The 57,671-nt window shown below is 69.5% G+C and carries 45 protein-coding genes and 1 pseudogene (2 of these 46 running past the window's edge); 30 read left to right on the top strand and 16 right to left on the bottom strand.

Annotated features, from left to right (window positions below; all coding sequences use genetic code 11):
* The 6 genes from ACFYW8_RS00265 to ACFYW8_RS00290 form a co-directional block, all read left to right on the top strand.
* Positions 1–873: the 3' portion of a universal stress protein gene (locus tag ACFYW8_RS00265; protein ID WP_389064870.1), read on the top strand. Its footprint begins 69 nt before the window's first position; only the last 873 of its 942 coding nucleotides appear in the window; its start codon lies off the left edge, out of view; the stop codon is at positions 871–873.
* Between the two features lie 30 nt (positions 874–903).
* Positions 904–1,917 carry a type I glyceraldehyde-3-phosphate dehydrogenase gene (gene gap / locus ACFYW8_RS00270; protein WP_389064875.1) on the top strand — a complete coding sequence of 338 codons (1,014 nt, stop codon included), beginning with the start codon at positions 904–906 and terminating at the stop codon, positions 1,915–1,917.
* 390 nt (positions 1,918–2,307) lie between these two features.
* Positions 2,308–5,016: a GNAT family N-acetyltransferase gene (locus tag ACFYW8_RS00275; protein ID WP_389064879.1), complete on the top strand. Its 2,709-nt coding sequence runs from the start codon at positions 2,308–2,310 to the stop codon at positions 5,014–5,016.
* Between the two features lie 12 nt (positions 5,017–5,028).
* Positions 5,029–5,760, top strand: coding sequence for a CBS domain-containing protein (locus ACFYW8_RS00280; RefSeq protein WP_389064884.1), 732 nt, complete (start codon positions 5,029–5,031; stop codon positions 5,758–5,760).
* Between the two features lie 16 nt (positions 5,761–5,776).
* The gene (locus ACFYW8_RS00285) at positions 5,777–6,286 is read left to right on the top strand and encodes a flavodoxin domain-containing protein (protein ID WP_389064888.1); all 510 of its coding nucleotides are present in this window, start codon (positions 5,777–5,779) and stop codon (positions 6,284–6,286) included.
* Positions 6,287–6,389: 103 nt separating this feature from the next.
* A complete protein-coding gene (locus ACFYW8_RS00290) occupies positions 6,390–6,782 on the top strand; it encodes a hypothetical protein (RefSeq protein WP_389064891.1) in 393 nt (130 codons plus the stop codon).
* A gap of 13 nt (positions 6,783–6,795) precedes the next feature.
* Here the strand turns inward: ACFYW8_RS00290 and ACFYW8_RS00295 are convergent, their stop codons facing one another.
* The 3 genes from ACFYW8_RS00295 to ACFYW8_RS00305 all read right to left on the bottom strand — a co-directional run bounded on the left by ACFYW8_RS00295 (position 6,796) and on the right by ACFYW8_RS00305 (position 8,879).
* Positions 6,796–7,500 carry a response regulator gene (locus tag ACFYW8_RS00295; RefSeq protein ID WP_389064894.1) on the bottom strand — a complete coding sequence of 235 codons (705 nt, stop codon included), beginning with the start codon at positions 7,498–7,500 and terminating at the stop codon, positions 6,796–6,798.
* A 219-nt stretch (positions 7,501–7,719) separates the two neighbouring features.
* A complete protein-coding gene (locus ACFYW8_RS00300; RefSeq protein ID WP_365871921.1) occupies positions 7,720–8,382 on the bottom strand; it encodes a CBS domain-containing protein in 663 nt (220 codons plus the stop codon).
* Positions 8,383–8,414: 32 nt separating this feature from the next.
* Positions 8,415–8,879, bottom strand: coding sequence for a cyclic nucleotide-binding domain-containing protein (locus ACFYW8_RS00305; RefSeq protein ID WP_389064901.1), 465 nt, complete (start codon positions 8,877–8,879; stop codon positions 8,415–8,417).
* Between the two features lie 264 nt (positions 8,880–9,143).
* Here ACFYW8_RS00305 and ACFYW8_RS00310 point away from each other — a divergent pair, with 264 nt between their 5' ends.
* The 14 genes and pseudogenes from ACFYW8_RS00310 (at position 9,144) to ACFYW8_RS00375 (ending at position 24,058) form a co-directional block, all read left to right on the top strand.
* Entirely contained in the window at positions 9,144–10,049 is a 906-nt protein-coding gene (locus tag ACFYW8_RS00310) for a universal stress protein (RefSeq protein ID WP_389064904.1), read from the top strand.
* 115 nt (positions 10,050–10,164) lie between these two features.
* A complete protein-coding gene (gene ppdK / locus ACFYW8_RS00315; RefSeq protein WP_389064908.1) occupies positions 10,165–12,795 on the top strand; it encodes a pyruvate, phosphate dikinase in 2,631 nt (876 codons plus the stop codon).
* A gap of 575 nt (positions 12,796–13,370) precedes the next feature.
* Positions 13,371–13,994, top strand: coding sequence for a hypothetical protein (locus tag ACFYW8_RS00320; protein WP_389064913.1), 624 nt, complete (start codon positions 13,371–13,373; stop codon positions 13,992–13,994).
* Positions 13,995–14,264: 270 nt separating this feature from the next.
* Positions 14,265–15,149, top strand: a complete 885-nt coding sequence (locus ACFYW8_RS00325; protein ID WP_389064917.1) for a universal stress protein — start codon at positions 14,265–14,267, stop codon at positions 15,147–15,149.
* 167 nt (positions 15,150–15,316) lie between these two features.
* The gene (locus ACFYW8_RS00330; RefSeq protein WP_389064921.1) at positions 15,317–16,387 is read left to right on the top strand and encodes a zinc-dependent alcohol dehydrogenase family protein; all 1,071 of its coding nucleotides are present in this window, start codon (positions 15,317–15,319) and stop codon (positions 16,385–16,387) included.
* A gap of 18 nt (positions 16,388–16,405) precedes the next feature.
* Positions 16,406–17,185 carry a helix-turn-helix domain-containing protein gene (locus ACFYW8_RS00335; protein WP_389064926.1) on the top strand — a complete coding sequence of 260 codons (780 nt, stop codon included), beginning with the start codon at positions 16,406–16,408 and terminating at the stop codon, positions 17,183–17,185.
* A gap of 154 nt (positions 17,186–17,339) precedes the next feature.
* Positions 17,340–17,780 carry a pyridoxamine 5'-phosphate oxidase family protein gene (locus tag ACFYW8_RS00340; protein WP_389064931.1) on the top strand — a complete coding sequence of 147 codons (441 nt, stop codon included), beginning with the start codon at positions 17,340–17,342 and terminating at the stop codon, positions 17,778–17,780.
* Between the two features lie 147 nt (positions 17,781–17,927).
* Positions 17,928–20,186, top strand: a complete 2,259-nt coding sequence (gene pflB, locus ACFYW8_RS00345; RefSeq protein ID WP_389064934.1) for a formate C-acetyltransferase — start codon at positions 17,928–17,930, stop codon at positions 20,184–20,186.
* Positions 20,187–20,191: 5 nt separating this feature from the next.
* Entirely contained in the window at positions 20,192–20,920 is a 729-nt protein-coding gene (gene pflA / locus ACFYW8_RS00350; RefSeq protein WP_389066533.1) for a pyruvate formate-lyase-activating protein, read from the top strand.
* 85 nt (positions 20,921–21,005) lie between these two features.
* Positions 21,006–21,134, top strand: a pseudogene (locus ACFYW8_RS00355) (carbamate kinase); the annotation flags it as partial.
* Between the two features lie 188 nt (positions 21,135–21,322).
* Positions 21,323–21,952 carry a hypothetical protein gene (locus ACFYW8_RS00360; RefSeq protein WP_389064938.1) on the top strand — a complete coding sequence of 210 codons (630 nt, stop codon included), beginning with the start codon at positions 21,323–21,325 and terminating at the stop codon, positions 21,950–21,952.
* 152 nt (positions 21,953–22,104) lie between these two features.
* Complete coding sequence (locus ACFYW8_RS00365) at positions 22,105–23,010, top strand: universal stress protein (protein ID WP_389064942.1); 906 nt, start codon at positions 22,105–22,107, stop codon at positions 23,008–23,010.
* 23 nt (positions 23,011–23,033) lie between these two features.
* Complete coding sequence (locus tag ACFYW8_RS00370; protein WP_389064946.1) at positions 23,034–23,180, top strand: hypothetical protein; 147 nt, start codon at positions 23,034–23,036, stop codon at positions 23,178–23,180.
* 5 nt (positions 23,181–23,185) lie between these two features.
* Positions 23,186–24,058: a universal stress protein gene (locus ACFYW8_RS00375; RefSeq protein ID WP_389064950.1), complete on the top strand. Its 873-nt coding sequence runs from the start codon at positions 23,186–23,188 to the stop codon at positions 24,056–24,058.
* A gap of 354 nt (positions 24,059–24,412) precedes the next feature.
* Here ACFYW8_RS00375 and ACFYW8_RS00380 read toward each other — a convergent pair whose 3' ends face one another.
* Positions 24,413–24,994 carry a hypothetical protein gene (locus tag ACFYW8_RS00380; protein WP_389064955.1) on the bottom strand — a complete coding sequence of 194 codons (582 nt, stop codon included), beginning with the start codon at positions 24,992–24,994 and terminating at the stop codon, positions 24,413–24,415.
* 580 nt (positions 24,995–25,574) lie between these two features.
* Between ACFYW8_RS00380 and ACFYW8_RS00385 the strand changes: the two genes are divergently transcribed.
* Positions 25,575–26,405, top strand: a complete 831-nt coding sequence (locus ACFYW8_RS00385; protein ID WP_389064959.1) for a universal stress protein — start codon at positions 25,575–25,577, stop codon at positions 26,403–26,405.
* A 73-nt stretch (positions 26,406–26,478) separates the two neighbouring features.
* Here ACFYW8_RS00385 and ACFYW8_RS00390 read toward each other — a convergent pair whose 3' ends face one another.
* The 5 genes from ACFYW8_RS00390 to ACFYW8_RS00410 all read right to left on the bottom strand — a co-directional run bounded on the left by ACFYW8_RS00390 (position 26,479) and on the right by ACFYW8_RS00410 (position 33,830).
* Positions 26,479–28,113, bottom strand: coding sequence for an oleate hydratase (locus ACFYW8_RS00390; protein ID WP_389066538.1), 1,635 nt, complete (start codon positions 28,111–28,113; stop codon positions 26,479–26,481).
* A gap of 135 nt (positions 28,114–28,248) precedes the next feature.
* Positions 28,249–28,674, bottom strand: coding sequence for a hypothetical protein (locus ACFYW8_RS00395; RefSeq protein WP_389064964.1), 426 nt, complete (start codon positions 28,672–28,674; stop codon positions 28,249–28,251).
* 40 nt (positions 28,675–28,714) lie between these two features.
* Entirely contained in the window at positions 28,715–29,929 is a 1,215-nt protein-coding gene (locus tag ACFYW8_RS00400; protein ID WP_389064968.1) for a globin domain-containing protein, read from the bottom strand.
* 60 nt (positions 29,930–29,989) lie between these two features.
* The gene (adhE, locus tag ACFYW8_RS00405; protein WP_389064972.1) at positions 29,990–32,677 is read right to left on the bottom strand and encodes a bifunctional acetaldehyde-CoA/alcohol dehydrogenase; all 2,688 of its coding nucleotides are present in this window, start codon (positions 32,675–32,677) and stop codon (positions 29,990–29,992) included.
* A gap of 310 nt (positions 32,678–32,987) precedes the next feature.
* The gene (locus ACFYW8_RS00410) at positions 32,988–33,830 is read right to left on the bottom strand and encodes a universal stress protein (protein WP_389064976.1); all 843 of its coding nucleotides are present in this window, start codon (positions 33,828–33,830) and stop codon (positions 32,988–32,990) included.
* Between the two features lie 217 nt (positions 33,831–34,047).
* On the opposite strand from ACFYW8_RS00410, the gene ACFYW8_RS00415 reads away from it, so the two are divergent.
* The 4 genes from ACFYW8_RS00415 to ACFYW8_RS00430 all read left to right on the top strand — a co-directional run bounded on the left by ACFYW8_RS00415 (position 34,048) and on the right by ACFYW8_RS00430 (position 37,645).
* A complete protein-coding gene (locus ACFYW8_RS00415) occupies positions 34,048–35,769 on the top strand; it encodes a GAF domain-containing protein (protein ID WP_389064980.1) in 1,722 nt (573 codons plus the stop codon).
* Positions 35,770–35,893: 124 nt separating this feature from the next.
* Positions 35,894–36,628, top strand: a complete 735-nt coding sequence (locus tag ACFYW8_RS00420; protein WP_389064985.1) for a CBS domain-containing protein — start codon at positions 35,894–35,896, stop codon at positions 36,626–36,628.
* Positions 36,629–36,630: 2 nt separating this feature from the next.
* Entirely contained in the window at positions 36,631–37,233 is a 603-nt protein-coding gene (locus tag ACFYW8_RS00425; RefSeq protein WP_389064989.1) for a hypothetical protein, read from the top strand.
* Positions 37,234–37,438: 205 nt separating this feature from the next.
* The gene (locus ACFYW8_RS00430) at positions 37,439–37,645 is read left to right on the top strand and encodes a DUF5988 family protein (protein WP_389064993.1); all 207 of its coding nucleotides are present in this window, start codon (positions 37,439–37,441) and stop codon (positions 37,643–37,645) included.
* 344 nt (positions 37,646–37,989) lie between these two features.
* On the opposite strand, the gene ACFYW8_RS00435 is transcribed toward ACFYW8_RS00430, so the two are convergent.
* Positions 37,990–38,508, bottom strand: a complete 519-nt coding sequence (locus ACFYW8_RS00435; RefSeq protein WP_389064997.1) for a DUF2231 domain-containing protein — start codon at positions 38,506–38,508, stop codon at positions 37,990–37,992.
* A gap of 405 nt (positions 38,509–38,913) precedes the next feature.
* Here ACFYW8_RS00435 and ACFYW8_RS00440 point away from each other — a divergent pair, with 405 nt between their 5' ends.
* Together ACFYW8_RS00440 and mgtA are read left to right on the top strand one after the other, a co-directional pair.
* Positions 38,914–39,123 carry a hypothetical protein gene (locus ACFYW8_RS00440; RefSeq protein ID WP_365871975.1) on the top strand — a complete coding sequence of 70 codons (210 nt, stop codon included), beginning with the start codon at positions 38,914–38,916 and terminating at the stop codon, positions 39,121–39,123.
* Between the two features lie 226 nt (positions 39,124–39,349).
* Entirely contained in the window at positions 39,350–41,962 is a 2,613-nt protein-coding gene (mgtA, locus tag ACFYW8_RS00445) for a magnesium-translocating P-type ATPase (RefSeq protein ID WP_389065003.1), read from the top strand.
* Between the two features lie 225 nt (positions 41,963–42,187).
* Here the strand turns inward: mgtA and ACFYW8_RS00450 are convergent, their stop codons facing one another.
* The 3 genes from ACFYW8_RS00450 to ACFYW8_RS00460 form a co-directional block, all read right to left on the bottom strand.
* Positions 42,188–43,435, bottom strand: coding sequence for a ricin-type beta-trefoil lectin domain protein (locus ACFYW8_RS00450; protein ID WP_389065006.1), 1,248 nt, complete (start codon positions 43,433–43,435; stop codon positions 42,188–42,190).
* A gap of 133 nt (positions 43,436–43,568) precedes the next feature.
* Complete coding sequence (locus ACFYW8_RS00455) at positions 43,569–44,231, bottom strand: VanZ family protein (RefSeq protein WP_365871981.1); 663 nt, start codon at positions 44,229–44,231, stop codon at positions 43,569–43,571.
* Between the two features lie 477 nt (positions 44,232–44,708).
* The gene (locus ACFYW8_RS00460; protein WP_365871983.1) at positions 44,709–45,359 is read right to left on the bottom strand and encodes a DUF4230 domain-containing protein; all 651 of its coding nucleotides are present in this window, start codon (positions 45,357–45,359) and stop codon (positions 44,709–44,711) included.
* Positions 45,360–45,884: 525 nt separating this feature from the next.
* Between ACFYW8_RS00460 and ACFYW8_RS00465 the strand changes: the two genes are divergently transcribed.
* From ACFYW8_RS00465 to ACFYW8_RS00475, 3 genes are all read left to right on the top strand, one after another.
* A complete protein-coding gene (locus tag ACFYW8_RS00465; RefSeq protein WP_389065009.1) occupies positions 45,885–46,745 on the top strand; it encodes an S-4TM family putative pore-forming effector in 861 nt (286 codons plus the stop codon).
* A 130-nt stretch (positions 46,746–46,875) separates the two neighbouring features.
* A complete protein-coding gene (locus ACFYW8_RS00470; RefSeq protein WP_389065014.1) occupies positions 46,876–48,471 on the top strand; it encodes a hypothetical protein in 1,596 nt (531 codons plus the stop codon).
* A gap of 466 nt (positions 48,472–48,937) precedes the next feature.
* Entirely contained in the window at positions 48,938–50,737 is a 1,800-nt protein-coding gene (locus ACFYW8_RS00475) for an HEXXH motif domain-containing protein (protein ID WP_389065018.1), read from the top strand.
* A gap of 18 nt (positions 50,738–50,755) precedes the next feature.
* Here the strand turns inward: ACFYW8_RS00475 and fxsT are convergent, their stop codons facing one another.
* The 3 genes from fxsT to ACFYW8_RS00490 form a co-directional block, all read right to left on the bottom strand.
* Positions 50,756–55,135 (bottom strand): FxSxx-COOH system tetratricopeptide repeat protein, encoded by a 4,380-nt coding sequence (gene fxsT / locus ACFYW8_RS00480; RefSeq protein WP_389065022.1) that lies wholly within the window; start codon positions 55,133–55,135, stop codon positions 50,756–50,758.
* Positions 55,136–55,211: 76 nt separating this feature from the next.
* Positions 55,212–56,096, bottom strand: coding sequence for an AAA family ATPase (locus tag ACFYW8_RS00485; RefSeq protein ID WP_389065025.1), 885 nt, complete (start codon positions 56,094–56,096; stop codon positions 55,212–55,214).
* Positions 56,097–56,338: 242 nt separating this feature from the next.
* On the bottom strand, positions 56,339–57,671 hold the 3' portion of the coding sequence (locus ACFYW8_RS00490) for a hypothetical protein (protein ID WP_389065030.1). 278 nt of this gene lie beyond the right edge of the window; 1,333 of the gene's 1,611 nt are visible here — the last part of the coding sequence; the start codon falls outside the window, past its right edge; its stop codon occupies positions 56,339–56,341.

Raw genomic sequence — 57,671 nt, forward strand, 5'->3', positions numbered from 1 at the left:
CCCAGCTTGCGTGCCGTCGACCGGGCCACGGACGAGGCCGCGCTGCGCGGTCTGCCGCTGCGTCTGGTGTACGCCTCGCTCTGGGAACGCTACGAAGGCGCCGCCCTCATGGAGGGGCTGGGCAGGACCTCCGAGCAGATCGCGGTGGACGACATCGTCGAGGCCGCTGCGCAGCGCGCCCACCGCCGCCATGCCGAGGTGCGGATCTCCGCCGAGGTGCTGCCCGATGATGCGGTGAGCGTGCTGATGAAGGAAGCGCACAGCGCCTTCGCGCTGGTCCTCGGATCCCGCGGGCGCAGCGGGATGGCCGAATTGCTGCTCGGTTCGGTCAGCCTTGCGGTCGCCGCCCGCGCCGCCTGCCCGGTGATCGTGGTGCGCGGCGACCACGACAACCAGGCCGACGCCGGCAGACACCGGAGCGTTCTCCTCGGAGTCGGCGAGGGCCCGAACTCGGCGGCGGCCGTGCGCTTCGCCTTCCAGGAAGCGGAGGTCCGCGAAGCCGCACTGCACGCGGTGCGGGCCTGGCGCTGTCCCGCCCGTGAGTCCACGGACCACCCGCTGACGGTGGCGGAGCCCGCCCGGCTGCACGAGCGGCACGCGGTGGAGATCCTCGAGTCCGCGTTGAACGGGGCCGCCGCGGAACATCCGTCGGTGGATCTGCGCCGACGGACCGAAGAGGGCACCGCCCGGCGGGTGTTGCTGGACGCTTCCGCCGACGCCGACCTGCTGGTCGTGGGCGCGCACCACCGTGACGGCAGCTTCGGACTTCAGCTCGGCCGCGTGGCCCACTCGGTCCTGCACCACTCGGCATGCCCCGTCGCCGTCGTACCGCAACAGACACATCGTCAGGACGCCGACCTGACCCGCGACTGAAACCCGCATCCCGCAAAGGAGTTCACCGTCATGACCGTACGCGTCGGTATCAACGGTTTCGGCCGCATCGGCCGCACCTATCTGCGCGCGGCACTGCAGCGAGCCGAGGCGGGCACCCAGTACGTCGAGGTGGTCGCGATCAATGACATCGCGCCGCCCGCCACCCTGGCCCATCTCCTCGAGTACGACTCGACGTTCGGACGTCTCGGGCGCGAGGTCCTGTATGACGACAGCTCGATCACCGTCGACGGCAGGCGCATCGCCGTCACCGCCGAGCGGGACCCGGCGGCCCTCCAATGGGCCGACAACGGCGCCGACATCGTCATCGAGTCCACCGGCCGCTTCCGCGACCGGGACACCGCCGCCCTGCACCTGAAGAGCGGCGCCCACACCGTGCTGCTGTCGGCACCCGGCAAGAACGCGGACGCCACCATCGTGATGGGCGTCAACGACGACACCTACGACCGAGCCTCCGACAGGATCGTGTCGGCCGCCTCCTGCACCACCAACTGCGTCGCCCCGATGGTCAAGGTGCTCCACGAGGCGTTCGGGATCGAGCGCGGCGTGATGACCACCATCCACGGCTACACCAACGACCAGTCCCTGCTGGACGGCCCGCACAAGGACCTTCGCCGCGCGCGTTCGGCGGCGCTCAGCATCATCCCGACCAGCACGGGCGCCGCCCGCGCCGTCGGACTGGTCCTGCCCGAGCTGGCCGGAGCCCTGGACGGCATCGCGGTCCGCGTGCCCGTCGAGGACGGCTCGCTCACCGACCTCGCGGTGGTACTGCGCCGCGAGGCGACGGCGGACGAGATCAACGCCGCCTTCGCGGAGGCCGCAGACGGCCCCCTGAAGGGCATCCTCCGGGTGACGCGGGCGCCCATCGTCTCCCGCGACGTCATCGGCGACCCGGCGTCCTGCATCTTCGACCCGGCCCTGACCCAGGCCAACGGAACCCTGGCGAAGGTCTTCGGCTGGTACGACAACGAGTGGGGATACACCAACCGCCTGCTCGACCTCACCGCGCTGGTCGCCGACGACTGACGCGCCGGGGCGGCACCCATGGGGCACTGGCCGACCGCGCGGTGACCGGGGCCCCGGGTGGATCCCGCACAGACGCGTACCCGAAGCACCGGGCTCGTTCCCTCCAGAGGGAACGAGCCCGGCGTGCTTGTGAGGTGCCCGCGGATCCGGCCGAAGTCGTAGCGCCGGGGCGTCACCGAGAACGATCGGCCGCGCCAGGGCGGTTCCGCCCTGCCGGCCGTGCGGGAGACGGCGCCGTCACGGCCCACCGCTTCATCACAGGGATCGAAGGGAGCCGGTGGAGGCCGACTCGGGGCCGACCGGCCCATGGGGTGCACCCGGTCAGCCCCTGGGGCGAGCCCCACGATCGCTGGATGCTCGAAGGGCCGACAGGTTTCGAGGAGGCCAGTGATGACGGACGACGACCACCCCAAGGTTCACGCGGTTCACGCGCTGCTTCAGGACGGCACCACGGTGTGCATACGCTCCGTGCTGCCCGGTGACCACGAGCAACTGCACGGTCTGTACGAGGAGATGTCCCCGGACAACCTCCGCCTCCGGTTCTTCGCCGCGAGCCACCGTTCCGCCGAGATGGCCGCAGACAGGGCCTGTGCCCCGCCACGGCCCGGCTACCGGGCGCTGCTCGCCGAGACACACGGTCAGGTCATCGGGCTCGCCGAGTACGAGGCCGAGGACGGGGCCGGTGATGGCGCGGGCACGGCCGAGATCTCCATCGCGGTCGCCGACGGGCTGCACCACCGGGGCGTCGGCACCCTGCTCGTCGAGCACCTCGTATCTGCCGCCCGCGCGGCGGGCGTCCGTACGTTCACCGCCGACGCCCTGTCCGAGAACCACGAGGTCCTGCGGCTCTTCGCCGACCTCGGCCTGCGTACGGCCCGGCATTTCGAGGGCCCTGAGGTTCGCTGCACCATCGAACTGGCAGAGGACGACACCTACCTCGCGGCAGTCGAGACCCGCGGCCGGGGCGCCGACGTGGCGAGCCTGGAACCGCTGCTGCGCCCCGATGCCGTGGCCGTGATCGGCGCGGGGCGCCGGCCCGGATCGGTGGGCCGGGCCCTCCTGCACCATCTGCACGCGGGCGGCTTCACCCGGCGGCTGTTCGCCGTGAACCCCGGCGTGAACTCGGTCCTCGGCGTGCCGTCCTTCCCCTCCGTCAGCGCCCTGCCCCTCGTCCCCGACCTCGCGGTCCTCGCGATCCCGGCCGCCGCGGTGCCCGCCACCGCCGAGGAGTGCGGCAAGGCCGGCGTACGGGCGCTCCTGGTGGTGACGGCCGGACTGGACGCCGACCAGGGCAGGGGACTGCTGGACGCGTGCCGCACGCACGGCATGCGGCTCGTCGGCCCGAACTGCCTCGGCGTCTCCAACACCGACCCGGGCTTCGCCCTCGACGCCACCTTCGCCGCCGGCCACCCGCGCCCCGGTACGGCGGGGGTCGCCGTGCAGTCGGGCGGCGTCGGCATCGCCCTGCTCGACGGTCTGTCCCGGCTCGGCATCGGCGTCTCCACCTTCGCCTCGCTGGGCGACAAGTACGACGTCAGCGGAAACGACATGCTCCAGTGGTGGGAGAGCGACGGCCGCACCGACCTCGCCCTGCTGCACCTGGAGTCGTTCGGCAACCCCCGCGCCTTCTCCCGCACCGCCCGCCGGGTGACCCGCCGTATGCCCGTCCTCACGGTCGACGCGGGCCGCACCGACGCGGGCCGGCGTGCGGCCGCCTCGCACACCGCGGCCGCCGCCACCCGCACCATGACCCGGCAGGCCCTGTTCACCCAGGCGGGCATCACCGCCACCCGTTCAGTGGGCGAACTCCTGGAAACCGCGGCCCTGTTGCACGCCCAGCCGCTGCCCTCCGGCAGCCGCGTCGCGATCGTCACCAACGCGGGCGGCGCGGGCGTCCTCGCCGCCGACGCCTGCGCGGAAGCCGGACTCGCCCTCCCGGTCCTGACGGCTGAACTGGCGGACGACCTGCTCGGTGTGCTTCCGGAGGGCGCCACCGTGGGCAACCCCGTCGACGCCACCGCCGCCGTCAGCGAGGAGCAGCTCAGGTCGTGCGTGGAGCGGGTCGCCCGGCACCCGGGGATCGACGCCGTCCTCGTGGCGCTGGTCCCCACCGCCGTCGCCGCCGCGACCGGCGACGATCTCGTCCGGGCACTCACCGACGGGCCCGCACGACGGGAACGTCCCGTCGCCGTCGTACGACTGGAGCAGGCGCTGCCGGTCGAGCTGCTGCCCACCGCTGACGGCGGAACCATCCCGTCGTACTCCGAACCGGGCGCGGTGGCGCGGGCGGTGGCCCACGCCGCGCACCGTGCGGCCTGGCTGAGCCGGCCCGCCGGAACCGTCCCCGACCTCGCGGACATCGACACCGGGCGCGCCCGAGCGGTTGCCGAGAGCTTCCTCGCGGCGCACCCCGACGGCGGCTGGCTCGACCCGCGCACCTGCGCGGAATTGCTCGCCTGCTACGGCGTTCCACAACTGGACTGGGCCTGGGCCGAGACCGAGAACGACGCCGTCATCGCCGCCGAACGGCTGCGGGGACCCGACGGCCGCGTCGTCATGAAGGCCCACTGGCCCGGCCTGCTCCACAAGAGCGAACAGCGCGCCGTGCACCTCGACCTCCAGGGCGACGCCCAAGTACGGGCCGCCTTCAGGGACTTCGAGACCCGGTTCGCCGGACTCCTGACCGGAGTGGTCCTGCAGCCGCTCGCCGCTCGCGGCACCGAACTGTTCGCCGGGGTCGTCCAGGACGAAGTCTTCGGACCCCTCGTGCTGTTCGGTCTCGGCGGTACGGCGACAGAGGTGCTGGCCGACCACGCGGCCCGCCTCGCCCCCCTGACCGACCACGACGTCCACGACCTGATCACCTCGCCGCGCTGCGCACCCCTGCTCTTCGGCGCGCACGGAGCCGGATCCGTGGACCTCGAAGGTCTCGAACAGGTGCTGCTGCGCCTGTCCCGTATGGCGAGCGATCTTCCGCAGCTCGCCGAGGCCGACTTCAACCCCGTCCTCGCGACCCCCGGCGCGGTCAGCGTGCTCGACGCACGCGTCCGGCTGCTGCCGCGTCGCGCACAGGACTCCTATCTGCGCCGACTGCGCTGAGGAGGAACAGTCATGAAGAACGACAAGGTCGGATCCGTGATGACGGCGGACGTCGTCCGGGCACCGTACGGCGCCCCGTTCAAGGAGGTGGTACGGCTGCTCGCCGCCCACCGCATCAGCGGGCTGCCGGTCGTCGACGAGGACGAGAAGGTCATCGGGGTGATCTCCGAGTCCGACCTCCTGGTCCGGCAGGCACAGACCTCCGATCCGTACGCGCCGAAGCCCCGTTTCCGGCTCGTCCTGCCCACTCGCGGCTCCCGTCGGCAGGCGGCCAAGGCACGGGCCCGTACGGCCGGACAGCTCATGTCCGTACCGCCGGTGACCGTCTACGCGGAGAACACCATCGCCGAAGCCGCCCGGACCATGGCTCAGAACCAGGTGGAGCGGCTGCCGGTGGTGGACGAGGAGGACCGGCTCGTCGGCATCGTGACCCGCCGCGACCTGCTCCAGGTCTTCCTGCGCCCCGACCGGGAGATCCGCTCCGAGGTGATCGACGAGGTTCTCGTGCGGTCGCTGTGGATCACACCGCAGACCGTGACGGTCACCGTCCACGAAGGGGTGATCACGCTCGACGGCCAGATGGAACGCCGGAGCGAGGCGGAGATCGCGGTCGCCATGAGCCGCCGGATCGACGGGACCGTCGGCGTCGTCGACAAACTCACCTATCGCTTCGACGACGCGCACCTGCGCCCGGACCAGCCGGCCGTGCACGGAGTCACCGAGGACTGGCTGCGCAGGCTGTGAGAGGAGGCGAACCGCCATGCCGAGCAACGTTCTGGTCGCCTACGGGACGACCAACGGATCCACGGCGCAGATCGCGGAGACCGTCGCCGAGGTCCTGCGCAAGGAAGGGATGTCGGCCGAGGCGCTGCCGGCCCGCTCCGTGACGAGTGTCGAACCGTACGACGCCGTTGTGGTCGGTGGAGGCCTGTACGCGGGGCGCTGGCACAAGGACGCCCGTCGCTTCGTGCGCCGACACCGCCGCGCGCTCGCCGGGCTGCCCCTGTGGTTCTTCAGCAGCGGTCCCCTCGACGCCTCCGCCTCGGAACGCGACATCCCGCCCGTGCCCGCCGTGAAACGGGCGATGGACCGGCTCGACGTGACGGAACACGTCACGTTCGGCGGGTGCCTCGAAGAGGGGGCGAGGGGGTTCATCGCCCGGAAGATCGTCTCCTCCGGCAAGGGCGGCGACTTCCGTGACTTCGAGCGGATCGAGGCATGGGCGGCCGGCATCCGCACCGCGTTGACGGCACACGTCCCGGAAGGCTGACCCCCCGACCCCGCTCGACAACTGTCGTGGCCGGGCGAACCTCGACCGGCCACGACGCGGTGTTGCCCAACTCGCGGGTGGGGGGCCTTCGGTGAGGCCTTTGATGACCAGGGATACGCGCGAACGCTCGGAGCAGCACATTCCGAGCTGCGACTCGATGCCGCGAGGCAGGGTGACCGGGGCGGTGGCGGCGGCAACGCTCTCCCACGGGTCCGCTCCCGCGCCGCGGATCGAGGGCCTTGTCGACACCGACGTTCCCGGCGGCGTCGCGGACCACGCGGTCGCGGTACTCGGCGAGGCGCTCAGCAACGTGGCCCGGCACTCCGGTGCCGGAACGGTCGGCGTGCCGGGCAGTGGCCTCAAGAACATGGCGGAGAGGGCCGCCGTCCTCGGCGGGACCCTCACGCCGGGCGAGCGTGAGGAGAGCGGCGGCACGCTGCTGGAGTGGCGGGTGCCCGTGTCACCGGACGGGGCCCCCGAGACAGGTCGACCGTGAGCCCGTCGAGGACTCAACGGGTGGGGTGCTGGTTCCTCGTGTCGGGGTGTTCGAGGTGGTTGGCCAGGACCGCGGCCTGGACGCGACGCTGGACGCCGAGCTTGGCCAGCAGCCGGGAGATGTGGTTCTTCACCGTCTTCTCGGACAGATAGAGCTCTTTGCCGATCTCGCGGTTGGTGAGCCCGTCCCCGATCAGCGCGAGGATGTCCCGTTCGCGCGGCGAGAGGCTGGCGAGCTCGGGGGAGAGGGCCGGCTCCTCGGCCGGATCGGCGCGCAGTTTGCGCATCAGCCGGGCGGTCGTGGTGGGGTCCAGCATCGACTGGCCGGAGGCGACGGTGCGGACCGCGGAGATCAGGTCGGTTCCCTTGATCTGTTTCAGTACGTAGCCCGAGGCCCCGGCCATGATCGCGTCGAGCAGGGCTTCCTCGTCGTCGAACGACGTCAGCATCAGGCAGGACAGCTCGGGCATCTGGCTGCGCAGTTCCCGGCAGACGCTGATGCCGTCGCCGTCCGGCAGGCGTACGTCGAGGACGGCGACGTCAGGGCGCAGCGCCGGGCCGCGCACCAGGGCGTGCTCGACGCTGCCCGCGTCACCGACGACCGAGATGTCCGGTTCGGCGTCCAGGAGGTCGGTCAGACCACGGCGTACCACCTCGTGGTCGTCCAGCAGGAAGACCCGGATCGGGTTCTGCTCGGAAAACGTACGCGCCTCGGCCATGGCGACCCCTTGTTCAGTGATGGACCACGCACCGTGATCCCGCTGACGCCGATCATCACCCCTCAGGCCCGGATGCACTAGGGCCGACCGGCCCCATCCGCGCCCGGTCCGGGACCGCGAGTGATCCTTTGGAGGTTCGGCCGGCCCTGAGCGGGGTGCCGTCGCCCGATGGCTGAGCAGGCCCGGGAGGATCTGGACGGCGCCGCACTCGCGGTCGTCTCACCGCTCCCTGACGCGCTCCGGGCCCGGGAGGTCGAATCCGACGTCCACCACTCCTTCCACGGCCCGCACCAGCCGGGCGGCCACCGGCACCAGTGCGGTGTCGCGGACGTGTCCGGACAGGGTGACGACACCGCCCCGCACCTGGACGCGGACCGCTGAGGGCGACCCGTGGAAGAGGTAGGAAACGATCTCCCGGCGCACCTCCTCGGCGATGTCCTCGTCACTGCGCAGGAACACCTTGAGGAGGTCACCGCGGCTGACGACGCCCTCGAGGCCGCCTATCTCGTCCACGACCGGCAGCCGCTTGACCTTGGCGTGCGCCATGATGCGGGCGGCCTGCGCGAGGGTCGCGTTCGCGCGCACGGTGACCGCCGGAGACGTCATCAGCTCCTCCGCGGTCAACCCGCCCGCCTTGGCGAGATCGTTCAGCCGCCGCAGTTGCGTGTACCGGTCGGGGTCGCCGTCGCGGAACTCCTCCTTGGGGAGCAGATCGGCTTCGGAGACGACCCCGATCACCCGGCTCTCGCCCTCCACGACGGGCAGGGCACTGACCTGCCACTGCTCCATCAGCTGCACGATCTCCTTGAAACCGGCCCCACGGCCGATGGCGGCGACGGTGTGGGTCATCACGTCGCTCACGATGTGCGGACTGCCGTGCACGGTGACTCCTCGGTCGGTTCCGGATACGTCGGTCAGCGGGGGTCACCGCTGCCGTAGGGGGCGTACAGGTCGAGCAGCCGGGTCCGGGTCGACTGGAGCCGGTGGGCGACGATCTCGCCGACCCACCGGGTCACGGCGGCGCCGAATCCGGGATCGGCCCGGCACATCGTCCTGACCGTCTCGGCGTCGAATTCGTAGGCGCGCACCGGGCTGGTCGCCTTGGCGCCCAGATGCCAGGTGTGCGGGTGGAACAGCCAGGACCAGCCGACGAGTTCGTTGTGTCCGAGGATCTCGATGACGGCCGCGCGGCGGCCCGGCACCCGCAGGTCGAGGGCCACCGTGCCGGTCCGGATGATCCAGAACCGGTCCGCGTGGCCGCCTTCCCCGAAAAGGCGGGTGCCCGCGGGGAACGACACCTCGCGGGCCACCTGCATCAGCCGTTCCCGGTGGTCGGCGGGCAGCGCCCGCAGCATGGTGGATGTGGTGGAAGTGTTCATGATCCTGCCTCTTCCTGGCGCGTGATCCCTCCACTCCCAATCTCTGCCCAGGCTCCGCCCGCCGCCATGGGCCATGCGGCCCCCGCTGCGGGCCGCATGGCATCGGTCGGGGCCGATCGGCCCGGCGGAAGGTACTGCCCGGCCCCTGCGCGTGAGCCTCGCCCCGTACCAGGCTCGATGGGACAAAGGGATTCCGCGGGCGGCGGTGACCGCCGTCCGGCCCGTGGAGTCCCGGCCGAACGCACGACGCTGGAGGTGCGGATCATGCTTCGACCGGTCGCGACGGGGATCGACGGGTCCCCGGAGAGTCTGGCCGCCGCGCACTGGGCGGCCCGTGAGGCCCTGCGCCGGGGTTCGGCGCTCACTCTGGTGCACGCGTGGCAGCCGCATCCGCGGCCGGCCCCGTCCGGGCCGGCCGACATGACCCGGCGTTCCTGGGCCGAGGACCTGCTGACAGGGGTCTCGGAAGGACTTCGTGCGGCGCACCCCGGTCTGCGGGTGCTCGGCCGGTCCGTCGTGGAGACGCCGGTGACCGCTCTGCTCGCCGCGGCCGACGAGGCCGCCCTGCTGGTACTCGGCTCCCGCGGGCTCAGCGGAGTGACGGGGTACCTGCTGGGTTCGATCTCTCAGCGGGTCGTCTCCAGGTCACCGGTCCCGGTGGTCCTGGTGCGGGCCGGCGTCGGCACGTGTGACGAGCACTTCGCGGCACCGGACGGCATCTCACCGGACGAGATCCCGCAGGTGCCGTACCGCGACGTGGTCCTCGGCCTCGACACCGACAAGCCGTGCGACGAGCTGATCGCGTTCGCGTTCGACGCCGCCCGGCTCCGTGGCGCCGCGCTGCACGTCGTCCACGCCTTCGGTGCCCCGCGTTCCGATGCCACGGACCCGCTCGCACGAGTGAGCGGCCCGGAGCTGCTCGCCGAGCACGAGAACGCCGTCGTCGCCACCCTGCGCCCCTGGTGCGAGAAGTTCCCCGAGGTTCCCGTCGCCGAGACCGTGAGGCGCGGCCGCGCGGCCCCTGAGCTCATCCGCGCCTCCGCGAGCGCCGCGCTGATCGTGGTGGGACGCAGAGAACGCGAGACCCGCTTCGGGGCCTACCTCGGTCCGGTCGCCCACGCCGTGCTGCACCATGCCGACTGCTGCGTCGCCGTCGTCCCGCACGCCTGAACCCCGAGGTCGGTGAAGGGCATGAGTCGCTGCCACTACGTGTACGAACTCGCCTGTCCTGCCGTCGTTTTGCACCACTGAAGACACCACTGAAGACACCCGGAGGGTGAAGGATATGACCCGCTATGTGTACGAATTCGCCGACGGGGGCCGCGACATGGCGGACCTGCTCGGTGGCAAGGGGGCCAATCTCGCGGAGATGACCCGGCTGGGACTTCCCGTTCCGCCCGGCTTCACCGTCACCACCGAGGCCTGCCGCGAGTACCTGGCCACCGGGGAGGAACCGGGCGAGCTGGGTGCGCAAGTCGTACACGCGCTCGCCGAGTTGGAGCGGAGCACCGGTCGCGAGCTCGGCGGCCGGGACAACCCGCTGCTGCTCTCGGTCCGTTCGGGCAGCAAGTTCTCGATGCCCGGAATGATGGAGACCATCCTCGACATCGGCCTCGGGGACGAATCCGTCCTCGGCCTCGCCAAGGTCACCGGCAGCGAGCATGTCGCGTGGGACTCCTATCGCAGGCTCCTCCAGATGTACGGCCGCACGGTCCTCGGCATCGCACCTGAACGCTTCGACCGGCACGCTGCCGGGGACGAGCCCATGGCGCTCGTCGAGCACTTCAAGCAGGTCATCCGCGACGCGACCGGCGAGGAGTTCCCGCAGGACCCGGCCGAACAGCTCCAGCGGGCGATCCGCGCAGTCTTCGACTCCTGGAACGGCGAGCGAGCCGGTCTCTACCGTCGCCGTGAGCACATCCCCGACGACCTCGGGACCGCCGTCAACATCCAGGTGATGGTCCTCGGCAACCTCGGCCCGGACTCCGGCACGGGCGTCGCCTTCAGCCGCGACCCGGCCACCGGCGCACGGGGCGTCTACGGCGACTACCTTCCCGACGCCCAGGGCGAGGACGTCGTCGCCGGCATCCGCAACGCCGTCCCGCTCGCCGAACTGGAGCGCCTGGACCCGGCCTCCTACCGTCAGCTCCTCCAGCACATGGAGACCTTGGAGCACCACTACCGCGACCTGTGCGACATCGAGTTCACCGTCGAGCGCGGCAGGCTCTGGATGCTGCAGACCAGGGTCGGCAAGCGCACCGCCGAGGCCGCCTTCCGGATCGCGGAGGCGCTCGTCGACGAGAAGCTGATCGGCGAGGACGAAGCACTGGCCCGGGTCGGCGGGGCGCAACTGGCACGGCTGATGTTCCCCCGGTTCGCGGCGCACGCGGAGGCCGCGCCGCTGGCGCACGGTGTCCCCGCCTCGCCCGGCGCCGCGGTCGGCGCGATCGTCTTCGACTCGGCGGAGGCGGTACGGCGCGCGGACGCGGGGGAGCACGTGGTCCTCGTACGGCGTGAGACGACGCCCGACGACCTGCCCGGGATGGTCGCGGCCGAGGCCGTGCTGACCAGCCGGGGCGGCAAGACCAGCCATGCGGCCGTCGTCGCCCGAGGGATGGGCAAGGTCTGTGTGTGCGGTGCCGAGGAGCTGACGGTGGATGTCGCATCCCGCACCCTCACCGCACCCGACGGGACCGTGCTCGCCGAGGGCACCGTGATCTCCGTGGACGGCACGTCGGGGACCGTCCATCTCGGAGCCCTGCCGCTGGCCGACTCCCCGGTCGGGCACTTCCTCGACACCGGAGAAGGCGAGGGCGCACTGACCGAGGCGGTCGCCCGTACGCTCCAGCACGCCGACTCCGTACGGCACTTGGAGGTTCACGCCAACGCCGACACCCCCGAGGACGCGGCCCGCGCCCGCCGTCACGGCGCTCAAGGCATCGGGCTGTGCCGCACCGAGCACATGTTCCTCGGCGAGCGCCGGAGCCTGGTCGAAGCGATGATCCTCGCCGAGGACGAGTCCGGACGCCGCGCCGCCCTGGACGCCCTTCTGCCCCTCCAGCGAGGCGACTTCACCGGAATCCTCGCCGCGATGGACGGGCTCCCGGTGACGATCCGCCTCATCGACCCGCCGCTGCACGAGTTCCTGCCCGACCGCACCGAGCTCGCCGTCCGTGTCGCCACCCGGCCCACCGAGCACGACCGCCGCCTGCTCGCCGCGGTCGAGCGCATGCACGAGTCCAACCCCATGCTCGGACTGCGCGGCGTCCGCCTTGCTCTCGTCGTCCCCGGCCTGGTCGAAATGCAGGTACGGGCGATCGCCGAAGCCGTCGTCGAACGACTGCGCGCCGGGGGAGAACCCCATGCGGAGATCATGGTCCCCCTGGTCGGCACGGTCGAGGAACTGCGGATCGTCCGCGCCGCGGCGGAGCGCGTCCTCGCCGACGTCTCACGGGAGTCCGGGCTCACCGTCGAGTGCCCCATCGGCACGATGATCGAGCTGCCCCGGGCCGCGCTGACCGCCGGCCGGATCGCCGAGGCGGCCGACTTCTTCTCCTTCGGCACCAACGACCTGACCCAGACGGCCTGGGGCCTGTCCCGCGACGACGTCGAAGCGTCCTTCTTCCCCGCCTATCTGGCCCAGGGAGTCTTCCCCGCCTCGCCGTTCGAGACCCTCGACCGCGACGGCGTCGGACGTCTGATACGCATCGCCGTCGAGGAGGGCCGCGTCGCCCACCCCGGTCTGAAGATCGGCGTCTGTGGCGAACACGGCGGAGACCCCGACTCCATCCACTTCTTCCACGACATCGGGCTCGACTACGTCTCCTGTTCGCCGTTCCGGGTTCCGGCCGCCCGCCTCGAAGCCGGCCGGGCCGCGCTCGCCGACGGCAGGGACGGGGCGTCGGCCGCGACCTAGGGCCCACCGACAAGGTGCCAACGGGCCGGGGGAGCAAGGGAGGTGATCGTCCGTCAGATGACGGTCGGCGTCGACGGCTCGCTCATCGCCGTACGAGCGCTGGACCGGGCCGCCGAGGAACCGGCCCTGCGCGGCGCCGAGTTACGTGTGTCGGCGCACCACGGCAAGGACACCGAGCTCACCGTGGCCGGCGCGCGTGGGGCGGGCGTACTCCCTGCACCGCTGGCCGGCTCGGTGAGCCGGCGACTGGCCGCGCGCGCGTGGTCCGCTGCTGTTCCAGCTTCTATTCGACTGCTGTCCCAGCTTCTTTTCGACCGTGGCGGCGAAGGCGGTCCGGTGCGTGACGTGCGCCGACGCCTTGGACACGGACCGGTGCGGGTCACGAACTCTGCCCCGAACAGGCCGAGTTCGGGTGATCGCGTGCGACCGGCCGACCTGCCGGGCCCCGGATCGGGACGTTCGGCCCTGCCTTCAGGGACTCGCGGCCCCTCCGAATTCCCCTTCCGCGGAAGGACATTGAACCCGCAACGGAAAACCTCACGACTTCATCGAACACCCTGGGAGGGATCAACATCATGGCAGTCCACGAGCAGTCTCACCGTCACGCAGGGTTCCGCTTCCCGTCGCTGCGCAGGACCCGTTCGGCACAGGCGCCGGGTGAGGCCGTGGCCTCGTCGGCCACGGCGGTCAGCTCGTACGCCCTCGCGGGTCTGCGTCTGCTGACCGGGTTCGTGTTCCTGTGGGCGTTCCTCGACAAGGCTTTCGGGTTCGGCTACGCGACCCCGTCCGGCAAGGGCTGGATCGACGGCGGCTCGCCCACGAAGGGTTTCCTCGGCGGTGTCGCGGCCGGACCGATGGAGTCGACGTTCCACTCCTGGGCCGGCGCCGGCTGGGTCGACTGGCTGTTCATGGCCGGCCTGCTCGGCGTAGGCGTGGCGCTCGTCGCGGGTGTCGCGCTGCGGCTCGCAGCGCTGGCGGGCACGGTGATGATGGCGTTCATGTGGCTCGCCGAGTGGCCGCCGGCCCGGCATCTGTCCGACGGTTCACCGAGCATGTCGCCCAACCCGTTCACGGACTATCACGTGATCTACGCGGTTGTCCTGATCGCCCTGGCCGCGGCGGGCGCCGGTGCCACCTGGGGCCTCGGAAAGCTCTGGGAGCGACTGCCCATCGTGAACCGCAACACCTGGCTGCGGTGACCGAACGGTAAGAGTCGGGGCGCCCCCGTGCATGTGCGGGGGCGCCCCGCCGCGCTCGGGCGCGCGGGGAACGGGGTGCTCCACCGACGGCTGCCCGGCCGGCCCACGCGAACCGCCGCTCGGCGAACCGCGTCGGCGGGTCTGTGTCGGCGGGGTCGTGAAGTCCCCTTACGCATGGGGCTGGTCGGTCCCCTTCGAGGACCAGCGGCCCCTCCTCCCGCAGCCGGGCGAACACCAAGCTGATCACGAATCCCTCAAGGAGGCCAGCACATGTCCCACACCATCGTCGTCGGTCTGGACGGTTCGCCCGAGAGTCTCGCGGCAGCCGATTGGGCAGCTCGTGAGGCCCTGCGCACGGACGCCCACCTGCGTGTCGTGCACGCCTGGCAGTGGCACCCCTACGTATACGCCCCGCTGGCCGGCGTCTCCGTTCCGCAGCCGGAGGACGATCCGCAGCGCGCGTGGGCCGAACGTCTGCCGCACGAGACCGCGGCCCAGCTGGCCGCGATTCATCCGGGTCTGTCGGTCAGCGCCGAGCGCGTCGCAGAGCAGCCCGCAACGGTGCTGCTGGCCATGGCCGAGGAGGCCGAACTGCTGGTCCTCGGGTCCAGGGGGCTGAGCGGGGTCGCCGGTTTCCTGACGGGTTCCGTCGCGCAGGCCGTGGTGGCCCGGAGCCGGACGCCGATCGTCCTCGTACGCGCGGCGGAAGTCTCCGAGGAGGTCCACGAAATCCGGGACGTGGTCCTCGGCCTCGACCTGGAGCACTCGGACGCCTCCGTGATCGAATTCGCCTTCCAGGAGGCGGCTCGCAGGATGGCGGACTTGCGCGTCGTCCATGGCGGGAGCGTGCCGCCCTACTACGGCGACAGCGGTGCCACCGATCCGGTGGTCGACGCGGAATCGCTCGTCGAGGCGCAGCGGCGCCTGGCCGACGTGTTGCGTCCCTGGCGCGAGAAGTTCCCTTGCGTCACGGTCCACGAGCAGGCGGTGGTGGGCGGTGCGGGCCGCCATCTCGTGGACGCTTCACGAAACGCGGACCTGGTCGTGATCGGTCGCCGAAACCGGCAGAGTCCGGTCGGCCCTCATACCGGCCCGGTGACCCAGGCGGTACTGCATCACTCCGCAGCACCGGTCGCGGTGGTCCCGCACGACTGAGGTCCGGTCCCAGGGGCGCGGGCTGCGAGGTCCGGTCCCAAGAGCGCGGGCTGCGAGCCGGCAGGGGCCGCCCGGTCCCGCGGTGGGGACCGACCGGCCCATGCGCGAACGATCCGTCCCGGTCAGGCTGGAAATACCAGGTCACGTCACGACTTGAAGGGATTGCCATGAAGGCACTCGTGTTCCACGGCCCGGGAAAGTCCGCGTGGGAGGGCGTGGCTGATCCCGGTATCCAGGAAGCCACCGACGCCATTGTCCGTGTCGACACCGTCACCATCTGCGGAACCGACCTGCACATCCTCAAGGGCGACGTGCCGGAAGTAACCCCTGGCACGGTCCTCGGTCACGAGGCCGTCGGTGAGATCGTCGAGGTCGGCAGCGACGTGCGTACCGTCCGGCCGGGCGATCGTGTCCTGGTCTCCTGCATCACTGCGTGCGGTCGCTGCCGCTTCTGCCGGGAGGGCGCATACGGCCAGTGCCGTGCCGACGGTGGCTGGATCCTCGGCCACCTGATCAACGGCACCCAGGCCGAATACGTCCGCGTCCCGCACGCCGATCTGTCCACCCATCTCCTGCCAGGGGCCGTGGACAGCAAGGACGCGGTCCTGCTGGCCGACATCTTCCCCACCGCCTACGAGGTCGGCGTGCTCAACGGCCGGGTACGCCCCGGAGACACCGTCGCCGTGGTCGGAGCCGGGCCCGTCGGACTCGCCGCCATCGCGACGGCGCGCCTGTTCTCGCCCGAGAAGACCATCGCCGTGGACCTCGCGGCGGCCCGACTCGACGCCGCCAAGCGTCTCGGCGCCGACGCTGTCGCGACGGCCGGCGAGGAGGCCGAGCAACTCGTCTCCGACCTCACCGACGGGCTCGGCGCCGATGTCGTCATCGAAGCGGTGGGGGTCCCGGAGAGCTTCGAGATGTGCACGCGCATGGTCCGGCCCGGCGGACACGTCGCCAACGTCGGCGTGCACGGCAAGCCCGCGACCCTGCACCTCGAAAGCCTGTGGATCAAGAACGTGACGATCACCACCGGACTGGTCGACACCTACTCCACCCCCACCCTGTTGCGCATGATGGCCGCGGGCCGGCTCCCTGCCGCCTCTCTCGTCACCCACACTTTCCCGCTGGACAGCATGGAGGAGGCGTACGACGTCTTCGCTCGGGCCGCCGACACGGGCGCGCTCAAGGTGGTCCTCGGCGAGCCGCAGCACGACGTTCTGACGGTCAGGACGCCCTGACGGAAGGAGGCGAAGGCCATGTCCGAACAGACACGAACGCGCATGCCCAGCGGTACGCCGCAGGACGAGGGCGGACCCGGGGTGACGCCGGTCGCCACAGCAGACATGACGAAGACATCCCGGCCGACGGTCCGCACGGCGGCTTCGGCCGCGGCGGCACCGGGCGACATCGGACGGCGTATCGCCGCGCGACGTGAGGAACTCGGCCTGACCCGGGAAGCCACGGCCGCCCGAGCGGGCACAGCGGCCGGCTACCTCCGGTACCTGGAGGAACAGTCCACGGCGAGGCCCGGGACGAGCGTCCTGATCCGGCTCGCGGACGCCTTGGACACGACCGTCGCCGCCCTGCACGGCGGTGAATCCGACCTGCCGCCCGGCCTCGGCCAGGCGGCCGGCCACTCCGAACTGATCGAACTCGGCCCGGGGGACTGCCTTGCGCGGCTGTCGACGCACGGCGTCGGAAGGCTCGCCACCGTGGCTGAGGGCGGCCTTGTCATCCTTCCCGTCAACTACAGCGTCATCGACGGCTCGATCGCCTTCAGGACCGCGCCGGGTTCGACGATCGCGGCAGCGGTCGGATCGAACGTGGCCTTCCAGGTCGATCACGTCGACGAGGCCCTCAGCCAGGGCTGGAGCGTACTCGTCCAGGGCAGCGCCCGGGCCGTGACCGCCCCGGACGTCAGGCGCCGGCTCGACGCCCTCGCCTACAGCCGTCCCTGGGCCGGCGGCGAAGAGCGCGACCTGTGGGTACGCGTCGAACAGGACCGGATCAGCGGACGCCGGATCGCGGTGCGGTGATCCGGGCACCGCGCGGACCCCAGGAAGGAATGACCCTCTCCGTTCTCCGGAGACCAGCGAGGCCGATTGAGCCTCGGCCTCGGTCGTTGTCCCGCCACAGGCAGAAGCGTCTCTTGTGGCCGAAGCGCTGTGCGCGTGAGAGTTGACTCCGCTGATGAATCCCAACGACGGCTTTCGTGAACTCGGCATGCAGGAATGCCTGGACCGGCTCGGCGACGCGCAGGTCGGCAGGGTCGTCCACACACGGGACGCCCTGCCCGCGGTCCTGCCGGTCAATTTCTGTCTCGACGCCGAGTCCGCCGTCGTGCTGCGGACGGCGGCGGACTCCGAACTGGCCCGCTCCATCGACGGAGTGGTGGTGGCGTTCGAGGCCGACGCGGTGGACGCGGCCGCACACTCCGGCTGGAGCGTCGTCGTGACGGGGCGCGCGATGGTGGTGAGCGATCCCGCCGAGCATGATCGCCTCACCCGGACAGGACCCCGTTCCTGGGTGGCCTCGCCCCACGACGTCTTCATCCGCATCGCGTCCGAACTGGTCACCGGACGGGAGCTCGTCGGCGGCCGCACGCAGTACGGGGTGGAGCGGTATTCCTGACCTCCGCGATCGCGGGGTGGGCCGAACGGCCCTCGAACGAGGGCGTTCGGCGTCCCGCCCGGTACTGTCCGGCCCTCGTGACGGTCCTCCCCGACGACAAGTATCGAAGGTGCAGGACATTCCGAGCAGCGTGAGGGGAGACCGGCGATGACCACAACGGTGACGGCCGGAGGCCGGACGGCCGAGGCATGGCAGGGCTTTGCCGGGACGGTGTGGCGCGAGCACGTCGACGTCCGTGACTTCATCCAGGCCAACTACACACCCTACGAAGGAGACGCGACCTTCCTGACCGGCCCGACGGAGCGCACCCGAGCCGTCTGGGGTACGGTCAGCGCGCTCTTCCCGGAGGAGCGGCGGCGGGGAATCCTCGACGTCGACACCGCCACCCCGTCGACGATCACCTCGCACGCGCCCGGATACATCGACCGCGACCGGGAGTTGATCGTCGGCCTGCAGACGGACGCGCCGCTGAAGCGCGCCATCATGCCCAACGGCGGTCTGCGGATGGTCGAGAGCGGACTGAAGGCGTACGGCTACGAGCCCGACGAGTTCGTCACCCGCGTCTTCGGGACCTACCGCAAGACCCACAACGACGGCGTCTTCGACGCGTACACCCCCGCCATGCGCGCCGCCCGCAAGGCCGGCATCATCACCGGCCTGCCCGACGCGTACGGCCGCGGCCGGATCATCGGCGACTACCGGCGCGTGGCGTTGTACGGCACGGACCGGCTCATCGCCGCCAAGCGCGCGGAACGCGCCGGACTCGACGCCGCGCCGTCGACCGAGCACATCATCCGCGACCGCGAGGAACTCGCCGAGCAGATCAGGGCGTTGGACGAGCTGACCAGGATGGCCGCGACCTACGGCTGCGACGTCTCCCGCCCCGCCGGCACCGCCCACGAGGCCGTGCAGTGGCTCTACTTGGGCTATCTCGCCGCCGTGAAGGAACAGAACGGCGCGGCGATGTCGCTGGGCCGCACCTCGACCTTCCTCGACGTGTACCTCCAGCGCGACCTGGCCGCGGGCGTCCTCGACGAGACCCACGCCCAGGAACTGATCGACGACTTCGTGATCAAGCTGCGCATCGTACGGTTCCTGCGCACCCCCGAGTACGACGCCCTGTTCTCCGGTGACCCGACCTGGGTCACGGAATCCATCGGCGGCATCGGCGAGGACGGCCGCACGCTCGTCACCCGCACCTCGTTCCGCTTCCTGCAGACCCTCTACAACCTGGGTCCGGCCCCCGAACCCAACCTCACCGTGCTCTGGTCGCCCCGACTCCCGTCCGGCTTCAAGGAGTTCTGCGCCAAGGTCTCCATCGACACCAGCGCCGTCCAGTACGAGTCCGACGAACTGATGCGGCCCCGCACCGGCGACGACACCGCGATCGCCTGCTGTGTCTCCGCGATGGCCGTCGGCAGGCAGATGCAGTTCTTCGGCGCCCGGGTCAACCTCGCCAAGGCGCTGCTCTACGCGATCAACGGCGGCCGGGACGAGATCAGCGGCGAGCGGATCGCCCCCGAGACTCCGCCCCTGACCGGTGAGTACCTGGAGTACGAGGAGCTGTCGAAGGCGTACGACGGCATGCTGGACTGGCTCGCGGAGACCTACGTCAACGCACTCAACGTCATCCACTACATGCACGACAAGTACGCCTACGAGCGCGTCGAGATGGCGCTCCACGACCATCCCGTGCACCGCTTCATGGCCTGCGGCATCGCCGGCCTGTCGGTCGCCACCGACAGCCTGTCCGCCGTCAAGTACGCCCGGGTCAAGGTGATCCGCGACGAGACCGGGCTGGCCGTGGACTACGCGATCGAGGGCGACTACCCGGCGTACGGGAACAACGACGACCGGGCGGACACCATCGCCGTCGGCCTGGTGGACACCTTCATGACGAAGGTGCGCGAGCACCCCACCTACCGGGGCGCCGAACACACCCAGTCGGTCCTGACGATCACCTCGAACGTCGTCTACGGCAAGCACACCGGCAACACACCCGACGGCCGCCGCGCCGGCCGGCCCTTCGCCCCCGGCGCCAACCCGATGAACGGCCGCGACCGGCACGGGGTGGCCGCCTCCGCGCTCTCCGTCGCCAAACTGCCCTACGAGCACGCCCGCGACGGCATCTCGCTGACGACGACGATCACCCCGGAGGGCCTGGGACACGTGCCCGGCGAGCGCGTCGGCCATCTGGTCGGCATCCTCGACGCGTACACGGCCTCCGGCGGCTTCCACATGAACGTCAACGTCCTGGACCGGGCCACCCTGGAGGACGCGATGGAACACCCGGACAAGTACCCGGAGTTGACCATCCGGGTCTCCGGATACGCCGTCAACTTCGTCCGCCTCACGCGCGAACAGCAGCTCGACGTGATCAGCCGCACCTTCCACGGAACGCTGTGAAGACCATGACGACGGGCCGGATCCACTCCTGGGACCTGTCCACCGGCGTGGACGGTCCCGGGACCCGGTTCGTCCTCTTCGTCAACGGCTGCCCACTGCGCTGCCTCTACTGCGCCAACCCCGACACCTGGCACATGCGCGACGGGAAGGAGGCCACCGTCGACGAGGTGATGGCGGAGATCGAGAAATACCGGCCGTTCATCACCACCGCCGGGGGAGGCGTGACCATCACCGGTGGCGAGCCCCTCCTCCAGCCCGTCTTCACCGCCGCCCTGCTGCGCCGCTGCAAGGAGGCCGGACTGCACACCGCCCTGGACACCTCCGGCTTCCTCGGCGCCCGCGCCACCGACCGACTCCTCACCGACACCGACCTGGTGCTGCTCGACATCAAGTCCTTCGACGTCGCCGCCTATCGCGAACTGACGGGCGGCGAGCTCGCCCCCACACTCAACTTCGCCACCCGCCTCGACCGTCTCGGCATCCCGGTGTGGATCCGCTACGTCCTCGTCCCCGGCCGGACCGACGCCCCTGAGCCCATCGACGGACTCGCCCGCTTCCTCTCCGGACTCGCCAACGTCGACCGCGTGGACGTCCTGCCCTTCCACAGACTGGGCGCCGCCAAGTACGAGGCCCTCGGCATCCCCTTCCCCCTGCGGGACAACCCGGTTCCCGAACCCGCCCTGACCGAACGGGTCCGCGAACAGTTCAGGGCCCGCGGTCTTTCTGCCTGCTGAGAGCCGAGTGCCGGGTAGGGCCCTTGGCCGCTGCCGTCGGCTTCGGACATGGATACCTGCCGACGGACAGGGGCCGCGGCGGTGCAAGGCCGAGGGCGCCGCGCGATTCGTGGAACGGACCGGAGGTCTCGCCGCCACAGGAGCCCCGGACGCGGCGTACGAGATCGTGCACGGCCGGTCGGGCACCCTGATCCGCCCCGACCTCGCGGCCGGCCGGCCGGCAGGCGCGGCAACACCCTCGACTTCATCCACCACATGCATCACGACGCCCAACGGCCTTTGACAAGAGGGCCGTTCGGCCCCGTGACCGCGGACCTTCGGCATCCGCCGCCGACCGGCGGACACGGCCAGAGTGAGGGGTGTCAGACACCGACCCGAGCGCCCCTGAAGGGAATCCTGACCATGGCCGTGCACGAGCACCCTCACCGGAGCTCCGGCTTCCACCTGCCGTCGTTCCGCCGGAACCGGACCGCCCCCGCATCCGAGTCGGCCGTGTCGGCGGGCACCGCCACGCACACCGCGCGGGCCTACGCCTTCGCGTCCCTGCGCCTGCTCACGGGGTTCGTCTTCCTGTGGGCCTTCCTCGACAAGGCCTTCGGGTTCGGCTACGCCACCCCCTCCGGCAAAGGCTGGACCGACGGCGGCTCGCCGACGAAGGGGTTCCTCGGCTCCGTAGCCGCCGGGCCGATGGAGTCGGCCTTCCACTCCTGGGCCGGTGACCCGTGGGCCGACCGGCTGTTCATGCTCGGTCTGCTCGGGATCGGCCTCGCCCTGGTCGGCGGTGTCGCGCTGCGCATCGCCGCCGTCGCCGGCACCGCGATGATGGCGCTGATGTGGATCGCGGAGTGGCCGCCGGTCAAGCATCTCCCGGACGGCACGCCGAGCATGTCGACGAACCCGTTCGTCGACTACCACGTGATCTACGCCGTCGCCCTGATCGTCCTGGCCGCTGTCGCCGCCGGCGACACCCTGGGCGGGGGCAGGCTCTGGGCCAGGCTGCCCTTCGTCCGCGACCACAGCTGGCTGCGCTGAGTACCGACGGCGACGTGGGCCGATCACCCGGCCCGCCGCGCACCGCCGTGCGGGGAGCCGGGCGGTCCGGATTCGGAACCAGCGGCCCCTGCACGACGAACCCCTCGAAAACGACTCCGGAATCCGACCCCTCGCCCCAGGAGGCAGAGATCATGCTCCGCACCATCACCGTAGGTCTCGACGGCTCGCAGGAGAGCCGGGCCGCCACAGAATGGGCGGCCCGTGAGGCGGAGCTGCGCGGCCTGCCGCTGAAGATCGTGCACGTGTGGGAGCCGGTGCCGGAGCCCATGGCCGAGTCCCCGCTCCTGGGGGCCGAGACCCGGCAGCACTGGACCGAGAGGATTCCCCGGGAAGCCGCGGAGGCGGTCCGGCTGCGTCACCCCGGCGTCGAGGTGCGCACGGAGCAGCTCTCCGGCCGGCCGGGTGACGCTCTGGCCGAGGCGGCGAAGAGCGCCGAACTGCTCGTCCTGGGCTCGCGCGGCCTCGGCGGGATCGGCGGGTTCATGGTCGGATCGGTCGGTCTGTCCACCGTCGCTCACGCGGACAGCCCGGTCGTAGTGATCCGCGCACTGGAGACAGCCGCAGACGAGCACGAACTGGACCCGGCGGGTGCTCCGTCCACCGCGACGCCGTTCCGGCCCGTGGTCCTCGGCCTCGACGTCGCGCATCCGGACGAGACCCTGCTCCAGTTCGCCTTCGACGCCGCCGAACGCCGTGCGGCGTCCTTGCGGGTCGTCCACGGCTGGTACCCGCCGCCGTACTACGCGTACGGCACGCCCGTGAATCCGGCGCTGAACGAGGCACTGGCCCTGAGCGCGGCCGAGGCCGTGGCCGAGGTGCTGGGTCCATGGCGGGAGAAGTTCCCGGACGTGGAGGTCGTCGAGGATTCCCGTTACGGCAGCGCGGCCGCACTCGTCGTGGACGCCTCGCGCGAGGCCTCGCTCGTCGTCGTGGGCCGGCGCATCCGGCGCAGCCCGTTCGGCACCCACGTCGGACACGTCACGCACTCCGCCCTGCATCACTCCACCGCCCCTGTCGCCGTCGTCCCGCACAGCTGACCGAACCCGAGGAGAAGAGACCGATGAAGGCAGCGGCCGCAACAGCGTTCGGTGAACCCCCGGTCATCCACGAGGGCCGCCCCCTCGCATCCGCCGGCGACTCGGTCGGCGAGGTGCCGAGCGGCAAGGGCAAGGCCCGGATCGTGTCCGTCCTCGGCGCGGGACGGTGAGACCAATGGCTCTCCCGATCGTCGTCGGCGTCGACGGATCCGAACCCAGCCTGCGAGCCGTCGACTGGGCGGCCGACGAGGCCGCCCTGCGCGGGGCACCACTGCGGCTTGTGTACGCCTCCCTCTGGGAGCGCTACGAGGGCGCCGCTCTCCCACAGGACCTCGGCAAGCCGTCCGAGCAGGTCACGGCCGAGGGCATCCTGCGGACCGCCGCACAGCGCGCCGGTTCACGCCGGGCCGAGTTGAAGATCTCCGCCGACGTGCTGGCGGAGGAGCCCGAGTACGCGCTGGTCCGCGAGGGACGCGAGGCCGCCGCCCTGGTGCTCGGCACCCGCGGTCGCAGCGGCTTCGTCGAGATGCTCCTCGGTTCGGTCAGCCTGACGGTCGCCGCCCGTGCGGACTGCCCGGTGATCGTGCTCCGCGGCAGCCACGACGACCAGGACCGCATCCGGACGCACGGTCGTGTCGTCGTGGGCATCGGGGAGAGGACGACGGACTCCGCCGCCCTGCGCTTCGCCGTCCAGGAGGCGAAGCTTCGCCACGCGACCCTGGACGCCGTACGTGCTTGGCGATGCCCGGCGCACGAGACCACCGACCACCCCCTGCTTGCCGGGGAACCCGCGCGCCTCCACGAGCTGCATGCCGGCGACGTCCTGGACAAGGCGCTGGAGAACGTACCCGCGGATCTGGACCTGAACCGGCGCACGGTCGAGGGACCCGCCCGCAGGGTCCTGCTGGACGCCTCGGGCAAAGCCGATCTGCTGGTGGTCGGTGCGCGGCGCAACCCGGGGCACCTCGGACTCCAACTGGGGCGCGTCGCCCACGCGGTGCTGCATCACGCCGCCTCCGCCGTCGCGGTCGTACCCGAGCAGGAGTGAGAGAGGCGGGCGCCTGCTCACAGGCTCGCACCGCGGTCGGGCACGTATCTCGTCCCGTTCACACGGCGGTTCCCGGCCGCTTCTCGCTGTCGGACCACCTGCACAGCAGATGGCCGACGCGCGGAGCCGGCACCATGCCTGGATCCGCGAGCACGGCACCGACCTGCCCGAGGCCGCCGACTGGACCCGGAACCGCTGATCCGGGCGGCTGCGGAAGTACCGACCGGCCCGGCACGGTCACGTACAGCCCGCGAGCTGCGTGCCGGACAGGGCCACGCATCCGGGCCGACCCGCCAAGTACACGCGAAGGGCTCCAGGCCGCTCAGCGGCCTGGAGCCCGGATCCGTCGTGCGTTCAGCTGGTCTCATGGCTCCACCGTGGCCCCACCCGACCCCATTCCCTTTCCCACGCGTCGAGGCGGCGGCGATCGAGCTGCCACCGGGTGACCGCTCCGGCCCCGAACACGAGCCCGGCAAGGCCGGCCGCGGCCGCGGCACCCAGGAAGCCCGACTCGATCGCCGCATCGGTGGAGTTCAGCGGCGCGGCGGTGAGACGGCCACGGCGGTCCTGCCAGACCGTGACCCTTGATCCGGCCTTGAGCCCGGTGTTCACCTGGGTCCGGCCGGTGCGGGTAGAGCCGTCGGACGCCGTCCAGCGGACGGCTGCCGTCTTGCGATCGGAGGCGCCACCGATCGTCGGAGTGCTGAGGGGAACCCCGTTCAGGAGCGTGGCTCGGACGGACTGCCGCTCGGCTCGCTGCTCCGCAAACACTTCGTACGCGACATGAGCGGTCACCAGCGCGGCGACGGTACCGCCCACTGTGAAAGCCGTCCACGTGGCCAGCACCGTCCAGGCCTCGACGACGTCATCGCGTCGTCGCAGTGGGTTGCTGCGCCATCGCCACAACCGCTTCTTCGCGTACTTGACACTGGGCATCGGCCCGCCTCCTCCTCGTCGTGACACCTCCGACGGTGACAGCCGAGGCCGTGCCACGGCATGGGCCGAGCAGGTGTCACCGCAGGGCCGCTTGGGACCAACTCAACGGTCGGAAGGGGCCGTTCAGCCCAAGAGACCGCGAGATCGGCGGAGCCTTGCCCAGGATTCCGGCCCTGCGGGGAGCGAGCCGCGGCGCCCAGGTTCAAGATGGAGGTATCGGGCGATCTCGGCACTCGAAGGACAGGCCCACCGTGGTGTGCGTGGCCACTGCCGACCGCTGTCCACAGCGCAGCCGGTCACCCGCACCTTCCCCTGGAGCGCATGGAGGAGGCCTGCGACGTCTTCGCCGTACGACATGCGGAACCCTTGCTGAACCCCCGTCACCGCGTTTTTCCGGACCTTGCCGCCCTCTCCTGTTCCACGCCGAACGGCCCTTGAGACAAGGGCCGTTCGGCGTCTTTCAGGGTTCTCCCGGCTGCTGCCCGAGGCGCCGGCCCGCGAGGAGCATCGTTCGCGGAGGCCGGTGCGCTCGTCGAGCGTCGCTTCCGTCGAATCATTCAAGGAAGGGACGGGTGCAGCCATGACCTCGCACTACGTAGTCGTCGGAGTGGACGGGTCTCTGATTTCCGTAAGGGCCCTGGACTGGGCCGCTGCCGAGGCCGTCCGGCACGGCACCGGCTTGCGTGTGTTGTACGCGGTTCCCGATCGCGACGAGGCCGCACCGGTCCTGAACCATGCGGTGTCACGCACCCGTGCGCGGTACCCCGAACTGGTCGTGGAGACCGCCGCGACGGAGGAAGGGGTGGTGCGTTCGTTGGCGCGCGAGAGCGCGACCGCGGCACTTACCGTCGTGGGAACACGCGGCTTGGGAGCGTTGACCGGCCCGGCCCTCGGTTCCGTGAGTCTGAGGCTGGCCGTGCTCGCGCGAGGACCGCTCCTGGTCGTCCGCGGGGACCATCCGTGCGACGACGGGCGGGACGTGCTGCTCGGACTCGCGGACGACATGGACACACAGGCGGCGGCCTACGCCTTCCAGGAGGCCGAGCGGCGCGGTGCGAGGCTCCGTGTCCTGCATTCCTGGAGCCGTCGCCACATCACCCCCGAACCTCCCTCCCTCGTGCCGACGCGCAGTCCGGGCCAGGAACGGCTCGTCAGGAAGGCCCTGGCGGAGGAGGCGGTACCCCGTCACGCCCTCACCGAGCTGCAGGACCGGTACCCCGACGTCACGGTGGAGACCCGCACGGTCCGTGCCGCTCCCGCCGCCGAACTGCTGGCAGCGACCCGGGAGACCGCCGTGGTCGTCATCGGCGCGCACCGCCGTACGAGCGTGCTCGGACCGCGCTCGGGTCCGGTCGCCCGCACCCTGCTGCACCGGGCGCACTGCCCTGTGGTCGTCGTACCCCATGGATGACCGACTCCGCTGCGCTGCCGACAACTGCCGATGGACCCATCGTGGGCCCGACAGCCCGCGTAGCTCCCTTTGCCTACCGCCGGTGCATGGTCTCCAGGGCGGCCGCCAGTATCTGGGGGTCGTGATGGCCCTTGTAGACCCGCGGCGGATGCCTGTCCAGCTTCAGGAGCTGCGCCACCGCCGTCCAGGCGGTGCGTACGGAGTACTCGACGGTGAAGACGACGTCGTCGGGCACTTCGGCGAACTGCCCGATGAAGGCGAGGTTGACCGACCCCTTCGGGACGACTCGGGGCCGGTCGTCGCGGCTACGGGCCAGGAACTGACTGGTGATGTACGGCATCACACAGGGGACGACGGTGGAGGTCTCCCGGATCCGGGCCGCCGTCGGCTCGTCGAACGGGAGGTGGTGCAGGACCTCTTCGAGGATCTCGCGGCCCGTGCACATGGTCATCGGTTTGGGTGTCTGGTTGCCCGCCCGGCCGGGGAAGAGGCCGTAGCCCCACCAGACCCCGACGTCCTCCGGCTGGTCACGGTAGACGGGCTGGCGGTTGGCGACGATGGTGAGCAGCCAGTTGGACTCGGTGAAGGTCATCAGTCCGCCCTTTCCGGCCGGACGCCCGCTGAACTCCTCGAGCGCCTTCAGGAAGACGGGGTCTTTGGCGGTGACCGTGAACGACTCCCAGCGGGACTCCTTGACCTTCTTGTCGAAGACGTCGGGGTCACCGAAGTCGTCGCGGCCACGGGCCAGCCGGTGCCACAGCAGCCAGGCGTCCGAGCGATGCGGAGCCGGCGGAGGCACGGAGGTGTGCGAGCCGAGGCTGGAGGCGTCGGTCATGGACCCGTTGGTGACCAGGACCAGGTCCTCGGCCGAGACGGTGACCTTCTCGTCGTAGCCGCCTCGGTTCAGGTGGATGGTCTCGACCGTGCCGCTCCTGACGCCAGGGGTGAATCCGAGGTCGGTGACGTGGCAGCCGGTGTGCACGGTGACGCCGCGCTCGTGGAGCCAGGCGGTCAGGGGTCGGACGATGGAGTCGTACTGGTTGTAGCGGGTCCGGTGGATGCCCGACATGGAGGCGAACTCGGAGAACAGATGGACGAAGCGCCTCAGATAGCGGCGGAACTCGATCGCGCTGTGCCAGGGCTGGAAGGCGAACGTGGTGCACCACATGAACCAGAAGGAAGTGGTGAAGAAGTGCTCGCCGAAGCAGTCGGTGATCCGCTTGCCGTCCAGGTGCGCCTCGGGGGTGGCCAGGCAACGGACCAGCTCCAGCCGGTCGTGTTCGGAGAACCCCATCGAGGTCGTGTCGACGATCCTGCCGTCCCCGTCGACGAGCCGGGCGATGTCGTCCCAGGCGAAGTCCTCATGTCCGGCCAGGATCTCCTCGGTCACCGAGACGGCGGGGTCGTCGAGGCTGGGGATGCCGGACAGCAGGTCGTAGGTGCAGCGGAACTCGGCCTCGAACATGCGCCCGCCGCGCATGGTGTAGCCGGCGTCCGGCGTGCCGCCCGCGTCCAGGCTGCCGCCGAGGTCCCGTTGTTCCTCGAAGAGGTGAATGTCGGAACCTTTGAAGCCGCCATCGCGGATCAGGAACGTCGCCGCGGCCAGGGCCGCGATCCCGCTGCCCACCAGATATGCCTTTGCCATCTCACAACTCCTCGTTCTCGCTGGTCGATCGGTACCGCGACTCCCACGGTTTCCTGCCGCCAGGTCCTGTGTCAGCGGGCCGTTGGTCACCTCGCCGGTCCGGACGGCCCGCGGGGCCGGTACCGGCGAGTCGTCCACAGGCGGCGGACAGGCCCGGTCGGCGGACTGTGACCGACCGGACCTGTCGTGACCGAGGGATCACGCGGTGGTGGGGGAGTCCTCCGCCGCGCTGCCGGGCTCCGCGGCGGCAGACGGCCGCTCGGTTGCGTCGCGCCACGGCGGGGCCGTCGTCCGGTGCCCGTTGTCCCGGATCTGGGAGGCCTTGTCGGTCTGGCGGCGCAGCCGGTCCTGGAGCCGGTCGACGACCTCCGTTCCGGTAGCCTCCTCGGCCGCCGCCACGACGTGACGGCCGCCGATACGCAGGTCGGCCGTGGCCGACCACGGCCGGCCCGAGTGGTGGGCGGCCGCTCGCACGATGTGCACCTCGCCGGTGACTACGGGCAGGCCCGGCCTGCTCACGACCACGTCGATCTTCGTACGGGCGTAGGCGAGGGTCTCCTGGTCCACGGCGCCGTCGGAGCGCAGCCGGACCAGGGGGGTCTCCGGGGCACTGTGGGTGGTCATGGGGGGTCCTTTCATCAGGCGTCAGAAGATGTGCTGGGGTTCAGGCCGCGGTGTCGGGCAGCCACAGATCGGGTCCGAAGACCTCGTAGCGGATACGTCGCGCGGGTACCCCGGCGCCGAGCAGTTGTCCGCGTACGCCTTGCATGAAGGGCAGTGGACCGCACAGCAACACCGTTGCCTCGTGCGGGAGTTCGATGCCGCTCAGGTCCATCAGGCCGGTGCGGGCGTCGGGTTCCTCCGGTCCGGGGTGCTCGTACCAGAAGACGGCCCGGGCGCCCGGGAGTTGCCCGACGAGGTCGTGTGTCTCGGCCCGCAGGGGGTGGTCGGCGGGCGAGCGGTCGGCGTGCAGGACCAGTACCCGGCGGATCGAGCGGAGGGCGGCCAGGTGGGCCAGGATGCCGGTCATGGGGGAGCAGCCGATACCGGCCGAGACGAGCACGACGGGGGTGGTGGTATCCACCGGATCGTCGAGGAAGACATCGCCGAACGGTGCGGACAGCAGCAGTTCGTCCCCCTCGTGGACGCTGTCGTGCAGCAGGGTGGAGACCTCACCGTCCGGTCCGGCGGCGTCACCCGTGACGCGCTTCACGGTGATCCGCCTCAGTTCTCCGCCCGGGTCCGAGGACAGGCTGTACTGGCGCAGTTGGTGCACGCCGTCGGCCATGCGCACCCGAACGCTCACGTACTGGCCCGCGTGGGCCCGCGGCATGCGTCCGCCATCGGCCGGGCGGAGCAGGAAGGACACGACGTCGGCGGTCTCGGCGCGGCGTTCGACGACCGTCCAGGGCCGCAGGCTCCTGCCGGGCCGTACGTCCGCGTCCTGGTAGAGGAGGGCCTCCCGGCCGATCAGGGCTCCGGCCATCAGCCAGTAGACCTCGTCCCAGGCGGCCGCCACCTCCGGTGTGACCGCGTCGCCGAGGACCTCCGCTATCGCACCGAACAGATACTTGTGCACGATCGTGTACTGGTCGTCGGTCACGCCGACAGCGGCGTGCTTGTGGGCGATCCGGGACAGCAGGGCGTCCGGGCGCGCGTCGGGATTCTCCAGCAGCGCGACGGCGAATCCGGCGATCGAGCCGGCCAGGGCCCGGCGCTGGGCGCCGCTGGCCTGGTTGCCCCGGTTGAACATCCCGTCGAGGAGTTCCGGCCGGTCGTGGAACATCGTGGCGTAGAAGCGGGTGGTGATCTCGTCGAGCGCTCCTGCCACGGCGGGCAGGGTGGCCCGGACGAGGGCGGCGGACTCCGCGGACAGCATGGATCCTCCTGGGAAGGCGAGGTGAAGGGCAGGGAAGGGGGCGGGCTCGGTCAGGCCGTCTCAGTTCGCCGGAACGGTGCCGCCGGTCTCCACGCCATGGCCGTAATAGGCCGCACGCATCAGTTCCGCCATGTCGTCGAGCATCGGCATCCGGGGGTTGGCGGGCGCGCACTGGTCCTCGTAGGCGTTGAGGGCCTGTTGGGGAAGGGCGTCGAGGAAGGCGTGCTCGTCGACGCCGAGGGACTGGAAGGTCGGCTCGATGCCCACCGCGTCCCGCAGTCGCTCCACCGCCGCGGCGAGCGCTTCGACTCCCTCGGCCGGGGTGGCGGCGGACAGACCGAGGGTGCGGGCGATGTCCTGGAAGCGTTCGGGGGCGCGGTAGCTCTCGTACTTCGGCCAGCCGGTGAGCTTCGTGGGAATGGTCCCGTTGTAGCGGATGACGTGCGGCAGCAGAACGGCGTTGGTCCGGCCGTGCGCGATGTGGAAGGTGGCGCCGAGCGTGTGCGACATGGCGTGGACGATGCCGAGGAAGGCGTTGCCGAAGGCCATGCCGGCGATGGTCCCGGCGTTGTGCATCTTCTCCCGGGCTTCCGGCCGGGCCCCGCGGTCGTTCACCGCGGCCTCGATGTTGTCGAAGATCATCCGGATCGCGTGCAGGGCGAGGCCGTCGGTGAAGTCGTTGGCGTAGACGGACACATAGGCCTCGATGGCGTGGGTGAGGGCGTCGAAGCCGCTGTCGGCGGCCAGCGCCCGGGGCAGCGCGGTGGTGAGGAGCGGGTCGATGATGGCCACGCTGGGAGTGAGCGCGTAGTCGGCCAGCGGGTACTTCTTGCCGGTGGCGGGGTCGGAGATGACGGCGAACGGGGTCACTTCGGCGCCGGTGCCGGAGGTGGTGGGGATGCACACCAAGTGGGCGAGCCTGCCGAGGACGGGGAAGCGGAAGGCGCGCTTGCGGATGTCGGAGAACTTGTGCCGCATGTCGGCGAAGTCGACGTCCTTGCCCTCTGCTTGCTGCTCGTACAGCAGCCACATCACCTTGGCGGCGTCCATGGGGGAGCCGCCGCCGAGGGCGATGATGGTGTCGGGGCGGAAGTCGCCCATGAGGCGGGCGTCGCGCCGGACCGAGTCGATGCTGGGCTCGGGCTCGACGTTGTCGATGACCTGGATGGTGACCGGCTCCGCGCGCCGCCGCAGCACGCGTTCGACCCGGTCGACGAGGCCGAGGCGGGTCATGGTCGCGTCGGTGACGACGGTGACGCGGTGGACGTCCGGCATGGAGGCGAGGTAGCGGATGGCCCCCGGCTCGAAGTAGATCTTCGGCGGGACCTTGAACCACTGGAGGTTGTTGTGGCGGGTCGAGACCCGCTTGACGTTGAGCAGTTGAGCGGCGCTGACGTTGTTGGACACGGACGTGCTGCCCCACGAACCACAGCCCAGCGTCAGCGAGGGCAGCAGGCTGTTGTAGATGCCGCCGATCGCGCCTTGGGACGAGGGGGCGTTGACGATGATCCGAACCGTCTTCATGTGCTTTCCGTACGCCTCCGCCAGCGCGGGGTCCTCGGCGTGGATGACGGCGCTGTGGCCCTGTCCGTGGAAGGCCACCATGTCGGCGGCGAGGTCGAAGCCCTGCTGTTCGGAGTCGGCGCGCAGGACGGCGAGGACGGGACAGAGCTTCTCGCGGGTGAGCGGTTCGTCGGGGCCGACCCGGTCGGCCTCGACCAGGATCAGTGACGTGTCCGCGGGGACGGAGAATCCGGCCTGTTCGGCGATCCAGGCCGGACTCCGGCCCACGGCAGCGGAGTTGACCTTGGGCTCGCAGCCCGAGCCGGCGGCGCCGACGGGGAACAGGAACGCCTCCAGCATCGCCTTCTCCTCGGCACTGGCCAAGTGGGCGTGCAGGGTGCGGAATTCCGCCAGGACGGCGTCGTAGATCTCCCCGTCCAGGATGACGGCTTGTTCGGAGGCGCAGATCATCCCGTTGTCGAACGACTTGGACAGCACCAGGTCATTGACGGCGCGGCGCAGTTTGGCGCTCCGGTGGACGTAGGCGGGGACGTTCCCGGCGCCCACCCCCAGGGCGGGCTTGCCGGCCGAATACGCGGCCCTGACCATCGCGTTGCCGCCCGTTGCAAGGATCAGTGAGACACCGGGATGCCGCATCAGGGCGCCGGTCGCCTCGACGGACGGGGCCTCGATCCACTGGACGCAGTGCTCCGGCGCGCCCACGGCGACCGCCGCGTCGCGGACGATGCGGGCCGCTCGGGCGCTGGAGCGCTGGGCGGACGGATGGAAGGCGAACACGACCGGGTTACGGGTCTTCAGCGCTATCAGCGCCTTGAAGATGGTGGTGGACGTCGGATTGGTGACGGGCGTGATCGCGCACACCACACCGACGGGCTCCGCCACCTCGATCATGTCGTCGATGTCGTCGCGGGCGATGACACCTACCGTCTTCATCGGGCCCATGCTGTGGGTGACGTACTCGCAGGCGAACATGTTCTTCGCTGCCTTGTCCTCGAACACGCCGCGCCCGGTTTCGTCCACCGCGATCCGCGCGAGCGCCGTGTGCTGGTCCAGGGCCGCCACCGACGCCTTCTTGACGATGAGATCGACCTGCTCCTGATCGAGCGCCTCGTACTCCGCGAGCGCCTTGAGCCCGTTCGTCACCAGCCGGTCCACCGCGATGGCGATGTCGGTCGGCGGGGCGGCGGGCTCGGCGGTCGCGCGGGGATCGTCCTGGCGGGTCATGTGAGCAGGCCTCCGTCGTCGAGAGGTCACCGCCGCGTGAGCGACGGTGCGTGAAGGGAGTTGGCACGATCGGAGACCGGTGCGGCTCCGAGCATGAGCTTCTCGCTTCCCGGGGCCTTTGACCCAGGAGCCATTGGTCCCTCTGCGAGGCCGACCGGCCCCGGATCGGCGCCGGTGGTCAGACCGTTGACGACACCGATGCCCACGTCCACGGAAACGCCTCCGCGCCGGGCGTGGCCACGCCCCTTACGTCTCGTAGCCACCAGTCGCCGTGGACGGTGACTGGTGGCTACGAGACGTAAGGGCTCGGTCAGGGCTCCAGCTGGATGTCGATCTCGGGAGGCTGACGCAGGCTGTTGTGGACGGTGCAGTGCGAGACGACGGCCAGGTCGGCGGCGGCCGAGCGGCCGACGAGCACCTTGCGGGCCGATCCCTCGATCGGAGTCCTGCGCAGCCGTACCGTGGGGTGCTCCGCCGCCGTGTCGGCGACCAGGGTGTCGAGCAGGGCGGAAGCCCGCTGCTCATGCTGGTGCGCCGGATCCGCGGCCGACGCCCGGTCGTCGGCCGTCTCCCGCGCGGGGCGGCGCCAGGCGCGGACGACGTCCGGCTCACACCCGCGTGCCTCGGCTTCCCGGAACGCGAACCGGACGGCCTCACGGCTCGACTCGGGGTCCCCGGCGCCGAGCAGGACGCGCCCGTGCGAGCCGGCCAGAGCGGCCTTGTCACCCCTGACGACGATGACCGGGCAGGACGCGCGGGCCGCGACCGCCAGTCCCACCGAGCCGAGCAGCGTCCCCTTCAGCTCACCGCGGCCTCTCGAACCGGTGACCAGGGCGGCGGCATTCGTTCCTTCGTCCAGGAGCGCGGACACGGCCTCGGCGGCCACCGCCGCCGTGGAGACCTTGAGATCGGGGTTGTGCCGGCGGACGCGTTCCGCCGCCGAGCCGACGATGTGCTCGGCCAGCACCTTCTCGGAGGTGCGCTCCCGGCTCATCGTCGGCAACGCTCCCTCGTACCGTTCCCACAGCGAGGCGTGGACCAGCCGCAGCGGGAGCCCGTTGCGGGTGGCCTCGTCCACAGCCCAGTCGATGGCCAGGAGGCTGCCGTCCGATCCGTCGACGCCCACGACGAGGGGGAGAGCCGTTGTCTCCACCTCCTTCTTTCTTGCTGCGATGTCGTGCGGGGTACCACTTTCACGATCGTGCCCGGCGTCCGGCGCCGGCAGGGGCCGTCCAGCCCTTTCCCGGGACTTCCGGCCCTGGCGCCTGGATCCGGATACCGGCCCAGATCGGGGAGGGCTACCGTGATTACGTCCGCGATCGGGCCCGTACGCCGACCGGGACACACAGAGAGAGGCCGGGAGGGACGGCGTGGGAACCCCGGACGAGCTCCGCGGACTGCTGCCGCAGCTGAAACTCGACGAGTTGCTGGAGGAGCTGCAGACCAGGCTCGACGCGGCCCGGAGCACGCGTGACCGGGTGCAGAGCCTGCTCGAAGCGGTCCTCTCCGTCGGCCGGGAACTGGACCTCGAACAGGCTCTGCGCTCCATCGTCGAGGCGGCCGCGACGCTGGTCGACGCCAAGTACGCGGCGCTCGGTGTCATCGGATCCGACGGCACGAGCCTGTCGGCGTTCCACACCATCGGCGTCAGCGATCAGCAGATCTCCGGCATAGGCTCTCTCCCGGAGGGGCACGGCATCCTCGGCGAGCTGATCCGCCACCCGGAACCCCTGCGTCTGGAGAAGCTCTCGCGGCACGCGGCCTCATATGGCTTTCCGGCCGGTCATCCGCCGATGGACAGCTTCCTGGGCGTTCCGATCCGCGTGCGCGACGAGGTCTTCGGCAACCTGTATCTGACCGAGAAGCGCGGCGGGGCGCAGTTCGACGAGGAGGACGAGTCGTTGCTGTCCACGCTGGCCGTCGCAGCCGGCGTGGCGATCGACAACGCCCGCCTGTACGAGGACTCCCGACTCCGCGAGCGCTGGCTGAAGGCCAATGCGGACATCAGTCACAGCCTGATGTCCGGCAGCGAACGTGCCGAAGCGCTGAACCTGATTGCCGAACACGCTCGGGACATCTCCTGCTCGGCTCTGGCGGCGGTCGCCATGCCCGTGGAGGGCAGCAGGTCACTCAGCGTGGAAATTGCCGTCGGAGTGGACGCGGAAGCGCACCGGGGACTGGTGCTGCCTCTGAAGGAAACCCTGGTGGGACTGGCGTTCTCCACCGCCGCCCCGGTCAACAGCGACGACGTCACCCAGGACGAGCGGATTTCCCCCGAACCACCACGCTTCCAGGGGCTGGGTCCAGCAGTGGCCGTCCCCATCGGTACGGGCGTCGGTGATGTACGAGGAGTGGTACTGCTGGCCCGTAGGTCCGGCCGGCCGGTCTTCTCCTGCAGGGAGACCGCGATGCTGCAGGGATTCGCCGTCCAGGCTGCGATCGCGATGGAACTGGCCGAGCGACGGCAGGACGCCGAGCAGATCGCCGTGCTGCAGGACCGCGACAGGATCGCCCGTGACCTGCACGACCTGGCCATCCAACGACTGTTCGCGACCGGGATGACGCTGCAGAGCGCGGGCCGGTTCATCACCCACCCCGAAGCCTCCGAGCGGGTGCTGCGGGCTGTGGACGACCTGGACGAGACCATCAAGATCATCAGGTCGGCCATCTTCGGCCTTCGGGCCCGTGAGAACGACGCGACCGGCGGCGGACTGCGGGCCGAGGTCGCCAAGGTGGCCGACGAGGCCAGGTCGGGACTGGGCTTCGCGCCCAGCGTGCGCATGGAGGGTCTGCTCGACACCGACGTTCCGCGCGAGATCGCCGGCCATGTCGTCGCCGTACTCGTCGAGGCTCTGACCAACATCGCCCGGCACGCCCACGCCGGCCGGGCCGACGTGGTGCTGACGACCGACGGCCGTGAGGTACGTCTGAAGGTCTCCGACGACGGGGTGGGCATTCCGGCGGACGGCCGCCGCAGCGGACTGCGCAACCTGGCCGAGCGGGCCGAGCAGCTCGGCGGGCGTCTGGAGGTCTCCGCTTCCGGCGCCGGTGGTGCCTTGGTCGACTGGCAGGTCCCGCTGCCGGTGAAGTAGCGAGTGCCCACGGCGCGGGGTCCGAAGGGGTACGTTTCGGGCCCGCTCGGCCCATGGCGCGGACGGCCCGGAGACCCCAGTCTGAAGATGTCTCGTGACAGCGGCCGAGCCTTTGGAGGACGCCATGAGCGGCACTCCGACCTTCGTGAACGACGTGATGGCGAAGCGGGTCGTCAGCCTCCGTGCTGGAGCCGCCTTCAAGGACATCGTGAAGGCCATGCACGGATGGCGGGTCGGCGCACTTCCCGTGCTGGACGACTCCGGAGTGGTCATCGGCGTCGTCTCCGAGGCCGATCTGCTGCCCAAAGAGCAGTACAGCGACGGCGGCATCGGTCCCTACGGCCAGGTGGAACATCTCTCCGAGGTCCGCAAGGCCGACGCGGTGACCGCGGGAGAACTCATGACCGCCCCGGCTGTCACCGTGGCGCCCGGCACCACCCTCGCCCACGCGGCCCGCGTCATGGCCCGCAGCCGCGTCAAGCGGCTGCCGGTCGTCGGCCGCGACGGCACCCTGAAGGGCATTGTCAGCCGCTCCGACCTGCTGAAGGTCTTCCTGCGGGAGGACAAGGACATTGCCGAGGAGGTGCGCCGGGAGGTCGTCGTACGGCTCTTCGGTACGCACACCGCGACGATCCGGGTCGAGGTGCACGACGGTGTCGTCACGCTCGCGGGCCGGGTCCACGAGACCGCCCTCGTTCCGTCGGCCGCACGGCTTGCCCGGGCGGTGCCCGGAGTCGTCGACGTGCGAAGCGCGCTGGCCGGGCCGCCCCGGCACCCGAACCTCGACCCCGACCTCCCCGAAGCCGACCGCCCGGCACAGAGCGAGGCGGAGCCGTCGGTACGGCGCAGGGGGCGGTGACGATGGCACGGACAGCCTCCGGCAAGGGGACCGTCGTCAGAATGTGGCGCTGGCGGAGCAACCCGCTGCGTCGGCACAGCGACGTCATCGAGGCCTGGATCGTGCTCGTCACCTGGACGCTGGCGGTCGTCTTCGGACTTCTCGCGGGCGTGGTGGCGGCTCGGGCGGTCGGCACCGGCCTGTCGGCACAGGCGGCCCGAGCGCACGCGGTGCCCGCCGTCCTCACCGTGGACGCACCGAGTCCCCCGGCCGCCGTCGGAGGCAGCGGCGGCGAGCGGGTGTGGGCCGCCGTGCGATGGACCACCTCGGACGGAACGGTCCACGCCGGCAAGGCCAAGGTCTTGCCGGGCGCCCCGGCCGGCACGCGTGTCACGGTGTGGACGGACCGAACGGACCATGTGGTGCCGGCGCCGATGACCGGTACCCAGGCGACGCTGGAGGCGGCCTTGGCCGGCGCCCTCGTCGCTTCCTCGGCCGGTGCCGCGGTCTGGGCCGCGGGACGGGTGGCCCGAACACGGCTCGACCGGCGGCGCATGGCCGAATGGGACGCGGAGTGGCAGCAGGTCGGTCCTCAGTGGGGGAATCTGAGCGGAGGAAGGGGCTGACCACCGAGCCCGCACGGCCGACAGCATCGCCGCCGGTCGCACCGGGCCGCGACTTCCCGTTCCACCAGGGCCGATCGGCCCTGGTGGAGGTGAAGGCCGTTCCCACGGCGGGAAGTCGGCCGACATCGCCCGCCACGCGAACGGCCGGAGCGCACCTCGGCGCGTCGCGGGGGCGCGCTCCGGCAGGGGCAGAGAAGATCGGGTCATGACCGACGCGACAAAAGCAGTTCTTGAGGGTGGCCCTGACGATCTTCCTGAGCGGATCGTCTCGGTTCCGGCGCCCGACCTCGACATCAAAGTGCCGTTCCGTGGAGGGTACGAGCACTTCCGGGCCACGACGCGTCAGCAGGAGACCGGGCAGGGTCAGTTGCCCGTCTACGAGTGGTGGGAGCGCACGGAACTCCCCGGGTAGCCGGCCGCGCGGAACACGCGACCGGACGGGCGTCGTCAGGCGACGCGGCGCACGCACTGGGGGCCTGGCCCGTCCCCACCGCTGAACGGGTGACCGGCTCACAGGGCGCGGGCTCGTTCCGTGTCCCATCGGTCCGAGGCGTGAGGGAGCGGGCACAGGTCCTGACGCGTTTGGCGCATGCCGTCAGCTCACCCGTCAGCTCACCCGTCGGCTCACGCGTCGGCTCACGCGTCGACTCACCCGTCGGCCCCGACCGGACTGGCATCGGCCGGCCCCGGCCGCCGTCACGGTCCGGCAACGGGGCCGGATCGTGTCCGTGGCAGGGCCGACGCCGGATTCGTCCGTCAGCCGTTGCCGTGCCGCGTGGCCGCCTTCGAGTAGTTGTCGTGCCAGGCGGCTTTGGCGCCCGAGTCGCCGATCCGGTAGACGTCCACCACGGCGCCGACCGCGACGGCGATCGAAAGGATCGCGATCGCACCCCGGACCAGTACCGGGAGAGCCCGTGAGGCATCCGACGTGCCGTCCGCCGCGGGCGCCGCGCGGCGGGCCGTCCACCAGACGACGGCCGAGATCACGAAGAGACCCAGTGCCCAGGGCAGCAGGCCGTCGCCGAGTTCGGCGTGCCTGCGCACCAGCGGGTCGCTGCCGACGTGCTGTTCCAGCCACTCACCCGCGTGTGTGGACACCGGCACGGTCACCAACGTCACGAGCGTGAGGACGGGCAGGATCAGACCGAGCCGCCGGGCTGCGCCGGGCCACACCGCGCACGCTATGAGTGCCAGGGCGCTCAGCGGCACGAGCACGATGACGAAGTGCACGAACAAGATGTGCGCGGGCAGTCCGTTGACGATCGTGAGACTCATGTGGGTTTTCTCCATGGGGGCGGTCGGACCCAAAGCGCGGGCTGGATCTTCGGAGGAACCCGCGCACCTTTTCACAGGGACTTCTCAGTTCCCTCTGAGCCTCACCAAGATCACTGCTGCAAGCGGACGCGCAGGGGATCGAGTTGTCCCGGTCCCGAAGCCTTCACTTTTATCCCTTCTTGCCCGAGAACGCAGGTCGGCGAGTGAGGCGCGGCCGGACGCGGCACCGAGAACGCTCAGGTGGCTGTCCAACCCGAGGATGCCCCGGCCCATGTCACGCACAGGCCTCGCGGCGCAAGGGCCTTTCATACCCCAGTTCGTTCCCTATGGCTCATGTGCCGTGATTCCCGGCGGAGTTGACTGGAGCCGAAGGGGAACAACGACGACTCGGAGGGAGTGGGCACCGTGGGTACGAGTCTCACGCCGGAGTTCTGGACGATGTTCGCGGTACTTCTCGTTGTTGCCACGGGTGTCACGTTCGTCGCCACGGCGACGCTCGACGCGCTCGCCGTACGGCTACTGCGCCGTCACGTACACAGGGCACCGGTGGTCGCCCCGTCCCGATCGGCGGACGCGCGCACCCGCGCAGCCTCGCGAAGGACGGTGGGGAGATGAGGCGCGGCGGTGTCGCGGGTGTTGACCGATCGGATTCGACCCGTTCCACCGTTGACTCGGCGGTGGGGGAAACGGCGAGACCCGGTGTCGCGATGCGCCTGATCGAACAACTGCGCCGCGATCGCGGAACCAGCCCGTGCCCGCAGGACCGATCCCCCGACTCCGGAGGCGGAGCAAGGTGAGTGTCGTTACTCCGGCGCAGCCGCCGGCGCCCGCGCCGGGGGTGATGTCCGCTGCGGTTCTCCCGGCGGATGATGTCCTTCGTATGTTCGACGTCGTCGCGGGGGAAGGCCTCGGTGACGCGGAGGTTCTGCGACGCCAGGCGAGGTTCGGCCCCAATGCGGTGGCTACTCATCGTGCCCGGGTGTTCCCTGTTCTGTGGCATCAGCTCCGCTCACCGTTGCTCGGGCTGCTGGCGGCAGCCGCTGTCGTGTCCTTCCTGGTGGGAGAGCGAAACGACGCGGTGATCATCGGGCTGATCGTGAGTGCGTCGGTGGGACTGGGATTCGTCAACGAATACCGGGCCGAAAGGGCGGCCGAGGCACTGCACTCCCAGATCCGCCATCAGACCGTGGCCTTGCGTGACGGCAGGGCGGCGCTCGTGGATGTCACGGCGCTGGTCCCCGGTGATGTGGTGGAACTGCGGCTGGGTGACATCGTGCCGGCCGATCTGCGGCTGATCGCGGTCACCGGCTTGGAGTGCGATGAATCGGTGCTGACCGGAGAGTCGCTTCCGGTGGACAAGAGTCTCGCTGCGGTCGCGGTCGGGACTCCGCTCGCGGAATTGTCCGGGTGTGCCTTGATGGGTACGGTCGTTCGTGCCGGCGCCGCTCGTGGGGTGGTGGTGGCCACCGGAGCACGTACCGAGTTCGGCAAGATCGCTGCTGGGCTCGACACCCATCCGCTCGACACCGAGTTCCAGGTCGGCCTGCGGCGCTTCTCCATGCTGTTGGTCTACGTCGCGGGCGCGTTGACGACCTCGATCTTCGTGATCAACGTGGCCCTGCACAAGCCGATCATCGACGCGCTGCTGTTCTCACTGGCCATCGCGGTGGGCATCACCCCGCAGCTTCTGCCCGCGGTCGTCTCGACCAGTCTGGCCGCGGGTTCGCGGCGGATGAGCCGACGCAAGGTGCTGGTCAAACGGCTGGTGTGCATCGAGGACCTGGGCGATGTCGATGTCCTGTTCACCGACAAGACCGGCACGCTCACCACGGGCCGGATCGAGTACATGCGCGCTGTACCGGCCGACGGCCACGATGCCGGGGCGGTGGTGCGGTGGGGACTGCTCGCTACGGAGAACGAGGCGCGCGACGCCCAGGACGTCGGAGGAAACCCGCTGGACCAAGCCCTCTGGCGATCCCCGGCCACCGCCGACGAGCGGGCCGGTCTGGACGGGTACACGCAGGTCTCGGTGCTGCCCTTCGATCATGAACGACGCATGGTGTCCGTTCTGCTGCGGGACGGCGACGGCCGCGTCGGCCTGGTCACCAAGGGAGCTCCGGAGACGGTCCTTGACCGCTGCGTCGATGTCCCGCCCGCAGCCCGTGACGCACTGGCGGTCGAGTTCTCCACGGGCAACCGGGTGGTCGCGGTCGCCACCCGGTCCGATGTCACCGCAACGCAGGGTGTCGGGCCTGACGACGAACGGGGGCTGACCCTTGTCGGCCTGCTGGTGTTCATGGATCCGCCCAAGCCGGATGCCGCCATCGCGCTGCGCAGGCTGTCCGGGCTCGGCGTCGCGGTGAAGGTCGTCACCGGCGACAACGCCGCGGTCGCCGCGAAGGTCTGCCACGACCTCGGTCTCCCCGACTCGGGAGTGATGACCGGCAGCGAGGTCGACGCCCTGGACGACGGACAACTGGCCGAGGCGATCGCCGACACCACGGTGTTCGCCCGTGTGAGTCCCGAGGCCAAGGCACGCATCGTGCACGCGCAACGGCTCAGCCGCGGGGGCGTCGCGTTCCTGGGCGACGGGGTGAACGACGCCCTCGCTCTGCACGCGGCCGACGTGGGTATCTCCGTCGACTCGGCCACCGATGTGGCCAAGGACGCGGCCGACGTCATCCTGCTGGAGAAGGACCTGAATGTTCTCGCCGACGGTGTGGGCGAGGGCCGAAGGATCTTCGCCAACACCATCAAGTACGTGCTGATGGGCACGTCGAGCAACTTCGGCAACATGGCCTCCGCCGCGGGAGCGTCGCTCTTCCTGTCGTTCCTGCCGATGCTCCCCTCACAGATCCTTCTGAACAACCTGCTCTACGACAGCAGCCAGTTGGCCATCCCGACGGACAACGTGGACGAGGAGCAACTGCAAAAGCCCTCACACTGGGACATCGCGTTCATCCGCCGATTCATGATCACCTTCGGACCGCTCAGCTCAGTGTTCGACTTCCTCACCTTCGCCGTCATGCTATGGGTCTTCCACTCCGGACCGGCCCAGTTCCGGACCGGCTGGTTCGTCGAATCGCTGGCCACGCAGACCCTGGTGATCTTCGCCATCCGTACGCGCCGCATCCCGTTCTTCCGCAGCCACCCCAGCCTGCCGCTGACACTGGCCGCGCTGAGCGTCGTCACGATCGGTGCGCTGCTGCCGGCCACGCCGCTCGCCCATACGCTGGGCTTCCAGCCACTTCCCATGGCGTTCTTCGCCACCCTGGTCGGCATGATCGTCGCCTACCTGGCCCTCATCGAAATCGGCAAGCGGCTGTTCTACGGCGCCGCAGCCACCGTCTCGCCGACTCACGGGCGCTACGCGGGCCACCGGCACCTGCGGCGCCGCGCATCCCACTTCAGCACGGCCGCGCCCCGCACCACACGAGGTGACGGGGCGCGCTGATGCCGGGCTTCCGGTCCAACTGCCGCGAACAGGTCCTCGTGCCGACGACGGAACGTCCAGGCGTCGGCCGAGGCGAGTCGTTCCGGAACCTGCTCCATCCTCAGCAGGCCTGCGTCGACGGCAATCTGAGTGGCTGTTCCCTGTCCGGCCGCGCGAGAGCGGACAGAGAACAGCCGCTGAGAAGGGACTGTCTCCGATGCGGACCTATATCGCCCGACCTGTCCCTCAGCCCACCGTCCACTTCTGGTTGGCTCCGCCGCCGCAGGTCCAGATCTGGAGCCGTGTGCCATTGGCCGAGTTGTTGCCCGTGGCATCGAGACACTTGTCGGCCTGCGGGTTCACGATGTCGTGAGCCGCGGTGACCGTCCATTTCTGGTTGGGGCCGCCGGTGCAGTCCCACAGCTGGACCGTCGAGCCGTCCGCCGTACCGTTGCCGGTGACGTCCAGGCACTTGCCGAGCGCGCGGATCGTGCCGTCCGAGGACACGGTCCACTGCTGGGCGCCGGTGCCGTTGCAGTCGTAGAGCTGTACGGGCGTGCCGTTGGCCGAGTTGGCGGCGGCCACGTCCACGCACTTGCCCGCGAGGCCCTTGATCGGACCGGCGGTGCCGCCCGGGCTGTCGCTCGTCGTCACCTTCACCTCGTCGACGACGAGTTGCTGCGGGAAGACGGTGGAGCCGTCGGGGTCGCCGGGCCAGTATCCGCCGACCGCGAGGTTCAGGATCAGGAAGAACGGCTTGTTGAACACCCAGGTGTTGCCGCCCACATCGGCGGGTGTTCGCGTCTGGTAGACCGCGCCGTCCACCGACCAGGTGATCGAGTTCGGTGCCCAGTCGACCGCGAAGGTGTGGAAGGCGTCCGCGAAGGCCTGGCCGTTCGGCAGGGAGTACCCGGCGCCGATGCCGGCGGACCCGGAGTACCCCGGACCGTGGATCGTGCCGTGCACGGTGGACGGCTCGAAGCCGACGTTCTCCATGACGTCGATCTCACCGGAGTTCGGCCAGCCGACCTGCCCGATGTCGCTGCCCAGCATCCAGAACGCCGGCCACATACCCTGCCCGCGCGGGATCTTCATCCGGGCCTCGACATGACCGTAGGCCGTGGTGAACTTCCCCGAGGTGTTCATACGGGCCGAGGTGTACTGACAAGTGCCGTACCAACACTGGTAGTTGGCCGGATTCTCCTTGCGGGCCGTGATCACCAGATGGCCCTGGCCGTCCAGCGCCGCGTTCTTGTTGCCGGACGTGTAGTACTGCCGCTCATGGTTGTTGACGTTGTCGCCGGTCTCCATCTGCCACTTGGAGGAGTCGACGGCCGAACCGGCGGGGCCGTCGAAGGTGTCGTCGAACGTCACGGCCGCGGTGGCCGCCGCCGGACCCGCGTGGGCGGGAGCGACGACGGCCGAGGCGGAGGCGACGAGCGCGGCGGACAGCGCGGCGAAGAGGCATCTTCGGAGCAGGCGTGGGGAGTCCATGACTCTCATTTCCGTACGGCTGCCCTGGGAGGGTCGGCCGACTGAGGTGGGGGGTGCATGCTTCGCCTCTTGATTTAAGGAGTGAGGTAACGGAGTGTCAATACTTTGGTCCGGACCAACAGTTGAGGGATGGTCAGGCGCGAAGACGCTTCTTGGGGTGCACCGCCCGGCCGAGCCGCCGTCCCAGAAGCAGGTAACCCACCAGCGCCCCGGTCGTGTTGAGGATGACGTCGTCGATGTCGAAGGAACGCCCGGTGATGAGGGCTCCCTGAACGAGCTCGACCAGGAGCATGACCACGGCGGTGAGTGCGAGGACGCGCAGGATTCCGCGGGTCCTGGGGAACACCACGGGCAGCAGTACTCCGAAGGGAACCCCCAGCACGAGGTTGCCGCCGATCTGCTTGACGGCGTCGCGCAGTTCCGGCTGGTCGAGATAGGCCCGCAGGGAGCGTCCGGGGTGGAGGTTGTTGTGGATCAGCGCCGCGGACGCCGGTGAGGGCTCCAGGGTCAGCCGCGCCAGCGCGACGGCGAAGGCCACCATGGCCGCGAAGGCGATCAGCACGGCCAGCAGCCGGAAGGGCAGCGCCAGCACCCCGGGCTCCCGCGCCTGCGCCGGGGGCGGTGTCCTGCGGCCGAAGAGCGACCGCGACTTCTCCGGCTTCCCCGGTCCGGACTTCGACGCCGGCTTGCTCCGCTCGGCCTTCGAAGCGGGCTTCCCCCGGTCCGATCCCGACTTCGGCGCCGGTTTCCGGCGACCGGCCTTCGCGGCACGTGCGCGCAACGCGGTGCGGACCATGAGACCCTCCCCTTTTCAACTGCCCTCTGGTGCAGCCCGCATACCCCCGATGGGGCCGAGGATGCCCGGGGCTTCGGTGAACGGGAGGGTTTCGCGGCAACAGAGGGAGCTTCTCGCCAAGCGGGGCTTCGGCGTGGTCCGAAACGCGAGAGGGCGGCGGGGCGGGCCGACCGGGCCGACCGCCTTCCGGGTCGACCCCGCGTCGGCGTACTGCCCCGCCCTGCCCCGCCCCGCCTTGCACTGCTCCGCCCCGGCCCGCCTCACCTCGGTCGACTTAGGTGCGCGGCCGGGGTGTCCCACTCTGCGGATGAGGAGAGTGTCCGTTCGCCCGGTGAGCGTGTGCGGATGGTCAGGCGTCTTTCGCCTTCGCGCCGTCGTCCGTGCTGAGGTGCGTCCGTCCCTGGACCACAGGACGGACGCGGGCGTCGTCACTACGTGGGCACCGTCCGTAGCCGGCAACGTGGGCGCCGTCCGGACTCAGGCACCGTAGGTGACCGTCACCTCCTTGAAGCCGAGAGAGCGCAACAGGCCTTCGAGCATGCTGGTGGTGTTCTCCTCGGCCCGGGCGGTGAGGCGGCTGTCCTGCGCGGCCTTGCCGATGTGTTTGGCCGCGAGACGCTGTACGGCCCGCTCGTCGTTCGGGTTGTCCGAGAAGATGTCGCCGATCCGGTCGAGGAGACCGCGCTGCTTCGAGACGGCGTAGGAGTGGTCGGGGTCGAGGGCGGGTTTGCCCAGTGCCGCGTGCGGCAGACGGAGCGTGGCCGACGTACGGTCGCCGTTGACCGTCACGTCCTTCCGGCCGATGCGGCCGAGGTCGACATAGGCGTCGACGGTGCCGGCCCCCACGTACAGCGTGCGGGTGCCGCGGATGGCGTCGGGCAGATACTTCGCGTCCTTCTCCAGGTCCACGACCACCTGGAAGTTGCCCGACGCGGCGTCGTAACGGCTCATGTCCTGGATGGACTTGAGGAGTGCGGGGCCCGAATTGTCGCGGGTCTCCGTGCCGAACACATCGCGCAGCCCCGGCAGCACGGCCAGTCGCAGCCCGGCGAAGAGCACCACGAGCACCAGCACGAAGGCGGAGACCACCTTCGCCCAACCGGGCATGCGTTTGATGGACGTCGTCATGTCGACGGTCCTCCTTTCAACCGTCCGTGTACCCTCCAAGTCCCCTGGCAGGCCGACCGGTTGGCGTGCCGTCTGGATGCGTGTCCCCTGGGGCCGGTGGCTGAGTTCCGCTCATCGGTGAGTGGGGAACACGCTTGATGGGCCGATTTTCGAACGAGGTCGGACGGTGGATCGGAGGGCGGCTCGCCATCGAGGCGGCGGAACTCCAGCGTCGCGCCGGTGAAACGGAATACGCTCGGGAGACAGCCCCGCGGAGGCGGGAACCGCCTTCGCCGCGGCGTCCCGCATCGGTGGACCCGAGATCAAACGCATGTACGCCTCCGCCAGGCCGTCGCGGAGTTCAACCCCACAAGACGCGGGGTTCGTATGGCGAGAAGCAAGTGCGTCTGCTTAGCGCGGAGGCCGTGTGTGACGTTCCAGTTCTCGACAAAAGGTCAGCGGTGAAAGACAGTTGGAACAACGTCTGCCGCACGACGGGGGGAAGCCGTGGTGGATGGTTCGTCGCCTACGTTGATCGTTTCTCCGGTGCTGAGGGAGCAGAACCAGTCTGATGCACTGGTTCGGTTGCGCGCCATGTCGGTGTCGCACAAGAGGGCGCAGCGCCTCGGGGCGCTGAGCGCCTGGTGTTCTGTTCTGCTCGCTGCCGCCGGTTGTGCGGCATCATTCGTGACGAGCCTGGTGGGCGTGGTCGCCATCGCAGGTTCGGTCTGGGCTGTTGTCTACTCGGCGGTGTTCTCCTCGTGGGTGGATTCTGCGGCAAGGCGGGCGGCTTACGTCCAGGAGTTGTTGGACGTCCGGCTTTTTCGTCTGTCCTGGAATGCGGTACTCGCGGGCGAGGAGCCTTTGTCGCATGAGGTGAATGCGCTCAGTAGACGTTTCTCCGGGAAGGAAGAGGAGGTCCGTGACTACTATGAGATTCCAGATCTGCCGTATCCCTATGACGTGATTGCTTGTCAGCTTCAGAATCTGGGGTGGGGTGCACGTATTCGCCGCCGCTTTGCGCGGGCTGTGATAGGGGCGATCTGTGTCTGGGGTGCCGCTGGTCTGGTGGTCGCCTTGTCTGCGCATTTCGACTTGGGCGAAGCCTTGGTGAGATGGTACGTGCCGTCCCTTGCCGCATTGCTGTTGGGAGTCACCACCGTGCGCACTCAGTGGTCTGTCGCCGCCGAGCGGGAGCGTGTGCTGTCCTTGGTGCGAGGCCGCATAGCGGCGGGTGGCGGAGAAGCTGACTTGCTGAGGCTGGCGCGGCAGGTGCAGGACGTGATCTTTCTTTCGAGACAGACCTACACCCGGGTCCCGAACTGGTTCTTCCGTCAGTACCAGGAATCCGATCGTGCCGACTTCCTGGCGGCGATGCGTGAACTGCGTGATCAAGTAGGGCGATAGTGGAGACCGTGGCTCCGGACATGCCGGAGCGTGGTGGTACGCGACTGAAGTGTTCGCGTGAGGCAGGCTCCCATCGCCTGCGGGTCCCTCTTGTATTGGGTGGTGCGTGACGTGGTTACGGGAGGGCCGCGTGGCCGCGTTCTCTGACAGTTCGGTTGTTACTGCCAGGCTGGGCAGCGGCGTTGTCCGAGGCCTGCTCGACTGGGCTGAACTCAACGATCTGTCGGTCGATTTGAGTCTGCCGTCCTGGTCCCCGCCCGGCAGGGGCTATACGGGTGCCATTTTGGAGGCGTTGGAGGTTGCCCCGCCTGCGCGCGTGGTGATCCTGAAGGTGTTGCCGGCAGGGCCCTATCGGGGGGAGCCAGGACGTCACACTCGTGCCCTGCGGACATCTCCGCCGGCCTTCGCCGAGAAGCACCTGGTTGAACTGCCTTTCGCGCCGTATCCCCTGGAGGGCGGTGGCGCGCTGATGTTCCAGGGTGTGGCGGGCGACGGGCTCCGCGACATGGCACCCATGCGCGTGTTGGGCGGGGACGAATTTGCGCTGGCGTGCAAAGACGTGGTGCGGGGGCTGCTCACCGAGTGGAACGCGGCGGTAGGGCGCCCACAGCGGATGCGTGCATCAGCCTTTCTTCAGTCGGAGTTACGAGCTGCCTGGTCGGATGGGGCGTCGCTGGCGCGGGCGCGGGAGAGTGCCGGGCTCTCGGGTTCGGACGTTCCCTGGTTCGAAGCGGGTGGGCGGCGTTTGCCCAATCCGTTCTTGCTGGTCACCGGTGGCCACCCGGAGTTCGACGATCCTGAGGTGTCGGTGCTCAGAGGGCTGACCCACGGTGATCTTCATCTGGACAACGTGCTGGTCCCCAGGCGCCGAGGCGTGCTGCTGCCACAGGAGTACCGCCTCATCGATCTGTGCGGCTTCACCTCGGACGGTGCTCTGACGCGAGATGTGGCCATGCTGCTGCTGTCAGCTCTTGTGCCGGTGCTGCAGGAGCCGTTGTCGGCTCATCAGGAGTTGTTGCTGCTCGACTATGTTGTCCGTCCGCAGGAGGCTCATCTTTCGCATCTGCCGCGTGGAGCGGCTGCTCGGGTCGACTGTGTGAGGGACACGGCCGCCGGCCTGATGGGCGGCTGGCGCGAGCCGTGGGCTGATCAGTTGCTCCTTTCTCTTGTCGCAGGAGCCCTCGTTTTCACGACATTCACGAGCCTTGGTCCAGGGGTCAGGCAGTGGTACCTGCGTCTGGCCGCGCACGCGGGGGGTGAGCTGCTTGAGTCGCGCGCGTTCCCGGACGCGAAGCAGCCGTCCGTCGCGGGGAGCCCGCCACCGCCATCGGCGGCTTTGCGGCGCGAGGAGCCTGCGGCCGACGAGAGCACCGCTATCCGGCCGATTGCGGCGGTGCGACGGGCGGGTGGCCGGCTGGACTCGGAGGGGCGCAGGGCCCTCGTTCTGGCTCTCGAGGCTGTCCCCGCAATGGCTGATCCCGGTTCCCGAGCGGCAGTTCTGCGGATGCTGCCTCCCGAAGTGGCCACGAGTATCCCGAGGTCTCCGATTACGAGGGTTGAGCTCTTGGGCGTTGTCGAGACATGTCTGGCCTTCCCGGAGGGACTGGCGGAGCTGTGGGAGGCGATCAGTACCGTGGATGCCGGGACGCGCAGCCTTGAGGCGCTCCACGGTGTTCTGGAGCGAATGTCTGCGTTTCGAGGGGTGACGGAGAACGGCCATGGCTGAGGGCCCGTTTTCGACGCGGGGTTTCCGGTCATGCGGCACTGGGACATCATGAAGGCGCAGGCAAGGGCCGTCAGGCCCGCAGAAGGGAGAGCCGCGGGGCATGGATCAGACAGCGTCAGCCATTGAGTCGGAGCTATTGGATCTTTCGCAGTTGACCTTGGGGGATGTGTGGACATGTCGGCGCGGCGTTGAGTGGCAGGAAATGGAGCGGCGACTGCTGCACGAGTTCGCCAACCCGTCTGTGTTCGCGGGTGACCCCAAAAGCAGTGCTTCCATGTGAGGCCGAGACTCGGACTGTGATCATGGAGGCTCATCGGTGCGTGGCTTCTCTGTGCCCTCGGGCTGGCCGGCAGACCGGGTCCCGCGGCATGGGCTACCGCCGCGACACTTTGATGCGCTTGCTGAAGGGGGAGGCGGTAGCGCCGTCCTCGCGCATCTGTGGGATTCCGAGCGGAGTCACCGTTTGGTGCTTCTCGGCCTGCTGACCGCCGCGGCGGGGCGGCGGCCGGACGCCGGTGGTCCGCTGTCGGGGATCGACGAGGCGTGGGAGCTGCTTGTTGCTTCCGAACGGCGAAGCAGCACGGTCGCCGACGAATTGCTCTTGCTGCCGGAAACGGGGCGCTGGCTTCGGCATTGCCTGCAGCGCCTTCAGGAGCCCCCTCGTCCGCGGGAGGATGACGAGCCTCCATTATGGGTGGATGTCGGGCACCTTCATCTGCTTGCCGCGGTAGCCGCGGTTCGCACGGGGCTGTCGTTCAGTCTGCAAGTCCCCGCTCGCTACGGCCGGATCTGGTTTCCAACGCTTGGATGTGCCTCGGTCCGTGGTGAAGTGACGTCGTGGCAGGTCGCGGACGCTCTGTACGAGGCTGGGACGTTGTCCGTCGGTCTTGCCGGGGACGCAGGCAAGGGACAGGACCCGGTTCTGGTCAGGTCGGCGGAGAGCAGGTCCGATACTGACTGGCATGAGCCCAGGTTCGTGTCGGTGGACCTGCCGGACGGGCCACGGCGGATTCTGTTTCATGATCTGGGTCCCTACCGGATGCAGCCGGATACCGAACGTTTGGCGTTCGGGGCGACTTCCGAGGGCGAACTGGGGCGCTGGCGCGATCTGCTGCAGCGGGCCTGGCCGTTGCTGGCGCGGGTCGATCCGAGAGCCGCCGAAGATGTGAGTTCGTGTCTGCGTTCCATCGAGCCGTTACCGTCGGCGCTGCCGTTTCGCTGGTACAGCGCCACCATGGAAGACGGAATGGGCGGGATGGCGGCGTCCGAGCCGACGGGAGCGGAACCCGCGGCCGCCGCTCAATTCGCGTCGATCCTCACTCATGAAATCCAGCACAGCAAGCTCAGCGCGCTGCTGCACATGTACTCGCTGCATGCCCCCGACGCATCGCGTGGTCTCTATGCCCCGTGGCGAGACGACCCGAGACCTCTGCGCGGGATGCTGCACGGCGTGTACGCCTTCACGGGAGTGGCCCGCTTCTGGCGGGGCTATGTTCTCAACGGCTGCCCCGCCGAGGAGGAGGCGTTGGCTTCCTTCGAGTTCGCGCTTCGTCGGTGTCAGCTACTGCGGGTTCTGCCAAGGCTGAACGAAGACGAAAGGCTGACCGACCTGGGCCGTCGGGTGGTCGGTCGGCTCCTGGAAGTGGTTGAGCAGTGGCAGGGCGAACAGGTGAGGGCGGACAGCCTGGAGCAGGCCGCAAGAGCTGCCGATGACCACTGGATGAGCTGGCGGGCCCATCACTTTCTGCCCGACGCCCGGTTCGTGGCAGCCCTGGCCGATGAGTGGGCGAATGGCGATCTCGATCCTGCGACGGTCACTCATGGGTGGGCTTACCCGGAGCCGGAGTTGCGGACGGATCCAACCGCGCGTCATTTGGATGCCCGGGCGGTGCTGATGCGGGTGCGGATGATGCGAAGTACGGCCCGGGAGCTCTCGGTCGGCGGCGTGGAGGGCCTTGTTCGAGGTGCGCGGCGGGGTGATCTGCACTTGTTGAGTGGCAATAACGATTCTGCCCAGCGTCTCTATACGGCTGACATCGCCGGAGTGCCCCTGCCGGCCCATGCACCTGGAGTGGTGTGGGCCGGGCTGGGGCTCGCTCTGGAGGGTCGGTCCGACCGAACGTGGGCTGCGCGCGCCCTGTCGGTCTTTCCGGAACTGGTTCGCCACGTCTATGCGGCGATCGGCACCGGTGATGAGTCGCGGCCCGATCCGGCTGCCGTGGCTGACTGGCTGGGGCGCACGGTGACGCCCATCCCCAGGGCCTGACCAGGACCGCTTCGGCCTCTATGGCATGGGATCGGCGTCGCAGTTGGCGCGGCGCCAGGCCTCCGCGTTCGCGCAAGCGGGGTGGTTCGGCCCCAGCCTTGTTCGGAGGCCCTCCAGCGCTGCCGCATGCATCACATCGGCCTCGTCGATGCGGCGCAGGGCACGGAGGTCGCTGCTGATGTTGCTCATCAGCGCCAGCGCGGTGGGGTGTTGCTCCCCCAGAGTGGCATTGACCCTCTCCAGGGTGTGCTGGTCGAGTTCGAGGGCGGCGGCGGCGTCTCCCTGCGCGTACAGGTCGCTGGCGAGATTGGCCGCGCAGACGAGCACCGTGGGGTGGTCGTCACCGAGTGCTGCTCGCGCGCGTTCGAGTGCGCTCTCGTTGAGCGAGCGAGCCGCGTCGGCTTGATTGACCAGACGCAGAGTGATGGCGAGGTCGATGTCGGCTGCGACAGTGTCGGGGTGACGGGAGCCGAAAACCTCGACGTACAGGTCGCGGGTCCTCTCGCCGAGGCTGAGGGCCTCTTCCAGGTTGCCGAGCTGCCTCAGGTCGACGGAGAGGTTGAGTGAGGCGACCAGGGAGTCGGGGCTGCGCTCGCCGTAGCGGTCGGTGAGCGCTTTGCTTGCCTGGAGGCTCAGTTCGTAGGCAGATTCGTGGTCCCCGGCCTTGCGGCGCGACACGGCCAGTCGGGCCGCGGCCCGCAGGGTGTGTGGGTTCGTTTCGCCGAAGACGGTGCGGTACTTCTCTACGATCTCCTCGAACATCCGCGCGCCGAGTGCGTAGTCACCGGCCTCGCGGCGGTCGAGCGCCAGGCCCATTTCGGAGAGCAGGCTGTCGTAGGCTTCCTCTCCGTAGATGAGGACATTGCGCCGCCAGGTTTCCTCGTCGAGTTTGAGCGCCTGGTGATAGAGGCCGCATGCGCGAAGGGCTACGGCGAGATTGTGCGTGTGGTCGAGGGTGAGGGGGTCTTCCTCGCCATAGGCCTGCACGGCCTTTTCGTGAACTTCCTGGGCGATGGACAGCGCGCCGAGAAAGTCGCCATGGGAGCGACGGTCAATGGCTACGGACCCCATTGTGGACAGGAGTTCTTCCTCGGCGTCCGAACCCAGCTCTCGGACCGCTGCCAGCATGCGCTGGCTCAGTTCCGCCGCCTCTCCGTAGCGTCCCATGCGCCAGAGGACGTACCAGAGACCGCGGCACAGGAGCAGCGTCTGCTGATCGCTTTCTCCGTACTTCTCCACCCACTGCTCGTAGGCCCTCTGCCCGAACTCCCGGGCGCTTTCGTGGTCGCCCCAGAAGTAGAGGTACTCGGCCGTATTGATGATCAGCTGGCGGACGTTGCCGACCTCGGATTCGATGGCGCCCGATTCCACCACATGGGGGTACAGGTCACCGAAGCGGGCCCAGTGGTCGGGGTCGCGCGGATCACGTGGGGCATTGGCGGCAAGGAGCAGGTGCGCGCCGTTCCGCATACGCTCTCGCTGCTCTTCGGTCATACGCGCAACCAGTACTGCTTGCACCAGTCGGTGCATTTGGATGCTGTTGTTGCGGTGGTCGATTTTCGCCAGGGAGTACCGGTTGATTTCCCGGATGGCTCGGGCCAGCCGCAGTGGGTCGGTGAGAGCGCGGTCGAGGTCGGGGGCGATGGGTTGGACGGGGGCCCCGGAGAAGAGTGAGCGGGCGATCGGCTCGGGGGCGAAGTACGCGCAGATCTGCAGTAGCTGCAGTGCGGCTGGGTTCTTGCTCGCCAGGTGGTCCAGGGAGACGTTCCAGGCGGTTGCCACAGTCTGCTCGTAATGCGTTGGTGGGGATACAGTCATTAGTTCTGCACGTTTCTCTTCGAACAGGCGTAGATACTCGGCTGCCGGCATGCCGGTCTCGGCTCGCCACGCTGATGCCTGCTCGACCGCCAGCGGCAGGTCGCCCAGGACGTGGGCGAGCTGGTCAGCCTCGGTCTCGGACAGGTCGGGATTGCGGCGTTGGAGGAGCTGGATGCTCTCCTCGCGTTCGAAGACATCTACTTCCAGGGGGCGAGCCAACGTGTTCCACTGTGGGTTGCGGGAGGTGATGATGATGGAGCCCGTCGGGCCGCTCTCCGCGCCGCTGGGGAAGAAGTCCTGGACGGCTTCCGGGCTTTCCGCGTTATCGAACACCAGTAGCCATTTGCTGAATGGGGTACCGGTGCGGAGAGCTTCGAGTACGGCCGGCACGGCAGTGATGGCCTCACTGCTGACGGGCAGGTGCAGGCGGTGGGCCAACTCGACAAGTGCCTGTGAGATCTGTGTGGGGCGTTCCGCCGGGATCCACCAGACGATGTCGTACCGGCTTGCCTGGCGGTATACGAATTCTTGCGCGAGCTGCGACTTTCCTACGCCGCCCAGTCCGTGGAGGGCGTGCGGAAGTACCGCGGTCGGGCCGTCGCGGAGTTCCCGCTCCAGCCGGTTCAGTAGATCCTCGCGTCCGGTGAAGACGAGATTTCGCGGTGGCATATTCCCCCACACCGAAGGCCGCATGGGTCCGGGCGGCTTGGAGCGAGTGATGTCAAGATTCAACCGCGGTGCGGTAGCGGGATAAGTTGATACCACTGGCGCCTCTCCGGGAGGTGTGCCAGTCTCAACCGGACCGATCTCGGTAAGGACGGGCGCCTCGGGGATATTTGATTCATTCACTATGCCATAGCTTTCCGTGTGCGTGGTGGTTGGAATCTCGCCGCGTGTCGATTCGTCCGTGTGTTGATCCGAGTTTTCATGCGCCTGGATCAACTGTCCAATCAGTCGCGCCCGGCTGATGTGGGATCCGGAGAGTGATTCGAGGACCGCGCGTTCAATCTCGCGCTGAGGCAGGTTCTCCTGGTTCACTTCGGGCCTCGCAGTTGTCTCCCCTTCGAGGTAGGCGAGCATCTCCGCGGCAACGTCGCTGTGCGGGGCGAGTAATTCGGCCGCTGTCCGTGTGGCGAGTTCGGTTGCCTGGCGGGTGCTCGCAGCCAGTACTTCCTCGCGGACACCAGGGTGAAATGAGAACCCCGCGGTCGGCCCTGAAGCGGGCTTCACAAGGTCGCTCATAAGGAATTCGGCCATTTGCTCCGGGCCCGTGCGCGGAAGCGTGCGCTGTTGGAGTGATTTCATCAGCGCGAGCTCTAGGGGTGCCGTCGCCAAGCGTGTGGCGAGGCGGAAAGCGCCGGGAGAGGCCCAGGCTCGGAAGGTGGCCACTCTCTCCGCCGCGCTCCGTTCTGACGGCTCACGGGGGAGTTCGTCGGTGCGGGGCGCGCGTTGGTGCAATGAGACTACGACGGCGGGCACATCGGTGCTGCGTGGTCCGTCGTCCGCGACGAAGTGTGTCCACGGGGCCAGCCAGTCACCGGACAGCTCCAGCATGGGGACCGGGGTCTGACCCGGTTGCTTCCGGGGGGCGCCAAGAGGTTCGGCGTACTCCCAGGGCATCCCGGCATGCCAGGGTCCGGACGAGCGCAGTCGCACCCGTTGTGCGTTCAATGCCGTGCGGTGCCACAGCCGCTGCGGCAGGACGTTGAGAACCGCGGTGGGCTGATGCCGGCACCAGGTGGCCAGATGGGGGTGCATGGCAGATTGCCAGACGGGGGTTAACCCGTCCGTGAGGACGAAAATCATCGTGCGTCCGCTGAGATCCACCAGTCGTCGGGGCGAGTGCCGGGACGCTGCTGCGTTCGGATCGCGGACGGTTACGTCTTGAGGCGACGGGCCGGGGGCGTCGAGGTGCACGACCTTGAACTTCCCGAAGCGGCCGTGCCGGTGCAGCAAGGACGCGAAGCGTGAGACCGCGTGGCGCCAGACCGCCATGCGGGGTGAGACGTCCAGAACCAGAACGGCGTCCCAGCGTGGCGCCGGTCCGGGCTGCATGACCGCGGGCAGGCCGGGGTCGAACGACAGTCGTTCGGCTGTGCCTTGCGGGTCGATCTGCTGGGCGCGATAGGTCATCGCCGGACGGCGCAGTGGCTCCAGGGCCCGGGCGACCGCTGCTGACTCGAGTCCGGTGGGAGAGAAGGACCGGGATCGTGGGCGTGCCGTCTTCCGCTCGCTGCCACGGGTGGGCAGAGCCCGTGGGGGAGCGTCCTGAGCCGGGCGTTGTGCGGGCACTTGGGCTGAGTGGTGGTGTGGCCGGTGCTCGGAGGCTGGGGTGTCCGGGGAGTCGTGTGCGGGGGAAGGGGTCGATTCCGCGCTGCGCGGCTGCTCCGTCGGGGGCGGAACCACGGTGTCCGATGTCGGCGCTTGTCCTGCGTCCGTGGGGAGCGGCGGGAAGTGCTGCTGCGCTGATCGGGTATCGGGTGCCTCGTCGCACCCGGTGAAGGCGGCGACGTCCGAGTGGTGTTGGGCCAGCCACAGTGCGTCGGCGATTTCGCGGGCGTGCAGCCGGGTGACGGACATGGGTGTGCCGTCCGTGGCCGGCGCCGGATCACCGTGTCCGCCGTCCGCCGCGCGACCGTTGAGTTTCGGCGGTCGGTCAGGCACCCCAGTCTGCTCCGTCTCCGTTCAGCGGGTGCCAAATGGCCTCCAGGACAGCCTGCCACTCGGCACGGTCTTCTTCACGGTAGGAGTAGGCGCCCGATGTGACCAGGTGTGCGGCATTGAGTAGCTGGTCGGCGGCCAAGCCGTCGACCTGCGCGCTGCGTGTCATGAAGTCCTGGACGAGCCTTTCCCGCACATCTCCCAACCGGTCGGCGAAGTGCGCAGCGACCAACGCGCCCAGTGCCTCTGGTCCGGGCTCCGGTATATCAAGCCGCAGGCAGCGACGCATAAACGCCTCGGGGAATTCCCGCTCACCGTTCGAGGTCATGATCACGATGGGGAATGTTCGAGTTTTTACGATTCCGTCTTGAATTGAAGCGGTTCTGCCCGGATCCGCCGTGTAGACGGTGACGTTTTGTGCTTGACGCTTCACTCGAACGAGAGGCTGAACGGCGAACCAGGCGTCTTCGAAGAGCGTGAGCAGATCGTTCGGGAGATCGCTGTCGCCCTTGTCCAGCTCATCGATGAGCAGCACCCGCGGAAGTCGATGCGGTAGCAGGGCGGTTCCCAGCGGACCCAGTTGGATGAAGTCACCGATGTCCAGGGGGGTGGGATGGTCCGATGCCGCCGAGCCGGTGCCGTCGCTCGGATCCGCGGCCTTGTGCTGAGCCGCGTACCAGGCCTGCCCGGCTTGGGCGCGGCCGATCACGTCATACTCGAACAGGCCGGAGGCCAGAGTGGTGCGGCTGGTGACGGGCCATTGCAGCACGCGGCCCAGCCCCAGCTCACGTGCGATGCGATACGCCAATGTCGACTTACCGACTCCTGGCCGCCCCGTGACCAGCAGAGGGCGCCGCAGAAGGATGGCGGCGTTCACCATCCGGATCTCCGCAGCGAGTGGACGCCTGACGGGTTCCGCGGGGCCCAGGCGCCGATCCGCCTCCGCGTCATCAGGTGGCTGCGGCTGTTCAGGCCCTCCGTCAAAGGTCCGCCAGCGCGGGCCCGGTGGCCACTGCCGTTCTCCGTAGGGTGCCGCTCCGGCCGGTGGGACGCCGGTGCCGCTGTACAGCAATCCGTTGGACGCGGTGCCATTGGAGGGGCGTAAGTTCCTGTCGGGTCCGCTCATTCGATACCCCCCACGAATGAGGCAGGTGCACTTGCCCCGCCGTCCAGCAAGTGTTCGGGGTCGTCCCAGATCAGGCTCATGTGCCGAACCAGGGCGTTCGGAACGCTACTTCCGCGAGTTGCGGAACTGCCCTTCCACTGTCGGGCATAAGTGGGAAGCTTGGCCAGACCGCCTTCGGCTAGCCCTTCCCGCACCACGCTGCGGAACTCCTCTGTCACGCTTTCCCGGTGGTGGATGAAGACCGGAACACCCAAGTCCAGCCCGATGCGAAGTTCGCCCACTCCGGCGGCATTGCGTGGCAGCGGGGGTTCGCTCAAGACCATGGCGACGACGTCGTCCTGCTGACCGATCTGCGCGTCCAGGAACTGCAGGTGATCGCCTATGCTGCGGCCCTCCTCCGGTTCGCACCAGTGGACGCCGGCGCTGTCCGGATCGCTCTTCCACCGGGCCCAGCGAAGGCGCCATCCATGATGGAGATCCCGGCGCTGCAGGCGCTCCAGGCTGTGCAAGAAGATCTCCGGGTACTTGCTGAACAGGGGATTGGGGTAGGGGCGCGTGGGATCTCGGTCCCACCACTCCACCGGCTCGTTGAGCAGTTCCGTCGGAAGGAAGAATTCCAGGACGACGTCCTCGGCGCGATCCCGCCACAGTGTGGCCATGCGCGTGAGCAGCTTGGCCACTGCGGCCGGTAGCTGTGACCTCGGTACCGGCTCCAGCCCTTCACCCTCGTCCTCGTGGTGGAGACCGGCGGACTCGGCATACCTCACACGGGAAGAGATCCAGTAGCGGTGCCCTCGGCGGACGTTCCGCCTCCCGCTGCTCTCCGCGGGGGCAAGGTCCGGCGCCAGTTTGATGTACATCCTGATCACGGGACGAGTCGCCGACGCGGGCACCTTCTCCAGGGAAAGCCCGGCCGGTCTGGGCGCACGCGAATGGAACACATCGGCGAGGGAGCCTTGCGCGCTCAGGGATTCCCGTAACTCGCGGAGGCCCCCTTCAAGATCATTTAACTCCCACATCTCAGCGAAATGGTCGTTCCACGCGTAGAACTCCCCGACAGATGAGGCCAGATCCGCATGCAGCGCGAGATGCTCAAGGAGCACCATGCCGGGCGACAGCACCGTGCCCGGCTGGGCACTGCGGCCTGACAGATGGACAAACGCGCGCCAGGCGGTGTCGCAGTAGGCGGGCAGCCGGATCCTGTCGCCCATGATCAGGGCGACTGTCGCGTTGAGTTCGTGCACCGGAACCTGAAGAGCGGAACGCAAGGGTTCCCAGTCCCGGCCGCCGTAGAAGTCCATGGCGTGGACCTCTTCCGCAAGTGGCGCC

This window comes from Streptomyces sp. NPDC002742, assembly GCF_042888885.1.
Lineage (GTDB): Bacteria > Actinomycetota > Actinomycetes > Streptomycetales > Streptomycetaceae > Streptomyces.

Coding starts and splice junctions, on each gene's coding strand:
- gap (WP_389064875.1), top strand. CDS start 904: ATGACCGTACGCGTCGGTATCAACGGTTTCGGCCGCATCGGCCGCACC.
- ACFYW8_RS00275 (WP_389064879.1), top strand. CDS start 2,308: ATGACGGACGACGACCACCCCAAGGTTCACGCGGTTCACGCGCTGCTT.
- ACFYW8_RS00280 (WP_389064884.1), top strand. CDS start 5,029: ATGAAGAACGACAAGGTCGGATCCGTGATGACGGCGGACGTCGTCCGG.
- ACFYW8_RS00285 (WP_389064888.1), top strand. CDS start 5,777: ATGCCGAGCAACGTTCTGGTCGCCTACGGGACGACCAACGGATCCACG.
- ACFYW8_RS00290 (WP_389064891.1), top strand. CDS start 6,390: ATGACCAGGGATACGCGCGAACGCTCGGAGCAGCACATTCCGAGCTGC.
- ACFYW8_RS00295 (WP_389064894.1), bottom strand. CDS start 7,500: ATGGCCGAGGCGCGTACGTTTTCCGAGCAGAACCCGATCCGGGTCTTC.
- ACFYW8_RS00305 (WP_389064901.1), bottom strand. CDS start 8,879: ATGAACACTTCCACCACATCCACCATGCTGCGGGCGCTGCCCGCCGAC.
- ACFYW8_RS00310 (WP_389064904.1), top strand. CDS start 9,144: ATGCTTCGACCGGTCGCGACGGGGATCGACGGGTCCCCGGAGAGTCTG.
- ppdK (WP_389064908.1), top strand. CDS start 10,165: ATGACCCGCTATGTGTACGAATTCGCCGACGGGGGCCGCGACATGGCG.
- ACFYW8_RS00320 (WP_389064913.1), top strand. CDS start 13,371: ATGGCAGTCCACGAGCAGTCTCACCGTCACGCAGGGTTCCGCTTCCCG.
- ACFYW8_RS00325 (WP_389064917.1), top strand. CDS start 14,265: ATGTCCCACACCATCGTCGTCGGTCTGGACGGTTCGCCCGAGAGTCTC.
- ACFYW8_RS00330 (WP_389064921.1), top strand. CDS start 15,317: ATGAAGGCACTCGTGTTCCACGGCCCGGGAAAGTCCGCGTGGGAGGGC.
- ACFYW8_RS00335 (WP_389064926.1), top strand. CDS start 16,406: ATGTCCGAACAGACACGAACGCGCATGCCCAGCGGTACGCCGCAGGAC.
- ACFYW8_RS00340 (WP_389064931.1), top strand. CDS start 17,340: ATGAATCCCAACGACGGCTTTCGTGAACTCGGCATGCAGGAATGCCTG.
- pflB (WP_389064934.1), top strand. CDS start 17,928: ATGACCACAACGGTGACGGCCGGAGGCCGGACGGCCGAGGCATGGCAG.
- pflA (WP_389066533.1), top strand. CDS start 20,192: ATGACGACGGGCCGGATCCACTCCTGGGACCTGTCCACCGGCGTGGAC.
- ACFYW8_RS00360 (WP_389064938.1), top strand. CDS start 21,323: ATGGCCGTGCACGAGCACCCTCACCGGAGCTCCGGCTTCCACCTGCCG.
- ACFYW8_RS00365 (WP_389064942.1), top strand. CDS start 22,105: ATGCTCCGCACCATCACCGTAGGTCTCGACGGCTCGCAGGAGAGCCGG.
- ACFYW8_RS00370 (WP_389064946.1), top strand. CDS start 23,034: ATGAAGGCAGCGGCCGCAACAGCGTTCGGTGAACCCCCGGTCATCCAC.
- ACFYW8_RS00375 (WP_389064950.1), top strand. CDS start 23,186: ATGGCTCTCCCGATCGTCGTCGGCGTCGACGGATCCGAACCCAGCCTG.
- ACFYW8_RS00380 (WP_389064955.1), bottom strand. CDS start 24,994: ATGCCCAGTGTCAAGTACGCGAAGAAGCGGTTGTGGCGATGGCGCAGC.
- ACFYW8_RS00385 (WP_389064959.1), top strand. CDS start 25,575: ATGACCTCGCACTACGTAGTCGTCGGAGTGGACGGGTCTCTGATTTCC.
- ACFYW8_RS00395 (WP_389064964.1), bottom strand. CDS start 28,674: ATGACCACCCACAGTGCCCCGGAGACCCCCCTGGTCCGGCTGCGCTCC.
- ACFYW8_RS00400 (WP_389064968.1), bottom strand. CDS start 29,929: ATGCTGTCCGCGGAGTCCGCCGCCCTCGTCCGGGCCACCCTGCCCGCC.
- adhE (WP_389064972.1), bottom strand. CDS start 32,677: ATGACCCGCCAGGACGATCCCCGCGCGACCGCCGAGCCCGCCGCCCCG.
- ACFYW8_RS00420 (WP_389064985.1), top strand. CDS start 35,894: ATGAGCGGCACTCCGACCTTCGTGAACGACGTGATGGCGAAGCGGGTC.
- ACFYW8_RS00425 (WP_389064989.1), top strand. CDS start 36,631: ATGGCACGGACAGCCTCCGGCAAGGGGACCGTCGTCAGAATGTGGCGC.
- ACFYW8_RS00430 (WP_389064993.1), top strand. CDS start 37,439: ATGACCGACGCGACAAAAGCAGTTCTTGAGGGTGGCCCTGACGATCTT.
- ACFYW8_RS00435 (WP_389064997.1), bottom strand. CDS start 38,508: ATGAGTCTCACGATCGTCAACGGACTGCCCGCGCACATCTTGTTCGTG.
- mgtA (WP_389065003.1), top strand. CDS start 39,350: ATGTCCGCTGCGGTTCTCCCGGCGGATGATGTCCTTCGTATGTTCGAC.
- ACFYW8_RS00450 (WP_389065006.1), bottom strand. CDS start 43,435: ATGGACTCCCCACGCCTGCTCCGAAGATGCCTCTTCGCCGCGCTGTCC.
- ACFYW8_RS00455 (WP_365871981.1), bottom strand. CDS start 44,231: ATGGTCCGCACCGCGTTGCGCGCACGTGCCGCGAAGGCCGGTCGCCGG.
- ACFYW8_RS00460 (WP_365871983.1), bottom strand. CDS start 45,359: ATGACGACGTCCATCAAACGCATGCCCGGTTGGGCGAAGGTGGTCTCC.
- fxsT (WP_389065022.1), bottom strand. CDS start 55,135: ATGTCCGTCACCCGGCTGCACGCCCGCGAAATCGCCGACGCACTGTGG.
- ACFYW8_RS00485 (WP_389065025.1), bottom strand. CDS start 56,096: ATGGTGAACGCCGCCATCCTTCTGCGGCGCCCTCTGCTGGTCACGGGG.